Raw genomic sequence first — 57,123 nt, 5'->3', positions numbered from 1 at the left:
TTGTGAGCGAGCCGCGGCACTCCGAGCGTGATGGTGAGCCGATGGCGTCGATCCGCGCCCGCGATCTGGTCGTCTCCTTCGGCGATCTGACCGTGTTGGACGGAGTCAGTCTCGCCGTCGATCGCGGAACGTTCCTCGGACTCGTCGGACCGAACGGTGCGGGCAAGACCACGCTCCTGCGAGCGCTTCGTGGCACCCTCACCCCGGATCGCGGAACGGTCACGGTCGGGGGGGACGACGTCACCGACCTGTCGGCGCGTGCGGTGGGACGTCGGATCGCCTCGGTGCCCCAGGAGACCGCCCTCCCGTTTTCGTTCACCGTCGAAGAGGTCGTCGAGATGGGTCGAACACCGCACCTCTCGCGGTTCGACACGCCGGGGGCCGAGGACCGGAACGCGGTGAAACGCGCAATGGAGCGGACCGACGTCGTCCGGTTCGCGGACCGGTCGATCGAGTCGGTTTCCGGCGGCGAGCGCCAGCGCGTCCTGCTGGCTCGGGCGCTCGCTCAGGGGACGCCAACGCTGCTTTTAGATGAACCGACCGGAAGCCTCGACATCAACCACGCCGTTCGCACTCTCGAACTCGTCCGCGATCTGGTCGCGGACGGCAAGACGGTCGTGGCGGCGATCCACGATCTGAACCTCGCCGCGCGCTACTGCGACGAACTCGCCCTGCTGGCCGACGGTCGTCTCAAATCGAGTGGACCGCCGGAACGGGTACTCACAGCCTCGACGCTACGGGATGCCTTCGACGCTCGGACGCTCGTCACCGAACGGCCCGGATCGACGTCGCCGCTCGTCACCGCGCTTCCGGACGACATCGACGTGCAGGAAGACGAGACGGAACGACGCGGCGTCCACGTGGTCGGAACCGGTCCGGAGGCGGCGACGGCCGTCCACGCGCTCGCGAGGGAGGGATTCGAGGCGAGCGTCGGGGTCGTTCCCTCCGGTGACGCCGCGGCGGCGGCCGCTCGCGAGGTGGAAGCGGACCCGATTCTCGTTCCGGCGTTCGCCGGCATCAACGACGAGGCCGCCGCGGCCGCCCGAGAGCGTGCCGAGGAAGCCGCGGCGCTCATCGTCGTCGGTGCGCCTGCCGCCGGAAATCGGTCCGTCGTCGAGGCAGTCTCCGAATCCGAGCGCGTCGTGGTGGGACGGTCGACCGTCGAAGGCCGGCCGTCGACGATCGATGGGGTCGTCGCGACCGTCGAGGCTCTCGTGAAACGTGATATCGAGGATCGGAATCGAGCGACGGACTCCTGAGTCGTCTTACGCCGATCGAACGCGTATCGAATCGGCGATCTCCTCCGGCAGGCTCTGCTCGCCGGCGGGCGTGTGAACGGTGATCATTCCGAACGGAGCGACGTCGCGGACCTCGATCTCGGTTCCGGGGGTCAATCCGGCCTCGGAGAGGTAGGCCAACTCCTCGTCGTCGCGATCGGAGACGCGCGTGATGACGACGTGATCGCCGGGTGAACACTCCGCGAGCCCCACGGAGTCGTCGCTGACGGGTTCGAGATCGGCACTGGGAATCGGGTCGCCGTGCGGATCGACGTCCGGATCGTCAAGGGCGGCGGCGACGCGGCGTTCGAACTCCTCGGAGATGTGGTGTTCGAGCCGCTCCGCCTCCTCGTGTACCTCACTCCAGTCGTAATCGAGATGTTCGGCCAGATACGCTTCCAACAGTCGGTGGTGGCGAACGACCTCGAGGGCGACTGCCTCGCCCTCCGGTGTCAACTCGACGCCCGTGTATGGTTCGCGATCGATGAGTCCGCGGTCGGCCAGCTTTCCGAGCATGTCGGTGACCGTCGGCGACGTCTTCTCGACCTCCTTTGCGATATCGGAGGTCGACACCGGCGGGCCGTTCTCGGTCTGGAGGACGTAGATAGCCTTGAGATAGTCCTCCATGACGTCGCTAAGCATCATCTTTTCATTAGCGAGGGGCCGGGAAATACGTGCGGGATCGATATCGGCCGAGTCAATTCGCGTCGGTTGCACCCTCGACGGTCTCGCGGACGGCCGCACAGCCCTCGTCGTGGAGCAGGTCACCGACGACGACGACGTCGGCGTGCGTTCCCATCTCCCGGGCAGTCTCGTAGTCGTGTATCCCGCCGCCGTAAAACAGCGTGGACTCCTCGAGTGCATCTCCGGCGGCCGCGACCGTCTCCGGGTCGCCGAAGGTTCCGGAGTACTCGACGTAGACGATGTCCTGTCCGAACAGTCGCTCGGCCACGCTCGCGTAGGCGGCGACATCCTCGGGTGACTGGTCACAATCGGCGTTGGTGTACTCAGCGACCGAGGCCTCCGGGTTCAACACGATGTAGGCCTCGGTGTGGGTTCGACCCCAGTCGAGCCCGTCCTCGATTCGGACCCACTCCTTGTGGGCGCCGACGATCCAGAACGGGTCATCGGCATTGAACACCGTCGGAATGAGATAGCCGTCCAGATCGGGCGAGTCGATAACGACCGATGGGTTCGATGGCTCCTGGTAGATCGGAACGTCGTGGTCGGCGCACGCTTCGATCACGCGCTGCATCTTGTCCTCAGTCACTCCGAGCGTGCCGCCGATCTCGATCGCGTCCGTGCCGGTTCGAACGACGTCTTCGAACGTCTCATCCCCGTACAGCTCCTTGTCGGGATCGACTTTGAGGAGGTGATCCCACTCCTCCCACGGGTTCGTCATTACACGGAGCCACAGCGGCGGGGTGTAAAAAGGGTGCGATGAATCGGGCCGGAACCGAGGATCGATCCGCGAAGGGAGTCCGGTGTTTCGTCGCGACTTCGACGACAGGAACCGCGAGTGCATCGGTGATTATTCGTCGGAGGGCGTTTCCTCGCCGTCAGAGGGCGTCCCATCGTCGTCGGAGGGCGTTCCTTCATCGTCGGAAGGAGTTCCATCGTCCTCGTCGTCGGCCGCATCCTCGTCCGATTCGGTATCCTCGCCGTCGTCGTCGCTCGCCCGTTCGGGATCGACCTCCTCAACTTCGACGTCCTTCCCTGCGACGCCACTTTTGGAGATCACGGGATTCAGGTTGTAGCTCGCCTGATTCCCTCGCTTGACCACGTTGATATCGAAGACGAAGCTCGTTGCCTCTTCGGCCCGGATCTCGAAGGGCTTCGTGATCTGCAACTTCCCGCTCGGGACCATCACCTCCACCTGTTCGCCGTCGACGATCCCCTCGATCTCCGAGACGTGGAGTTCGACCTTTTGATAGGTGCCCTCCGACAGTTCACCCTCGAAGACGGGCATCGCGTCGCCGTCGACCACCTGTGTCAGATCGACCGTCGCACCGTCGAGATCGAGGACGTAGAAATCCCGCTGTCGTTCGACGCGATCGTCGGATCCCGAATCGGGCTCTCCCTCGGGGTCGTCCGTCTCGCCGTCGCTATCCTCCATCTCCGTGGTTTCGACCTGATCGTCGGAGTCGGTCTCGTTCTCTGAGTCGGTCTCAGTTTCGTTCTCAGACTCCGTCTCGTTTTCAAACTCCGTCTCATTCTCAGTCTCGGACTCAGTCTCGGACTCAGTCTCCGTCTCGTTCTCGGAGTCGGTTTCAGTCTCGTTCTCGGGCTCCGCCGTATCCTCATCACCCTCGGAGTCGTCCTCGCCGTCGAATATCCGAGCACTGTCGAAGGTGACGTCCAGGCGATCGAAATCGCCGATGTCGGCCGGCATATCGCTTATCAATAACCGGAAATTCGATCCGGACGGAGACGATCCATCCGATCCGGGAAGCCCCGACGTCCCCGTACAGCCGGCAAGGAGGGTCGTTCCCACGCCCGCGCCGAGGGCCATCATCCGTCGTCGTCCCAGGCGAGTGGGTGATTCGTCGTCGGTCAACTGATCGAGCAGCCGAGAGCGGTTTCGGTTCATTACGTTCCTCTCTCGGGTCGCTGGGGGGATATATTCGAACGGTACTCCAGTCGAATTCAACGGGATTAATCCGAGTTTACCACGCCGTAGTCATGCGGTTCTCGGAATCGAAGCGGAAAACACAGAAACGAGAACGAGGAGCTGCATCGAACCGTGCCAAACCGTGGCAAACCGAACCAAACCGTACCGAACCGTACCGAACAGCCGATGGTCGGCCGCCGATCAGTCCGCGTTCGCCTGCCAGTCCCGAACCGTGTCCGGGGCAACCCCCTCGACGCGGTCGGCGATGTCGTCCGGGTCGGCCTCCTTCAGGTCCGCCACGCCCTCGACACCGGCGTCCTCGAGTTTTTCCGCGGTCCGCTCGCCGATTCCCTCCAAAGTCTCGAGCTCCGAGCCGTTCTGGCGGGCCTCATACTCCCGGTAGTTGCAGATCGGACACCCGAGATCCCAGGGCTCGTCGCCCGAGTGGACCCGGAGATGTGGCAGATCGTGTTCCTCGCACGTCTCGTCGGTCACCTCGATCTCGCCGCGGCGCGGGAGCGGCAGCGAGTAGTCACAGTCCGGATATCGCGTACAGCCGACGAGCCGCGAGCCGGAGCGGAGCTGTTTGATCGCGAGTTCGCCGCCGTGTTCCTCGCCGCAGTCGGGACACTCGCCGATAACCGTATCCTCCGTAGCGTCCGCCTCCTCGGCTTTACACTGCGGGCACCCGTGGACGAACGTCTTGCGGCCCGCAAGCATCTTGACGTGGTGGAGGTCGTGTTCCTCACAGGTCTCCTCCAGGATGATCGGTTTGCCCGTCGAGGGCAACGGAAGGGTGTACTCACAGTCGGGATAGCCGTCACACCCGATGAAATGGGATCCGTACCGCGACTTCCGGATCAGCAGGTCCGATCCACACTCGGGGCAGGGACCGATCGTCCGATCCGCCTTAAGCGACTCCCGCAGGTGATCACCGATCGCCTCCCGCGAGTCGGAAAGCTCCTCGAAGACGGCCTCCAGAAGCTCGCGCGATTCGGCGGTCACCTCCTCGTAGTCGGCCTCGCCGGCGGCGATCGCCTGCATGTCCTCCTCGAGTTGTGCGGTCATCTCCTCGGAGACGATCCGATCCGCGAACTCCTCTGCGGCCTCGACGACCGCCTCCGCGAGCCTGGTCGGTCGCGGCGGGTCGTTTTCGATGTAACCGCGGTCGTAGAGCTTTTCGAGGGCGTTGTGTCTCGTCGCCTTCGTCCCCAATCCGCGCGACTCCATCTCCTCGATGAGCCGCGACTGGCCGTAGCGTCTCGGCGGCTGCGTCTCCTTGGCCTCGAGTCGCCGGTCGTCGATCGCGAGCGTCTCGCCCTCTTCGACGTCCGGGACGACCGTCTCGCTCGTGGAGCCGTACGGGTAGACGTCGTGGTAACCGGCCTCCAGAAGCCGTTTGCCGTTTGCCTTCAGTCGGAGGCCGCCGTCGGCCGCAAGCGTCGGCTCCATCCCTTCTTCGGCCGCCTCCGGGTCCTGGAGCGCGGCGCGGGCGTCGGCATCGGTCGCGATCGTCGTCGCCTCGTCGTTCGCAAGCGCAAGGACCCGAAGGTGCTCCCAGGTCGCAGGCGGGGCACACGTCGCGAGGAAGCGTCGCACGACGAGTTCATAGACCGCCCACTCGTCCTCGGAGAGGTCCGACCGCGAGGGAAGCTCGCCGGTCGGGTGGATTGGCGGGTGGTCCGTCGTTTCCTCGTCGCCTTCGGTCGGTTCGATCGTCTCCTGATCGAGCAGGGAGGACGCCTCCTCGGAAAAGCCGGAGTCGAGGAACGCCTCCAACAACTCGCGGGGATCCAGATCGTCGGGATACACCGTGTTGTCGGTCCGCGGATACGTGATGTAGCCGGCCGTATAGATGTCCTCGGCGATCGACATCGCGCGCTGGGCCGAGTAGCCGAGCGATCCGGCCGCGCGGATGAACTGTGTGGTGTTGAAGGGGGCAGGGGGATCGTCGGTTCGTGTCCGACGCCGAACGTTATCGACGGTCACGTCCGTCGCAGCATCCAACGCCTCCGAAAGCGTTTCCGCGACGTCCGCATCCCAGACGCGTTCGGCCTCGTTGTCGTCGGTATCTCGGAAGAAGTACTGTGCCTGGAAGGCGTCAGAACCGTCCTTTTCGAGATCCGCGAACAGCTCCCAGTAGGATTCGGGATCGAACGCCTGGATCTCGCGTTCGCGATCGACGATGAGCTTGAGCGTCGGCCCCTGCACTCGTCCGACCGAGATGAAATCGTCGCCAAGCTGGCGGGCCGAAAGCGAGAGGAATCGGGTGAGTGCCGCTCCCCACATCAGATCGATCACCTGGCGGGCCTCGCCGGCGGCTGCGAGGTCGAAATCGAGTTCATCCGGGTCGGCGAAGGCGCTTTGTACCTCGTTTTCGGTGATCGACGAGAACCTGACGCGGTCGATCGGGACGTCCTCGTTCACCTCGCGAACGAGCTCGTAGGCCTCCTTGCCGATCAGCTCACCCTCCCGATCGTAGTCCGTCGCGATCGTGACCCGGGAGGCGTTGCGCGCGATCCGACGCAAAGCGGCGACGATGTTCTCCCGCGTCGGCTCCTTGCTCACCGGTGCGTCGATGAGTTCCACGGGCTCGACGTCGCGCCAGTCGTCGTATTCCGCCGGAAAGTCGACTTCGACGACGTGTCCGGACAGGCCGATGCATCGCGTTCCGCCCCATTTGTAGACGTTCACGCCGTTCATCCGCTCGGATTCGGCGGACTCCCCGCTGAGGATGTCCGCGATCCGTCTGGCGGCGTTCTCCTTTTCGGTGATTATCAACTCGGGGCCGCGACTCATTGGGGTCCGGTAGGCAACTGCTCCGCGTAAACCTTTCGTGCCGGCTCGTCGGCATGCGATCGTCTCCCGTGGACCGGGATCGGACGCGGAGTCGGTCTCACGAGGATCAAAGAGCGGACGCGAAATCGGAGGTGAACGCGAGCGCGAACCCGATGCGGCCTCAGATTCCCTTGCCCATTAGATGGCTGCGCAACACATCGGGCGTTTTGAGCCCGGAGTCGGTGTTGAGGAGGACGACCGTCTCGTCGCCGTCGAACCACCCATCCTCCGCGAGTTTCCAGGCGCCGGCCGGAGCGACCCCGCCGGCAGCACCCATCTCCAGTACCTCGTGTTGGGCGACTGCGACCGCGCTCTCGAGGATATCCGCGTCGCTGGCGGTCACGCCGCGACCGTCACTCTCGCGAACGGCGTCGACCGCCCACGCACCCCCTTCCGGATCCGGGATCTCCAGTTCGCCACAGATCGTGTCGGGGGTCCCCCACGGTTCGGGGTCGTCGATCCCGCGGTCGAGGGCTGCGGCGATCGGCGCACATCCCTCGGGTTGGGCGGCGACCAGCCGGGGGCGATCCTCGAGCAGGTCGAGAGCGGAAAGCTCCCGAAAGCCCTTGGCGATCCCGGCGATGACCTCGCCGCTTGCGACCGGAACGACGACCACGTCCGGGGCAGTCCACCCCAGATCGGCGGCGATCTCGTAGGCGATCGTCTTTGTCCCCTCATGGCGAAACGGCGTTTCGAACTCCGCGAGGTCGGTATAATCGGTCGCGAGTTGCTCGTCGACCGCCGCGACGGCGTCCGGATGACGCCCGCCGACGACGCGCATCTCTCCGCCGTGGACGTTCGTCATCGCCTTGTTCGAGAAGGCACAGCGGGAGGGGACGAACGCGTACGACCGAAGGTCCGTTCGACCCGCGTAGGCGGCCATCGACTGGCCGGCGTTTCCGGGGGAGGCACACACGAGCGGCTCGACGACGTCGCCGCGCGGTCCGTCTCCGCTCGATCCGTCCGCGTCGACCAGCCCCGCGACGGCCGTCATCGCGACCGACAGGCCGCGATCGAGGACCGTCCCGGTCGGGTTCCTCCCCTCATCCTTGATGAAGACGTTCGCGACGTCGAGTTCCGCGGCGAGCCGATCGGCGGCGACGAGCGGCGTTGATCCCTCGTGGGCCGAGACGGCCATTTCGGCCGGAAACGGCAGGAGTGCCTCGAAGCGCCACAGTCCCGAATCCCGGTCGTTACTGGCGCCGACTGCGTCCTCGCTCCCCGGGCTCTCCGTGCTCTCGCTGCCTGTGCTCTCGCTCCCGCCGTCCGGGGCTTGCCGGATCGTCGCCGGATCGATCGCGTCGTAGTCGTAGGACGGATCGAGCGCCCCGCCACACTCGCGACAGCGAGCCGACGCGGTCAGTGCGTGGTCGCTCCCACACTCGTGACACGTGAGTCCCTCAAAGGCGTGAGTCGTCTCCATACCGGCCCTTCCGGACGGGGCGACTAATCGCTTCCCGTCCGCGTCGAGCGGAAGGACAACGCGGAATCGGACGAGCCAGTCACTGTTCCGGAAGCAGTTCCGCGGGCGCGTTCGCCAGTCCCGCGAGTGCGTCCGCCTCGACGTGATGGAGGTCGCCGGGGATCACGAGCAGATGGAGCGGGTCGCCGAAGTCCCGCTCGGCGAGTGTCGAGAGGCGATCCGCGGCCACTATCGGGTCCGGACTGCCCGCGCGGGCAACCGCGACCGCGAGAACGTCCGCCCAATCGGTCGCGAGCAGGTCCGCGGCGTGGTCGGCCGACATGTACTCCTCGTGATCGGGATCGGGCCCCCGTGGACCCATCCCGACCTTGATGTCCAGATAGACGATCGTGTGGAGCCCGCGCTCGCGGTTGGCCTCGATCGTCTCGATCACGCTTTCGGGAACCGACTCGCCTCCGTGGGCGTACGGGAACGGCAGCGTGACGGCCTTCCCGAACCGGTAGTTCTGCAGGCCCGTTAGCCCCGAGGCGGCCGACTGGGCGGTGACTCCGTGGATCACCCGCGTGTCGATCCCGCGTTCCTCGGCGCGAAGTCGCAGATCGGTGTGCGTCGTCGAGACCATCGTGTCGCCGGCGGTGAGGAAGGCGACGTCCGCGGTCTCGGCCGCATCCAGGATCGGATCGGGATCCTGCTCGACGCCCGCCCGGTCGCGAACCTCGATGTTGATGCCGTGGTGCGCCTCGAGATCGTCGATGTCGGCGCCGACGAGTCGACTCGTGTAGAACTCCGCGAACGCGCGATCGGCCGCACGAAGGATCTCCTGTCCCTCGACGGTTATCGATCGCTCGTCGTAGAGTCCGAGGCCGATGAACGTGAGCATACCGTCACTCGGATGCGGACGGGCTTATGAACCCGGAAACGAGCGCGTGAGTCACTCCTCGCGGACCTCCCCGAGGTAACTCCAGTGGGTTTCTTTGGCATCGTCGAGAGGGTGCTCGAGTGTCACGTGATATAATTTCGTCCCGTCCGCCGTCTCGACGTGCACGTGAACTCCGGGATCCTCCGTGGATCGGATTTTGAACCCTGTAACGTCCTCTCGGCTTCCGAGTTCGGATTCGATCTCCCGTGTTAGCCATCGTATTCGTTCCGAAGGATCCGACTCGTCCATACCCGCTACATCGCCGTTCGAGTCGCATCAACGTTCGGGTGATCGGGAGCAGACGAGTCGTCCCGTTCACCACACCCTCGAGAACGGCGACTCCGCCATCGGAGTTCAGGTAAACAGCCGCTCGAACTCGCGAATTCCGTCGTCCGTTCCGACGATAACGAGTTCGTCATCGTCCGTGATCTTCGTCTCGGGGCCGATATCGGTAATGACGTCGTCATTCCGCTTGATGGCGATAACGGTACAGTCGGTTTGCTTTCGAATATCCGCATCCTGGATCGTTTGCCCGACGATCTTCGGGGCAGGCGTCCGCGTAACCTCGACTTGTTGGTTTAACGATAACACATCACGGTTTTCCAGGAGATAGGACGCGGACATCCGACCGGTTACCGTTGCCAGGGATAACACGTAGTCCGCTCCGGCACGGTACGTCTTCGAGACGTTTGCGTTCTCCTCGACCCGGGTGATGATCTCCGTATCGGGTGCCAGATCGCGGACCACGAGCGTTGCGAACTCGGTCGTGGTATCGTCGGGTAACGCGAGAACCACGGTTTGTGCCTCTTCGATCCCGGCTGCAGTGAGCGTTTCCGTTTCAGTTGCATCGCCAACCACGTCCACGCCCTCCTCGTCAACCCAATCAACGACCGTGTAGGGAATCCCGACGTCATCAAGTTCGCTCGTGACGGTCCGGCCAACCGTTCCATGGCCGACGACGACCGTTTTCCCGACTTGGAACTCTCGAACCGAAGAGTGGGTCATCTCAACGAGTCGTTCTAACTGGGTGGATCGACCGGACACGATCAGAACGGTCCCGGCCATCAGCGTTGCGTCGGGAGATGGCGAGGCGTCGAACTCGCCACGGAACCAGGCCCCGATCACGTTGACACCCGACCGTTCGCGAATCCTGCTGTCGGCTAACGTCGTCCCGGCCAAGTCGCTTCCGTGCCGGATCGACACCTCCGCAAGTTGCAAATACTCACTGATCTCGACGGCCTCATCCACCTGCGATCGGAGAGCAGTTGTAACCTTCTGAGCGAGGCTCTCCCCGAGTAATTGCCGGGGTGAGAGGACGTGGTCGGCACCGGCTAACCGATGGTATTTCTCTCGGTTTGCATCCTCGACGACGCTCACGACGGGTAGATCGCCGGCAAGTTCCTTCGCGGCGAGAACGATACTTGCATCGACCTGATCCGACACGTCCGCGAACAGTGCGCGAGCGGATCGGAGTCGGGCAGCTTCCAGCCCCTCCGTCGACTCCGGATCTGCTCTGATCACGCGGTGGCCGTCCTCGTACAGTTCGTCCGCTCGGCCGCGGTCAGGTTCGACGATCACGTACGGGACGGCATTGGAATCGAGTTCCTCGATGAGTTCTTCCGCCCGCGTCGTGTACGAACAGATCACGACGTGATCGGTGACGTCCGTAGTCAGTTTCTGTGGGGCCGCGGTGGATAACGCCCGCTCCAAAAGCGGACCCACCAACACCGGTAAGGCGCCGACGAGTACCGCCATTCCGAGCAAGTCGGTCACGGCGATGAACGCTTGCATCTCCGGGCTCGTCCAGGGCGAATCACCACCGAACCCCGTCGTCGTGAACATCTCGACGGCAAACTGAAACGAGTCGAGGAGCGTTCGGGGCCGGCCTTCATACACCCGCATCCCCCACTGATACCCCATCGCAGTCAACACGAGAGCCACCCCGACGAAGAGGAAATACCCGACGGCCCGTTGTTTCCATCTATCCATATCCATGACTCAGGCGTGCGTTCAACAAAAGTGTGAGAGTACTCCGTTAGGGTCGTCCAAAACGATTCCCGCGTCGGAGGACCCGGAGTCGGTGTCGATAGCGAGAGATAGCTTCCTTCCCTGCCTGCTCGCTTCCGGTCAACGCTGCTGACACCGTGAGGGGGGCGAGCGCCTACGTTCGGTTAGTGGCGAAGCGTCGGAGATTCAATTGAGATATCCCAATTGGCGAAGGTTTTCGAGGGTTTGTTGATCGATTTCGGCGTTGTCCAAGGCTTTTTCGTACTCGTTCAGCCTGTCGTCACAGAGTACGACCTTCTGTCGTGCCGTTCGAAGTTTAAATGAAAGCTCGGGGTCGTCAACGTGTTCTTGAACGCTTGCGAGTAACGACTCGATGGATTCCGTAGTCGTCTGCTGCCCCATATATTCCCGTAATTCTATTCACATAAATATAGATTGTGATTTACAGGCCCCGGACGGACTCCCGCGAAGATCATCTCACGGCGAGGCCGCGGATCTGGTACCTGGAACGGACAGTGGGCCGCTTCGAGTGTACGGGCGTCGACGTCCAGAAGCGTTGAATACGTGTTCGATCCCAGTTAGGCACCGTCTTTGGGACGCACGACATCGGCCAGCGCGACGAGCAGCCCGAGCAGCCACCCGGTCGGGATCGCGAGTGCGAACCACATCAACACGTAGCCGGTTCCCTCAAGCGTGAAGTTCGCCCGTATCCACGCGTTGATCCCGCCGAACGCAAGCAGGGTATCGAGGATCCACACCGCAAGCTCCGTACTGTTGGGAAAGATGACGTTGCCGAGCGAGGGGGTGAAAAGCGCCGCGACGACCGGTGGAAGAAACAGCGCAGTCATCGCGCTGGGATACGCCAACGCGACGCTCGTACCCCTGCCACCGACGTTCGCGAACAACGCCGCGAGGCCGGCGGAAACGATCGCGACCACGCTGGCGGCGGCAACCGCGAGGAACGCCTCCGCGGAGAGTTGTATGCGAGTGATGACCGTCAGGATGCCCCACGCCACCGTCGCGACCCCGACCGCGCCGAGAATCCCGAGACGGGTCGCGGCCGAGTCGAGTCGCGCGGCGTAATACCGCGTCGCGAATCCCACGAGCAACAGGGGATAGCCGAGCACGACGAGCGGAACGCCGATCGCGGCCCAGAGGTTGTAGGCGGCCTTCTGTAGTGTCGTCTCGGGTCTCCACCGGCCGAGGACGCTGCTCGCGTCGAGTTGGCGGGGGAACACCAGCTCCATCCACGTCGCATGGAGCCGAGCGACGTCGATGCGGATCGCGCCGAGCAAGCCCGGGGTCCGTCGTTCCATTGGAGACCACTCACTCGCGAGGTAACGTGAACTTTGTGTCTTCTCCGACGCGGGTCTCCGCTTCGAGGGTCCGTTCGCGAGTGGAATCCGATCAGCTATCGCCCCAGCGGCTTGAGCCTTCAAGGAACCGTTCTTTGGCGAATCGTCCGAGCAACCGGAGATCACTGGTGTGTAACAGCTTCGGGAAGGCACTCCGATCGCCGGCGTTGATCCGTGCTAGCGTGTCGCCATCGGAACTTCTGAGATCGCGCATGAGCCGGTCGTAGCGATCATTCGAGGCGAGATACAGCAACTCGGTCATCAACAGTCGCTTGCGGACTCGCGGTGCGACCTCGGTGTGCCACAGATCGTCATAGACCGCCATGTTCTCGGCGGAGGTGTCCGGTTCGGCCGGAGTGAGGCATCGATCGGCGGTTGCGGCGGCGACACGTCCCGATTTCATCCCCTTGTGGATCCCCTCGCCCCACAGCGGATCGATCGTCGGTACCGTATCGCCGATCGCCATGAAGCCGTCGGTACTCAGATCGCTTGGCAACTGGATATGGGCGGACCCGCGGTGGACTCGTCCCTCCATCCTGTTTGCGTTCGTGAACCGCGGATCGGATTCGAGCCAGCGATCGAGATAGCCGTCGATGGTCAAGCCGTCGTCGGCGTGCTCGCGGTGGCGGTCGTTCTGGATATAGCAGAGTCCGACCTTGGCGGTGTCCCCACCGGTATGGAAGATCCATGAATAGCCGCCGGGCGCGATGTCGTGATCGAGCCGCAGCATCATCGCGTCGTGGAGATCGGCATAGCCGGGCGCGTCGAGATCGATGCCGGAAAGCTCCCACTCGATGCCGATCGCCTGGTTTTCCCGTTTGAGATCACAGACGTCGAGCGCCTTCGCGAGCGGTGCGGCGGGACCGGTCGCGTCGATCACGACGTCGGCGTACACCTCCGTCGATCCGTCGTATCGGACGCCGACGACGGAGCCGGCCTCCTCGATCGGAGCCGTCGCGCGTGAATCGAAGCGATATTCGGCCCCTTTGCTGCGGCCGTCGGCCACCAGCCACCGTTTGAACTCGGCAAATTCGAGGACTGCACCGGGCTGATCCCGGACGTAGTGGTCGTTCGGCGACTCCAGGACGACCGCGTCGGTATATTGCATCACGACGTCGTCGGGAACGCCGAAAGAGGCCATCATCGACGGGAACGTGCCTGCGGTCGATTTATTGCTTTGACGTGGGAACTCAGCTTCCGGTTCCGTCTCGAGAACGAGAACGTCGTAGTCCCGCGCCGCGAGATCGCGGGCACACTGTGCGCCCGCGGGACCGGCACCGGCGATAACCACGTCGAAACGATCGCTCATACCCGAACGTGTCTCGTGTCGCTAATGAGTGTTGTTGATACGCCCCGTCCGCTCGGGGTGTTCCGTCCTCTTGAAGGGGTCGAAAAACGGGAGAACCGCCGGTATCCTCTCAGTAGAACTCGCGAACGAGGTCCATCGCATCCTCGGGTGCTCCGTCCGGGATGTCGGACATGTCGCTGTCGACTCCATGCCGTTGTCCGTAGGGGACCGATTCGTCGTCACGATAGAGGACGCCCTGATACTCCGCCTCGGAGTCAAAGATGACCTCCTTTGCCGCCTCGCGATCGGTCGGATCGTGATCGGTCTCCGAGAGATCGACAAGCGAGTCGCGGAAGTAGTCGTAGGTGTCCACGTCGTTGAAGGTCACACACGGCGAGTAGACGTTTACGAAGCCGAACCCGTCGTGTTCGATCGCCTCCTGGATGATCTCCTGGTGGCGAAGCGCGTCCGAGGAGAACGACTGGGCGATAAAGGAGCCGCCGGAGGCGAGCGCCAGCGCGTGTGGGTTGACCGGCGGCTGCTGTGGCCCATCCGGCGTGGTGGAGGTCTCGAAGTCCTCGCGGCTGGTCGGCGATGCCTGCCCCTTCGTGAGCCCGTAGATGCGGTTGTCCATCACGACGTAGGTCATGTCGACGTTTCGTCGGACTGCATGAACGAAGTGACCCGCGCCGATCGAGTAGCCGTCGCCGTCGCCGCCGGCCACCATGACCTCGATGTCGGGACGAGCGAGTTTGACCCCGGTTCCCACGGGAAGCGCGCGACCGTGAACGCCGTGGAGCGCGTAGCTTTTCATGTAGGTCCCGATCTTTCCCGAACAGCCGATGCCAGCGACCAAGAAGGTATTGTCGGGATCGTTGCCCGTCTCCGCGAGGGCCTTCATCATCCCGTTCATCGTACCGAAGTCCCCGCACCCCGGACACCACGTCGGCTGTTTATCCGTTTTGAAGTCGGTGAATCGAACGTCTGAGCTCATTGATTATGCCTCCAGCGTCTCCGTTATTTCACGTGCGAGTTCATCCGCATTGAATCGCACGCCGGTGTATTTGTTGATGCGGTCGACCCGTTCGAGCACGTCGTGTTCGATCAGGTCGGCGAACTGTCCGGTCGCGTTACACTCGACGACGATCACGTTCTCGGCCGCCTGTACGTCCTCGGTGAGATCCGGACGTGGGAAGACGTAGGGGACGGAGAGGACTCGAACGTCGGTCCCGTCCTCCTCGAGGTAGTCAAGCGCCTCGATCAGCGCGCCCTCGTTCGATCCCCACGTGATGACGAGTGTTTCGGCATCCGAATCGCCGAACTCCCGTGGGCTCCAGTCCTCCCGTTCGCGCGCGGTCTCGACCTTCCGTGACCGCTTGTCGACCTGTTCGACGCGCATCTCCTGGTCCTCGGTCCGCCGGCCGAGCTCGTCGTGTTCGAGGCCCGTCGACATGTGTGCGCCGCCGTCAGTCCCCGGGAACGCTCGTGGCGAGATCCCGTCTTCCGTGATCTCGTGGGGTTTGAACTGGTTCTTGTCGGTCTGGTGGGCGTCGATCGATTCCTCGTCGACCACGAAGCCACGATCGACGTCGACTTGATCCATGTCGAACGTTTCGGGATCGAAGGTCCGTTCGGTCACCGCAAGCGCCAGATCGGCGGTGAGGTAAACGGGGATCTGGTACTTCTCGGCGAGATTGAACGCCTCCACCGTTTTCCAGAAGCACTCGTCGATCGTCGTCGGCGCGAGGACGAATCGCGGGATCTCACCGTGGCCGCCGTACAACATCCCGTTCAGATCGCCCTGTTCCTGTTTCGTCGGCATTCCCGTGGAGGGCCCCGAACGCATCACGTTACAGATGACGAGCGGCGTCTCCGAAGTCGCGACGAGTCCGAACGTTTCCGTCATCAGGTCGATGCCGGGACCGGAGGTCGCCGTCATCGATCGTGCTCCGCCGCGGGCGGCACCCAGAGCCATGTTGATCGCCGAGAGCTCGTCTTCGGCCTGGACGACCTCGCCGCCGTACTGTTCGATCCGTCCGGTGAGGTACTCCATCACGTCCGTCGCGGGCGTGATCGGGTAGCCGGAGTAGAACCGACAGCCGGCGGCGATCGCACCCATGCCGATGGCCTGGTCGCCGTTCAACAGGACGTAATCGGAATCGGTCGTCTCCAGTTCGTATGAGAACTCGTGGTCGAACTCCTCCGCGACGTATGATTGGCCCGCGCGGGCTGCCTCCTTGTTGTTCTCGACGAGCTTCTTCCCTTTGTTCCCGAAGCGCTTTTCGAGTGCAGAATCGAGGTTCTCGATCGGGAAGTCGGTGACCTCACAGGCGGCGCCGAGCGCCACAACGTTCCGCATGATGGCTCCGCCGGCCTCCTCGGCGAGTCGTTTGAGCGGGACGTCGAGTCCGACCATCCCCTCCGGGATCTCGATGTCCTGCATCGTGGTTCGTTCGCCATCGTAGATGATGACCGAGCCCTCGTGGAGTTCCGGGAGGTTTTCCTCGATCGTCCGCGGGGTTAACGCGATCAGGACGTCGAGTCGGTCGACGACGCTTTGTACCCTGTCGACCGACGTCCGCACCTTATAGGCGGTGTATCCGCCGCGGATTCGGGACGCGAAGTCCTTTGAGGTGAAGACGTGCCGACCCGAGCGTGAAAGCGCCTGGGCGAAGATCTTGCCCGTCGAGTCGATGCCATCGCCGGCCTCTCCGCCGATGGCCCAATTGAAGTCCGCAACCATGCTGTTTCGGTGGTTCTACTGCACGAATCAAAAGACTTCTGAAAGCGCGCACCGAGATAATTCCGAACGAACGTCAACTTTTCACCGATATATGGAGGAAATAAAATTTCCCAGACGAGTATACCCGTGTATCACCTCCGATCGTCCACTCCATTCGACCGATCCGCGAACGGTGATCGAGCGTCAGTTCGACGCCCATCGAACTCCGGAGTTCGAGCAGTCGGATATCCGAATCGCCTCGAGTCCTCCCGGGGCCGATCGCGACGGGAACTGGTTTGTGTGTGAACGATCAACCGTCCGTATGGACGCAACCGTCACCGTCACAACGGTCGAGGACGTCGGATCGGACACGGTCGCGATCACGTTCGAGTCTCCGGAGGGATTCGACGCCGAACCAGGGCAGTTTCTCAAGCTCACCGGCGTAGTCGACAGCGAGGAGTACTCGCGGTTCTACACGCTCTCCTCGCCCGATGCCGACTCGACCTTCGAGACGACGATCGCGATCGAACCCGACGAGGGCGGTCCCTTCTCCGAGTACCTTGCCTCGCTTGCTCCCGGCGATACACTTGAAATGGAGGGCCCCTACGGGAACGATCACTACGAGGGCGAATCTCGTGTCGTGGTTCTCGCCGGCGGACCGGGTATCGGCCCCGCGATCGGTATCGGCGAACGCGCACTAGCGGACGGCAACGAGGTCGCGATCGTCTATCGAGACGAGACCCCCGCACATCGCACGCGCCTGACGGCCCTCCGGGAGCGAGGAGCGACGGTTCATCTCCTGGAGGACTCCAACGCCGATCTCGGCCCCGTCGTCGCTGACGTACTGGCCGGCACCGAAGGCGAGCAGGTGTTCGTCTACGGATTCGCGGCCTTCGTCGAGGACGCGGAGGCCGCACTCGATGCGGCGGGAGCCAACCGTCAAGCCGCCAAGATCGAGAACTTCGGGTAGTCGACGCTGGATCCGACTCCCGTCGGGGAAATCCGGCCCCCGTCAGCCCGAATTACCATACGTTTATAGCCAACGATGTTAATCATCGATCGTAATGTCTGGTACGGATGAGGAAGCCGAACTGGAAGCACGACTCGCGGACCAGGACGTCTTCGACCCGCCTGCGTCGTTTTCACAGCAGGCAAACGTAACCGATTCGGATATTTACGAGGAGTTCGAGGCGAACTGGCCGAACTGTTGGCAGGCGGCGGCGGACCTGCTCGAGTGGGAGATTCCCTACAACCGGGTGCTCGATGACGACGATCCGCCGTTTTATGAGTGGTTCACCGGCGGCGAGCTGAACGCGTCGGCTAACTGCCTCGATCGCCATCTCGCGGAGCGCGGCGACGAGGCTGCCATCGAATGGGTCGGCGAACCCGTCGATGAGGAGAACCGGACCTACACCTACGCGGAACTCCACCGCGAGGTGAACGAGGCTGCGGCGGCCCTGCGTGACCTCGGCGTCGAGGAGGACGACGTCGTCACGATGTACATGCCCATGATCCCCGAGTTGCCGATCGTGATGCTCGCGTGCGCGCGTATCGGGGCCCCCCATAGCGTCGTTTTCGCCGGGTTCTCCGCGGACGCACTCGCCACGCGCATGAACTCCGCGGATTCGGAGTATCTCATCACCTGTGATGGCTACTATCGCCGTGGGGATCCCCTCGATCACCTCTCGAAGGCCAACGAGGGGCTTGCCGGCGTCGATCAGGAGACGACCACCGTGGTCGTCGACCGTCTCGGCCCGAACGGAGACGACTTCGGCCACGAGCTGGGAGACGATCAGATCGACTACGACGATCTCGTGAGCGACCACGAGGGCGCGACGGTCGACCCTGTCACCCGGGACGCCGAGGATATGCTGTTTTTGATGTACACCTCCGGAACCACCGGCCAGCCAAAGGGAGTCAAACACACGACTGCCGGCTACCTCGCGTGGGCGAGTTGGACCTCACAGGCGGTCCTCGACATCAAACCCGAGGACACCTATTTCTGCTCGGCCGACATCGGCTGGATCACCGGCCACTCCTATATCGTCTACGGCCCCCTCGCACTGGGTACAACGACCATGATGTACGAGGGAACGCCCGATCATCCCGACCGCGATCGACTCTGGGAGATCATCGAGGAGTACGAGGCGACCCAGCTGTACACCGCGCCGACGGCCATCCGCGCGTTCATGAAGTGGGGCGAGGAGTATCCGGCCGAGCACGATCTCTCGAGTCTCCGGCTACTCGGGACCGTTGGCGAGCCGATCAATCCGCGCGCGTGGAAGTGGTACTACAAGCATATCGGCGACGAATCCTGCCCGATCGTCGATACCTGGTGGCAGACGGAAACCGGCGGAATGATGATCACGACGCTGCCCGGAATCGCCGAAATGAAGCCGGGGTCGGCCGGCCCGCCACTTCCGGGGATCGACGCCCAGATCGTCGACGTCAGTGGAGCGGAGGTCGATCCGGGGAACGCGGGCTACCTCACCATTCAAAAGCCATGGCCCGGAATGTTGCGTACGCTATACAATAACGACGAGCGCTACATCGAGGAGTACTGGGCGGAGTACTCCGACGTCGAAAGCGACGATCCCGACGATTGGGTCTATTTCCCGGAGGACGGCGCGAAGATCGACGAGGACGGCTACATCACCGTGCTCGGTCGCGTCGACGACGTCATCAACGTCTCCGGACATCGCCTCGGGACGATGGAGATCGAATCAGCGATCGTCGGCGTCGAGGGCGTCGCGGAGGCCGCCGTCGTCGGTGGCGAGCACGAGATCAAAGGCGAGGCGGTTTACGCCTACGTCATCACCGAGGAAGGATACGAGGAGACCGACGAGCTTCGCGACCGGATCATCGCCGGCGTCAACGACGCGATAGGACCGATCGCGAAGCCCGAGCAGGTCATCTTCACGCCCGAACTCCCCAAGACGCGCTCCGGGAAGATCATGCGTCGACTCCTCGAGAACATCGCGAACGACGAGGAACTCGGCAACACCAGCACGCTTCGTAATCCCGACATCGTTTCGGACATCCAAGAAGCCGTTCAGGGCGAATAAACGACCCGACCCTCCTTCGCTCGGGGTCTGACGACCCACTCGCTCGTTGCGGGGTCGATTTTTCTGCTGAATCGGCGAGTTAGGTACTGATGACTTCGAGGATGTTCCCGTCGGGATCCTCGAAGAAGAGTATCCTCGCTCCGCTTTGGCTTCGTTGGGGCTCCGCGATCGGCGAGGCCGAATCCGGGAGATCCGCATAGAAGGCATCGATGTCGTCGACCTCGAAGCCCGCGTGTTTCGCTCCGAGTTGATTGACCGCCTCGGCTCTCGCCGTCTCCCCGGCCGGCTCATACTCGATCAACTCGATGCGGGCCCCGCCCGCATCCAGGTGTGCGAACCGCCCCGTCACTCCCTCGACGTCGATCGCGGTCGCGATCCCGTCTCCATCCAGGGTGAACTCCGCGGCCACCTCCAACCCGAGCGTGTCCCGGTAGAAGGAGAGCGATTCCTCGATATCCTCGACGATGATTCCGAAGTGGTGAGCCTGTAGATCGGCCATACCCGACGTCCGTCCGGACGGGATTTAACTTTTACAGGCTAAGTCCCCGTCCTCAAGGAGCAACGCAGGCCGAAGGCCGAGTAGCGCAGTAGGGCGGGGATACAGCCGTATGCCATTGTCACTCTCAACCGAAACAACTAAAATATATATTGGGTATATAGTCATGTATGGGCACGTTTGAGTTGGAAGGCGAGGAAATCATCGACCGAGAAGCCAAGGAGTTCGGCGGGAGTGCCCACGTCACCGTTCCCAAAGACTGGCGCGGCGCAGACGTGAAAGTCATCCGCGTCAGCGACCCCGACGACCAAGACGAGTAACACAATGAACTACAACTACAGGTATCGCATCAAGCCGAGCGAGTCCGTCACAGACGAGTTAGAGCGGCATACCGATACCTGTAGGCAACTCTACAACCACTACCTGTACGAACTCCGCAACACCGACGAGTACCTGTCCTACACCGTGATGCAGAACATACTGCCCGACCTGAAAGACTGGTGGGACGAGTTGAACGACGTGTACTCGAAAGTGTTGCAGATGGTCGCCCGCCGCGTCAGCGACAACCTCGACCGACTCAAAGAACAGAAGGAAAATGGGCACAAGGTCGGGATGCTCACGTGGAAGTCACCGCGAGAGTATCGGAGCCTCACCTACAACCAGTCTGGTTTCGAACTCAAGAATACGAGTGGCCAGACCATCCTCGAACTTTCCAAGATTGGTAAGATTCCGATTCACCTCCACCGCGACATCCCCGACGATGCCCGCGTCAAACAGGTCACGGTCAAGCAAGAGAAAACGGGCGAGTGGTACGCCACCTTCGGCATCGAAACCGAAGATTCGACACCGAAAAAGCCCGCGTTGGACGAGGTTGCCCGCGAGAATATGGTCGGCATCGACGTGGGCATCATCAAGTACGCCCACGACACCGACAGCACGATGGTCGGCAGTCTCGATCTCGAATCCGAGTACCGGCGACTCGACCGCGAGCAGCGAGCGTTGAGTCGCAAACAGGAAGGTTCGCAGAACTGGCACGACCAACGCCGTCGCGTGGCCCGTATCCACGCTCGTATTGTACGGAAACGGCGTGACTTCTTGCACAAGCTGTCGGCGTACTACGCTCGGGAGTACGACCTCGTGGCCGTGGAAGACCTCGACGTTCACGGGATGATGCAACTCCCGTCGAACAGTCGGAACCGAGCGTCGGCGTCGTGGCGGACATTCATCGACTTTCTCGAATACAAGTGCGACCGCGAGGGCACGCACTTCGTGAAAGTCGAACCCGAGGGCACAACCCAGGAGTGTGCCGAGTGTGGTGTCGAGGTTGAGAAGGGGTTGTGGGTGCGTGAGCATTCCTGTCCGACGTGCGGGTTCGAGACCGACCGCGACGAGAATGCCGCGTACAACGTGCTGCAACGCGGTCTTTCAGAGTTAGGCGTGGGATACGCCGAAGTGACGCCTGCGGAGACTGCACTCCCTACGTCCGTGACTGGTGGGCCGTCCACTGTCGTGGATGCAAAGTGCGTCGTTGAAACAGGAAGCCCCACCCTCAAGGAGCGAACGGCGTCAGCCGTGAGCGAGTAGGGTGGAGTAGTTCACTACGCTCGCGATGAGGTCGCGTATCCGTGAGGATACCTCCTGCTACTCATGAGTAGTTCTCAATGGCCTTCTGGGGTATCGCAGTATGAGAACCGCCACCGACGCCGCGAACAATTCAAGTACCCAAAACACGTCAATCGGGACGACCTACCACTAATGTCGGGCCCGAGTGAGACAGAGACGGCAGGGAACGAGCGACCGGGTGAATGGTACCGGAAGCTCGTCGAGGAGGCAAACGACGTCACCGTAGTCATTGACCCCGACGGAACGATGACGTACGTGAGCCCTGCTGTGAAGCGTCTCCTCGGCTACGATCCCACCGACCTGACCGGCGACGACGCGTGCGAATACGTACACCCCGAGGACAGTGACACGCTTTTCGATGCGATCGAGACGGTTCGAGCGGCCCCGGAGGACCCCGAAACCGTCGAATTCCGATGTCTTCGGGCTGACGGAACGTGGTGCTGGCTCGAGGCCACCATGCGCAGTCGCCTCGACGACGAGATCGACGGCATCATCGTGAACGGTCGTGACGTCACCGAACGCAAGGAACGGGAAAAGGAACTGCGAACCACGAAAGAGCGCATGAAGATGGCCCTCGAGGGTGCGAACCTCGGGATTTGGGACTGGGACATGGAGACCGACGAGGTGGCGCGTGATGAGTTGCTCACCGAAATGCTGGGCTATACGCAATCCGAGATGGGAGATAATCTTGACGACTGGGAGCAGGTCGTCCATCCAGAGGGGAAGACACGACACGACGAAGCACTGGCCGAACATATCGAAAAGAGAACGCCGTATTACCAGTGTGAGTACCGCTTGGAGACGAAGTCGGGCGACTGGAAGTGGGTGCGAACCATGGGGAAGGTCGTAGATCGAGACGAAACCGGAGAGCCGACCCGGTCAGTGGGCATCCATCAGGATATCGACGACCGAAAACGGGCTGAACTGGCGCTCGAAGCCGAAAGAGACATGTTCAGGGAAGGGCCTGCAGTCGTTTTCAAGTGGGAGGACGCGGAGCGCTGGCCCATCACGTACGTCTCGGAGAACGTCGAGGACGTGTTCGGGTATACGTCCGATGAACTCCAGTCGAACGAGTTCGTCTACGCCGACCTCGTTCACGACGAGGATCTCGACCGAGTCAAACAGGAAATGGCCGAGTACAACGACGAAGAAACCGACCTGTTCAGTCCGGATCCCTATCGGGTAATCACCGCGAATGGCGACGTTCGGTGGGTGATGGAGTACACCAAAGACCTTCAGGAAGACAGCAAGAGTAACCATCTGCTCGGGTATCTCGTCGATATCACGGAACGAAAACGACGCGAACGTGAACTCGAGGAGCGCGAGGAGAAGTACCGCAACCTGTTTGAGGATACCCGCGACGCGCTCATGCTTATGGACCGGGACGGCTACGTCGATTGCAACGAGCAGGCACTCGAACTGTTCGGTATCGAGCCGGTCGAAGAGTTCGTCGAGTACTCCCCCTGGGAGTTCTCTCCCCCGACACAGCCCGACGGACGAGAATCGAAGGACGCGGCACTCGAACGGATCGACGAGGCCTTCGAAGAGGGCGAGGCGTTCTTCGAGTGGACCCACCAGCGCGTCGACGGGACGACGTTCCCGGCGGAGGTGAAGCTCAGTCGGTTCGAGTACGATGGCGATCCCGTTATCCACGCGCTGGTGCGGGACATCACCGAGCGCAAAGCTCAAAAACAGAAGCTCGCTGCCGAGCGAAACCGGATCCGGGCAATTACGAACGCAATCCCCGACGTGACTGTTGTCTACGATAGGCAGGGGCGATATCGAGAGGTACTCACTAGACAGGAGGACCTCCTCGTTGATGACGCGTCGGAACTCATCGGCTCGAAAGCCCCCGACGTGTTGCCCCCCGACGTTACACAGACCATCGTCGAGGGTATCGAGGAGTCACTTGACACCGGAGCAGTCCAGACGGTGGAGTATTCACTCGCTTTGGAGAGCGAACAGACGTGGTTCGAGGGACGGATTGCGCCCATACCAGACGAGGAGCATGATGAGGTAGTGCTGCTCGCCAGAGATATCACCGCCCGAAAGGAGAACGAACGCGAACTCGAGGAGCGCGAGGAGAAGTACCGCAATCTCTTCGAGGACACCCGCGACGCGCTCATGTTGCTCGATTGGGACGGGTTCTTCGACTGCAACGAGCGGACACTTGAACTGTTCGGTATCGAGTCCGTCGACGAGTTCGTTAATTACACCCCGTGGGACCTCTCACCGTCGACCCAGCCGGACGGTGCGGATTCGGAAACAGCGGCACTGGATCACGTCGAAACGGCCTTCGAGGAGGGCGAGGCGTTCTTCGAGTGGACCCATCAACGCATCGACGGAACCGAATTCCCGGCCGAAGTGAAACTCAGCCGTTTCGAGCACCAGGGGGAACCGGCATTACATGCACTGGTTCGGGACATCACCGAACGCAAGGAGTACGAACGGCAGTTAGAGGAACAACGCGACAACCTCGAGATCCTCAATCAAGTATTGCGCCACGACATTCGCAACGACATCCAGTTGATAACGGCCTATACCGAGTTATTCGAAGCCGAATGTGACGACGAGGAGTTACAGGAGTACATCGAGACTATCCTCGAGAACGCCGATCACGTAGTCGAACTCACGACATCGGCACGGGAGATGGCCGACGTGATGCTCTCGGCAGAAGAGGAGCTACAGCAGGTCGGCCTCCGCACCATGCTCGAAAGCGAAATCCAGGAAGTGGAGTCGGCATATCCCGAAGTCGAACTCACCGAGGAAACGACGATCCCACCGGTGTCGGTGCAGGCCAACAACATGCTGGGTTCCGTCTTTCGAAACTTGCTCAAAAACGCCATCCAGCACAATGATAGGGAGGTCCCGAAGGTGGCTGTTTCGGCGACAGAACGTGAGGACACCGTCGTCGTCCGGGTCGCGGATAACGGTCCTGGGGTCCCCGACAACCAGAAAGACGCCATCTTTGGCAAGGGTGAGAAAGGACTCGACAGCCAGGGCACTGGGATCGGGCTGTATCTGGTGAAAACGCTCGTCGAGAGCTATGGTGGCGACATCCGGGTCGAGGATAGAGCGGCCTACACAAGTCGCCCAGACAGCCGATCCGAGACCGACGACCGAACGGAGCAACCCACCACAGCCCGTCAAGCGAACCCCGATGACGAGCGCGAGGGAGCGGTCTTCATCGTCGAGTTACGAAAATAGAGCGAGACTGAGTTGTGGACGGACGCTTCCCCGTTGATCACCGCCTGGTACCTTCGAAGACACATTTCCGTGCGTTGGACAGGTCAATCGTCTCGTCGGGTGGACAGAGGCGGGCGAGTAGGATCGACCGGATCCGAGTCTGTGTGCTGTTTGACGGCTTCTCGATACGCCGCCGATCGGTGAATTTCGATCTCGCGACGAAGCCCCAGATAGATCGTGTAGACCATGACCAGAATGAGTACCACGAAGGGGAGCCCGGTTGCGATAACCGCGGTCTGGAGTGCTTTCAGGCCATTCCCCACCAGCAACACAGCCGCGGTTCCGCCGATAAGAATCGGCCACATGACTCGTTGGCGTGCCGCCGTCTCCTGTTTCCCGCCGGCGGTCAGATAGCTCGTGACCAGCGATCCCGAATCGATCGACGTTACTGCGAAGGTCACCAGGTTCACGGTAGCGATGAGGCTCGTCGCAAACGTGAATGGATAAAACGACAGCATCTCGAACAGCGCGACGGCCCGTCCGTGGTCCTGGAGTGGCCCGACGACCCCACCACTGAGAACGTTCAGTTCGACGAAAATCGCAGCTCCGTTGAACACAGCCATCCAGACTAACGAGAACAGCGCTGGCACGACCAGTACACCACCCACGAACTCACGGATCGTTCGCCCCTTCGAGATACGGGCGATGAACATGCCGACGAACGGTGCCCAGACGATCCAGAAGCCCCAAAAGAAGATCGTCCAACCGTGTTGCCAGTCGGCGTCCGACCCGGCGAATGCTTCCGCATGGAAACTCAGTGCAAGAAAGTTCCCCAGATACGCCCCGAGCCCACTGTCGAAAACATCGAGCAGGTACACCGTCGGCCCGCCACCGACCACGAACAGGAGCAACGCCACCATCAGTACCACGTTCACCTGTGACAGCCGCCTGATGCCGTTCTCGAGGCCAGCCAGAACCGACAGCGTGGTGACAGCGATGATCACCGCGATAATGATGACCGTACTCCAGATCGTGGTGGGAATGGTGGCGGCGAAGTAGGTCGTGGCCACGAAGTCGAGTCCGGCGTTGATCTGGAGTGCGGCGAGTCCCGCAGCTGTCGCCAGCCCGAAGATCGTCGCGATGACCGCAGCGAGATCGACCACGTGGCCCGGCAAGCCGTAGATCCGGCCGCCAAGCAGCGGATAGAAAATGGACCGAAAGCTGAGCGGGAGCCCGCGGTTGAAGGCGAAGAAGGCAAGCCCAAGGCCGACCACCCCGTAGATCGCCCACGGGTGAAACCCCCAGTGAAACATCGTGATCGCCGTCGCTGCTCGGCCAGCAGCGGGTGTTTCCGGTGGGACGTCGAAAAACGAGCCGCCACCGGAGAGGAGATGGGATATCGGTTCAGCAACGCCGAAAAACAGGAGGCCAACCCCCATGCCGGCAGTGAACAGCATTGCGAGCCAACTGAGCCGAGAAAACTCTGGGTCCGCATCGGGCCCGCCGAGTCTGATGTTCCCGTACCGGCTGAACCCAAAGGCGACCAGTGCGATGATGAAAACGTTGACCGCCAGCACGTAGAGCCAGCCGAAGTTTCTGTTGACGTAGTCGAACACCGTCTGATACGCCGTTGCGGCCTGCTCTCCCAGTCCAATTGTGAGTACAACGAATACCGCGAGTGCGAGTACCGAGAGCGGGAATACGACCGGGTGGACGTCAATGCCGAACCGTTGAACGTTGGTCTCTCCGGGATCCCTGTCGAGATCCGCGTGGAATAACTGTTCTCGAACCGTCAACTCGTCCCTCTTGGACGTATTCTCGGTTGGATCAGTCACACGTTAGTTCCTGCATAGATCCTCGATCGCTCCCAGTTCACGCGGCCCGTCCGCGTGATGTATGGCCGACTGACCGCTGGAGTGCCGGTCTCTGCTTCGCCAGTGGACCAGGGAAGCCCTCAGGAACACTGGCCGCGACTACCGGTCGGATCGCCGTCGACCCCTACTCGATGGTTGAGTGCACATTCCATTTCGTTGGTACTTCCTGTGACCTTCCTTTTGCGTATCGAGATGATAAATCCACGGGTGAACTCTCGGCACTGTTCGGATTAGGATTGAAAAGTGAGACGGTCTAATTCACTCGCGTACTCATGGATATTCGCCGTGTCGACCAGACCAACACCATCAGTATCCGGGACTCTGGAAGGGTTAGTAGTAGTCCCGGGCGGATTCGAACCGCCGTCATGGGCTGTCTTCCGCCGAACGAATCCACGCTCGACGTCCAAAGGCCCATATGATTGGCCACTACACCACGGGACTGCTCGTTCGTAGGGAGGCCCCTGTCCCTTGTGAGTATTTCGTTTCGGTCGGAATTCTGCTGTGCCGGTAGCACCTCCGATCGGGACGTCGCCGCAAGCGTCAGTCGGCGCCCTCGAAAGCGACCTCCAGACAGCTACAGGCGTCCGCCTCCGGGTCGAAACAGTCGGGACACTCCGATTTCCGGTCGATGATCGTATCGAGCCGATCGGCGACGGTGTCGTCGATCACGGCCTCCAGTTCGCGTGCCTCCGCGCGGAACTCCTCGACGGCAAGGACGTTCGCGAGAAACCGCTCGATGATACAGTAGGTCTGTAACGCGTCTCTCGCGCGCACGATCCCGTCCTCGGAGAGTTGTACCCCCTTGTACTTCTCGTGATCGGCGAACCCCCGCGACTCGAGTTTGCCGATCATCTCGTTTGCGCTTGCGGGACTCACGTCCAGCGCGTCGGCGATCGCTCCCGTCGAGGCCGGTCCGTCCTCCTGTCGTTGGATCAGGTAAATCGTCTTGAGATACTGGTCTGCAGTGTTCACGGCTGATCCTCCCCGATCGTGGCCATCGCTTGCTCGTCAGCTCGTCTCATCGCTCCTCCATGATCGCGGTCACGTCCTCGACACCCTCCGCCTCCTCCTTTCGGATCGTCGAGAGCGTTTCCAACAGCTCCTCGCGATCGATCGCGAACGTCGTCTCGGACGCCTCGATCGCCTCGATGAGGTCGTCATAAAACTTGTAGGCCGTCTCCTCGTTACACAGCGCGTCGTACAACACGCCATCGAAGTCCTCCGGTTGCGTCCGGCCGTATCGAGCCTCCACGAGTCCCTCGATCTCCTCGAATGGAACGCTCTCGACGTCAAGCCCCTCGATGAGCGTCTCCAGCCGCTCGCGGTGCTCGGCCGACTCCTCGGCCGCGTGCTCGAGAAGGTCTTCGATCTCCGCGTCGAGTTCGTCGTCGAGGCTTCGATAATGGTGATACGCGCGCGCCTCGACGACCTCCTCCAGGACGATACCGATCTGTAGGAGGCGTGCGAGTTGGTCGTCGGAGGTGATCCGACTTCCCACGCTCATCGAACACCTCCGATCGGCGATACCGGTCGCATACCCCGTTCTCAGGGGGTGAGCGACTTAAGGAGTTCCCCTCGGGATGCGTTCTCCTGCAGGTGAAAGAACAACGAAAAAATCGGGCGGTCGCGAGCCGCGACGGCGACTACTCCAGACGCGCTTCGACGAGTTCCTCGAGGTCGGTCCGGAACTCATCGACGCGGATCTCCTCGAGGACCGGCACGAAGAAGCCCTCGACGAGCATGTTTCGAGCGGTAGTCGGGTCGATCGAGCGGCTCTTCATGTAGAACAGCTCCTCGGCGTCGACCTGCCCAACGGTGGCGGAGTGGGACGCTTCCGTGTCGTGGTTCTTGATGATGAGCTTCGGTGACGCGTCGGCCTCGGCCTCGTCCGACAGCATCAGCGTGTTCTCACGCTGGTAACTGGATGTGTTCCAGGCGTCGCCGCCGACGTCTTGAACACCCTCGTAGACGGAGCGGGCGACGTCGTCGAGGACGCCGCGCGTGACGAGATCGGCCGTCGTGTGTTCGGCTTTGTGCCAGACACGGGCGTTGAGGTCGAAGTGCTGGTCCTCGTGGCCGAAGAAGGCCCCGACGATCTGCGTTTCCGACCCGTCGCCGTTCAGTTCGGTCTCGACGTCCGAGCGAGTGAGCTTGGAGCCGAGATTCCCTTCGATCCAGTTGATCGTCGAGTAGTCGTCAGTGTCGCCGCGCTTGAGCGTGTACGTGTAGGTGTCCTCGTCGAGGTTCTGCAGGGAGCCATACTGGACGTAGGAGTTCTCCCCGGCAGCGATCTCCACCAGATTGCTGAAGTAGCGGTCGCCGTCGACGGCCTCGCCGGACTCGATCCCCTCGAGGATCGTGACCGAGGAGGACTCCTCGGTGACCACGAGCGTCTGACTGAACAGGGACCGGGAGTTCATCTCCGCGCGAACCGTGACGTCCTCGGCGTCGACGCCCTCGGGCACGTAGACGAACGTCCCCGTGGTAAAGAGCGCGACCGAGAGGGCCGTAAAGTAATTCTCCTGTGGATCGAGTACGGAGCCGAAGTTCGCCTCGATGACGTCGCCGTACTCCTCGAATGCCTCGGTGAACGGGAGCACGACGGCTCCTTCGTCGCCGGCGCGTTCGGTGACGTCGGCCTGGTCGAGCGGGTCGACCAGGGACTCGAAGTCGAGGGCATCCAGGTTCGTCCAGCGACGTCCGGGGGTCTGGATGACGTCCGGAAGATCGAGGTCATCGAGCGCATTGAGCGCGTTGAGACGTGTCTCAAGGAGCCAGTCTGGCTCATCGCGTTCCTCGGCGATACGTCGGACCGTGTCCTCCGAAAGGGAGGCGGGTAGTTGCGCACTCATTATCCGAGCGACCCCTCCATCTCGAGTTCGACCAGTCGGTTCAACTCGACGGCGTACTCGATGGGCAACTCCTCCGTGATCGGCTCGATGAAGCCCGAGACGATCATCTGTTTGGCATCGTCGTCGTCGAGACCGCGCGACTGGAGGTAGAAGATGTCCTCGTCGCCGATCTTCCCGACGGTCGCCTCGTGAGCGACGTCGACTTTCGATTCGTTGATCTCCATGTACGGCATGGTGTCCGACGTGGACTCGTTGTCGAACATCAGCGCGTCACATTCGACGGCAGTCGAGGAGTTCTCGGCACCGTCGGCGATGTGGACGAGGCCACGGTAGTTCGTGCGGCCGCCGTCCTTGGCGATCGACTTCGACTCGATCGTGGATTTGGTGTTCGGCGCGTTATGGTAGACCTTCGCGCCGGTGTCGATGTCCTGTCCCTCGCCAGCGAAGGCGATGGTGATGTGGTTGTCGGAGGCGCCGCGACCCTTAAGGATCGTCGACGGGTACAGCATGGTGGCCTTCGAGCCCATCGAGCCCGAGATCCACTCCATGCGGCCGTTCTCTTCGACGATGGCTCGCTTCGTGTTGAGGTTGTACGTGTTCTTCGACCAGTTCTGGACGGTCGAATACTGGACGTGAGCGTCCTCGCCGACGAACACCTCGACGCCGCCGGAGTGGAGGTTGAACGCGGAGTATTTGGGAGCCGAACAGCCCTCGATGTAGTGAACTTCGGAGTTCTCCTCGGCGATGATGAGCGTGTGTTCGAACTGGCCCATTCCCTCGGAGTTCATCCGGAAGTACGCCTGCACAGGCATGTCGACGGTCGTGTTCTCGGGAACGTAGACGAACGAGCCGCCAGACCAGATCGCGCCGTGGAGCGCGGCGAACTTGTTGTCCGACGGAGGGACACACTTCGTCATGAAGTATTCACGAACGAGGTCCTCGTGTTCCTGGACGGCTTCGTCCATGTTACAGAATATGACGCCTTTGTCCTCCCACTTCTCGCGCATATTCTGGTAGACGACCTCGGATTCGTACTGTGCGCCAACGCCCGACAGCGCGTTCTTTTCTGCTTCCGGAATGCCGAGTTTATCGAACGTGTCCTTGATCTCGTCGGGGAGCTCGGTCCAATCGTCGACGCCCGCTCGGACGTCCACGTCCGGACGGATGTACGGGACGATCTCGTCGACGTCGACCTCAGAGAGATCGGGCTGGCCGGGCCAGTCGGTCGGCATCGGCATCTTCTGGAACTGCTCGAGCGCACGAAGTCGCCGCTTGAGCATCCATTCGGGCTCGTCTTTGTCCTCCGAGATGAGACGGATGGTCTCCTCGTTGAGACCCTTTTCCGCCTGGAAGGCCGACTTCTGTTCCTTCTTGAACTCGAAGCGGGCTTCGGTGTCAGTGTCTTGTAGGTCTTCTGAACTCATTGTATGTTGGTTACGTCTCCGAACCTATATGTGTATGCGTAATCACGAGACGTTACGCGGCCTCGTAGACTTCCTCTCGAACCCAGTCGTACCCCTCGTCCTCGAGTTCGTTGGCGAGTTCGGGACCGCCGCTTTTGGCGATCTGTCCGTCGAGCATCACGTGGACGTGATCCGGTTCGACGTACTCGAGGATTCGCTGGTAGTGGGTAATCTGGAGGATGCCGGTTCCCTGTTCGTCTCGGAGCGCGTTGATGCCCTCGGAGACGTCCTGGAGTCGATCGATGTCCAGTCCCGAGTCGATCTCGTCGAGGACCGCGATCGCGGGCTCCAACAGCGCGGCTTGGAGCACCTCGTTTTGCTTTTTCTCCCCGCCGGAGAAACCCGCGTTGAGGTATCGCTGCATGAACTTCTCGTCCATGTCGAGCAGGTCCATCTTCCCTTTGAGTAGCTGTTGGAACTCGGCGACGCCGATCTCGCCCTCGTCGGTGGGGCCTTCCATTGGTGAGCTGTCGTAGCCCGATTCGTCCTCGTCGGCGTCCGCTTCGTCGTCCTCGTCTTCGAAGAGTTCCTCGCGCTCCTCACGTTTCGCGTTGAGTGCCTGTCGGAGGAAGCTCGTCATCGTGACGCCCTCGATCTCGGCGGGGTACTGGAACCCGAGGAAGATGCCGAGTGCGGCGCGTTCGTTCGGCTCCAACTCGAGGAGGTTCCAGCGGTAGTCCTCCTCTTCCAGGTCGGCGTCGACGTCGGCGACGTCCTCCTCTTCGAGTTGGAGGACGATTTCACCGTCGGTCACCTCGTAGGCCGGGTGTCCGGCGATGACCTTCGCAGTCGTCGATTTGCCGGACCCGTTCGGCCCCATCAGCGCGTGGATCTCCCCGGAAGCGACTTCCAGATCGACGCCACGGAGGATGTGTTCTCCGCCCTCTTCTGCCACTTCAGCGTGGAGGTTATTGATCTCAAGAATTGCCATGAGTTATGTCGTGCCTCGTATACGATTAGTGGTCGCTATCGCGGTTAATGGTTACGGATCCACCCGCACAAACGACACGTAATGGAAAAATTTCTTTTTGAAATTGAAAATTAATTGATCAGGGTGTTCGCCTAATTACATGAACTGGCCCAGTCCGCTTTGTTGCTGACCGGTCTTGATCTCGTCCCAACTCATCTCGAGCGCCTCGATCACCCGCGATATCGGCCCCTTCAGCGTCTTTTCGAGCATCTTCTCCCAGTCGATCTCGAACTCCTCGGGGATCTCGTCGGCGTACTCATAACAGATCACGTCGGGATCGCGTTTGAACTCCCCGTAGAGCGGATCGGTGTGCGGATCGAGTCCGCGTTCGTCCTCCATGCGCTGCCAGAAGTCGGGGTGAACCTTCTCGAGATAGAGTCGCTTGGGCTTGGATCCGCGATCGAAGTTGGTCCCTAACAGGAGATTTGCGTACTTCGCTCCCCGAACCTGAGCCGTATCGGTCTCGTAGGCATCGAGTCGCTTGCCGATCCCGCCCGGAATACCGATCTCGTCGAGATCCACCTCGCCGGAGAGGAAGTCGTCGATCATCCCGGAGAGATACGTCTTTATTTCCGCGATATCGGCCTCGATGTCGTCCCCGGTGACGATCGTCTCGATGACACGCTTTTGGACCTCCTTCGTGATCGGCGCGATGTCGGACCGTTTGTACTCGAAGCCGGTGATGTCGATATCGTCGACGTCTTTCCCTTCCTTCCAGACGATATGACCAGCGTACCGCTTCTTGCGGCCAGCCTGGAAGAAGCGGCGATAGAGCTTCTCGAATTCGATTTGGAACCGATGGGTCTCGGCGTTCAACTCCTCGCGTGCGAAATCGTCGTATCGGCCGTTGATGTGGTCCTCGATCGCAAAGGACTGATCGATGGCGGACTCGATCTCCGTATTCTGTCCGAGTTCTAACATGACAGAATCGGTGTCTCCATATGTCACATCCTTTCCTATTTCACCGGCCGCCTCCTCGGTGAAGGATATCACCTCACGCCCAGTCGCCGTCACCGCGGCGGCGCCTTCCTTGTCGTAGAGACGGAATCGATCCCACCCCGTCACGCCGTACAACGATTGGCCGACGAACTGGAACGTCCCATTTCGCCCCGCAAGGAGCGTGTGATTGTCCGCGACGGTGACACAGTAGACGCCCGCATCAGCATGGCTCGTCGATCCGCTCCGATGCATTCGGAGCGTGTTCTTTCGGTCCTCGGTCGCATAGATCCGCCACGACCCGCTGTCCCGGTTGTAGTTCGCCGTCACACCGAGGTGGGTACAGAGTCTGAGGACGTCGTCCCGAAGTTGCTCACACGAGGTCGTATAATGCCACGAATCCGGTTGTCGATCCCCGTCGTCGTCGATCAGTGTCTCGAGGAACTGCCGTTTCTGCTGCGCGCTCGCCTCGAAGACGAGCTCCGGGATCCGCTTTTCGAAGCTCCCCGCACCACAGGCCTCCTCCAGGTAGCTGCCGAACAGTTTTGAGGTGAACTGGCAACTCCGCTCGTCGACGGAGTAATCAAACCCGAGATCGTCGAGTAGGCTACCGATCGTGGCGTGGGAATCGAGGTCACCGCCGTCGGCCACGGCGTCCCGTGACTCGTCGTCCGTCGCATTCTGTGTGATCTTGATCGAGGTCGCAGAACCACGTGATCGGTCGCCGAACCGCTTTTCGCTCGACGTGTAGACGCTCCCCTCCGTGAGGTACCACGCCAACAATGCGAGGAAGTCGTCGCCGTCGTAGGTTCGCGGGATCCACTTTCGCCCCGATTCGCGGTGGATGAAACTCGTTTCACAGACCGATTCGATGTACTCGCGGTGCTGCTCAAACTCCTCGGCGGTGAATACGTAGCCGGGTTGTCCGATGTCTGCCTTCGGAACGCGTCGTGGCGTCCAGCCGAGTTCGGCGGTGAACGTGTGTCCGTGGACGTCCGGTCGAACCCACACCTCGTACTCCCCGTCGGCGAGTTCCGTGAGATCGACCTCCTCGATCGGATCCCCGTCCGGTCCGTCCCATCCGTGCGGGAGTTCGTAGTTCGTGGCACGATCCAGATCGCCGGCCTCGACGAACCGATAATCCTCCTCCGTGATCCCGTTCGTCTCGTTCTTGCGAACGAGCATCCGGTGGTTTGGCGTCACGCTGAAGTCGATCTTCGAGGTCTTCATGTTCACGAGTTCACCACGGTACTCCGGGTACGCATGTGTCTCCGTGACCGGCTTGACCTCCATTCGCATCGTATCCGGATCGAGGGAGTAGACGTCGTCGCCGACCTCAAGGTCCGTGATCGACCGGATGCCATCCGGAGTGAGAACGTCCGTGTCCGGCGTGAAGCAATTCATAATAACCTTGACAGCTGCCTGCTGTCGATCGTACTGTTCGTACGGCTGGGTCCCCGGATCGTGATCGTCGCGGAACTCCTTTTTCCGCTCGCGTTCCGTGAGCAGTTCGTCGACCATCTCGCGCATGATGCCGTCCGGTTTCTTTTGGAAGTGGGTCCCGTTGGGCGCCAGATACGTCTCCCCGCCGTACTCGTCAGGATCGACTTTCGTCTCCGGTCCCGCATTGATCGTCACCATGCACATGGGATAGAGGCTCTTCAAGTCGAGGACGGTCACCATCTCCTTGACGCCGGAGATCGGATCGAAGACGGCACCCCCCTCGAACTCCTCCGACTCCTGTTGGCCCTTCGTCGGGAGCGCGAACTTGCCGTGTGCCTTCTGGAGGACGTAAACGTCGACCGCGTCCCCGGGCGTGGGTGCGTCCTCCAGTTTGCACCCGACGAACTTTTTCACCTCGTTCCAGAAGTCGATCAGGTTCTGTTTCCGGTCGATCTCCACGCACAATTCGACGTCACGAAGATTGTACTCCAGGAGGCGTTCGGGATCCGTCTCCCACAGATCGCCGATGTCGCCGGCGTACCGTTCCTTGCCGACGTCGAGTTCGGTCTCGCCGACGGCGTCGAGCCGATAGGACTCCAGTTCCGTGAACTGCGTGCGCTTGTAGGCGTACAGCAGGTCGAAGACGATTCGACCCTTGATGTCGGGACCCCCCCATCCCGACCGCCACACTTCGCCGATCCGGGAGAGACGATCGACGGAGAGATCGTGGTCGGTTCGGGAGTCGAGTCGCTCGATCCGATCGAGGAGGTAGGGCGCATCGAAGTCCTCGAAGTTCCAGCCACAGGTGATGTCCGGATCCGTGTCGCGGATGTACTCGATGAACGCCTCCAACATTGCCTCCTCCGTCTCGAACGTCTCGACGCGTACGTCGAGCCCATCCTCGGCGTCCGCCGTCGACTCGTCATCCATCTCCGAGTCGTCCTCGCCGGCACCGATCGGACGGTACCCGGAGAGTTCGGAAGGTGGCGAAGCGTCACCATCCGGTGCCTCGTAGAGCCAGACGACGTACTCGTCGTCATAGGAGTCGTGGCTCGTCAGACAGACGATGGGCTCCTCGCCATCCTCCGGGAATCCGCGTCGGTCGTCGACCTCGATGTCGAAGGTGTTCACCCGAATGTCGGCCTCGACGTCGGTCGGTTCGAGGTGGTTCTCTTGGACTTGTAGTCGACCGTCGTCCAGTCGGCGCTCCTCGACGCGGATCCCACCGGCGATGCCGTTATCGATCAGAAATCGGTTTGGAAAGAGAATGTCGGCCTCGAAGGTCGTCTCGAAATCGTCGCGAATGTTCCCCACGTCCCGCGGCGTTCGAGTGACGATCCGCGTGAGCGGCTCCCCGCGGATGCTCTCGTAGACCGTCCCGTTGGCATCCGTCTCGCGGGTTCCGATCACGACATCGTATTCCTCCTCCGGATCGCGATCGAGATCGGCCGTCGGGACGTAAAAGTACGGCTCGACGCCGAGGACCCGAATGTGCTCGAGGACGTCCTCGCCGCCCGGATTCGGTCGGCGTCCGAACACGTGAATGACGGGGTACTCGTCAGTTCCCCGTCCTTCGACCGCGTAATCCACCTGTGTTACGGCCAGTTCGATCGTTCCCTCCGAGTCGGGAAATCGCGTCTCGTCGAGGTCGATCACGTCGTGTACGTGCCCGCCGCTGCCTCCGGCGACGACGCGTGCCTCCTCCCGGACGACGTCAGTGGAGCGACCGTCCGATGTGGGATCAGCCGCGGAATCGGGTTCGTCGGAGAACTTGGAGAGCCCCGTCTGCGTCATGGATCCCCTTTGGCTTACCCCGGTAAAAAGAGCGACCATTCGGGAGGCTCGATACGGGCCGGCGGATATCGTCCCGACGGAAAGGCATATATCATGGTACGACATAGCACAGTCCATGACGTCTGATTCCCATGCGGACGGAACGCATCGTTCGGACGCTCGGAACGCCCGAGCAGCCGCGATCGACGTCGAAGCCTACGAGGACGGGGACAACGTCGTCCTCTTCGATGCGGACAATCCACTCGCGTGGGTCGAGGCGAGCCGGTCGGTCCGGCTCCGTGATGCTGCCTAATTGCCGGTCCTCGAATCCTGCCGACGACGCTCCTGATTCGCCGATCCACCTGATCCGTCGCTTTCCACTCGGTGCCTCCCATGTCACACCGGAATCCCTTTTTCGCGGTCGCTCCAACCGTGAGTCGTGACTCCCTTCGAGGACGGTGACCAGGACCCTGCCGATCGGGGGAGCGGCGAGTTCGCCTTTGACGAACCGAGCCCCGCAGAGGCGGAGTTGGCTCCCGATCCGCCGGAGGTCACGAATCCCGCGGATCGATTCGCAAGCGCAGACGAGGACGCGTCCGGACCCGGATCCGATGCGAATGGATTCGGCGACGGCACCGACCTCGATGCACGCACGCATCGAACGTTCGTCGTCTGCGTGTTCCTCTCGAACGCCGCGCTGTTGGGCGTAAGCCTCGGGGCCATGCTTTGGTACTTTCGCGGGCAAACCCAACTCGGGATGGGAATCTCCGTCCTCGGACTCCTGGCCGCGGTTCGGACGCTTCAACACTATCGATCCTGGCAACGGTATCGCCGCGAACGCGACGCCGAGCGGGACGAACAGATCGACGACGTGGATTCGATCGGTACTGACGTCTGAGTAGCAGGATGGGGACCGGAAGAGGCAGAACGATCCGCACGACCACGACGGCCAGCATGACCACAACGGCCCGCACGGCTACCACGTTCACTTCGACCACAACGCTCATCGGAATACGCCTCCTCGATCCAGCCGATGAAGACCGTTCGTGACGGATCCGGACGCCATTATCTCCTCGTGAAACGGTCGAGCGATTCGAGTCGCGTTCGCGATCCTCGTACCGGAACGGAACGATACCTCCCAACGGCGGATCTCGAGATCGTTGATGGTCAGTCGGCGCTGGAGACCGCCGCAACGGCGGTCGATCCCGACGTCCGCCGGCTGGTGACGGCCGTTCACGACGACCGCGGAATAGGACTGCTCGTGGAGTTCGTCGATCGCGGCCCGATCCCGGTCGTCGAGCTACTCGACGCCGACGACTACTGTGAATCGGATCTCCACGGACTCCTCACGGAACTCCGTGCCGCCGGACTACTCGTGGAGGCCGATGTCGGCGGGCAACGAGGATACGACGCTACGGAGTCCTGTGAGCGTGCCGTCGCGCAACTTCGCGAGAGCGAGCCACGCTGATCGAACTGGAACGGTCACACCGTCCGCAGTTCGAATCCGTATTTAATCGTCCAGCTCCGCTGGAATGGCTCCGGCGACGTCCGTTTCCGGTCTGGTGACGGTCGAGCGGTTCGTTCGGGGATCCTTCTCGACGGAGAGAAGATCGTCCGCCGCGCCGATCAGTTCGTCGTCGTGGCTCACAATCACGATCTGTCGGACGCCGAACTCGCGCATCTCCTCGACCAGATCGACGAGCCTCGCGACGTGTCCGGTATCCAGGAACACCGTCGGCTCGTCGAGGATGAGCGGCGGGGTCGGGGCCGCACCCTCGATCCCCTCCACGAGCAGTCGATAGATCGCACACCGCAAAGCGAGGTTGAAAAGCGCCCGCTCGCCGCCCGAGAGCTGTTCGGGATCGAGTGCTTCTCCGTCCTTTTGATACACCGTGAGTTCGTAGTCGCCGTCGAGTTCGATGTGCGAGTAGGCGTCGTTGCCGTAGACCAACTCGAACGTCTCGTTCACCATTCGCTCAAGCGTTCGGACGTTCCGCTGGCGCAGTTCGGTCCGTAATTCGCCGTACATCGTCTCGAGGTCACTCGTCTCTCCGTGAACCGATTCGAGCGCCTCAACCGTCCCGGCGAGCTCCTCTCGTTCGGAACGAAGCGTTTCGAGCGTCCGGATCTCGCCTTGAATAGCACCGATCCGGCTCTGTAACTCGTCACGGCGTTCGCCCAGTCGTTCGATTTCCTCAACGACGTTTTCGAGGTACTCAACTGCTTTCCGCTTCCGTTCTCGGGCCGACGCGATCGCATCCTCGTCGACCGCCTCGCGAAGCTCCTCGCGGCGCTCACGCTTTTCGGCCAACCGCTCGCGTCGCTCGTCGTTCAGTTCATCGAGCGTCTCGCGGCGCTCGCGTAGCCGCTCGATCTCCGCCTCAAGATCAGCGATCGTCTCGAGACGGGTATCGATCTCAGCGAGTTGGTCGCGGACGACGTCGATCTCCTGAAGTCGTTCCTCGACCGTTTCGACACGCGCTTTGGCCTCCGCAGCCGCCTCGCGTTTTTCGGCAGCGATCTCTCGTGTCGATTCGGCCTCCGTACGAAGGTCTTCGGCCGCCTCGTGTTTCCGATCGGCCGTCTCTCGGTTCCGGTCGATCTCCTCGCGTGCTTCGGCGATCCGTTCTTCAAGCAGCTCCCGGGTCGTCTCGATCTCTCCCAGCCGTTCTTCGGCCTCGACGAGCCTCTCCGTCGCCTCGATCTCCGCATCCAACGATCGGGCACGTTCGTTGGTCTCCTCGAGCGACGATTTCAGTTCGGTAACGCGCTCGCGGCGGTCGTCGATCCGATCCACGTGCGGCGACTCATCGACCGGCTGTCCACATTCCGGGCATCGTCCCGCTTCGAGCAATTCTTCGGCCTCCTCAACTCGCTCGCGTGCATTCTTGAGTTCCGTCTCCAACTCGGCGACGCGCTCGCGAACGTCGTTTCGGCGCTCCGTCAGCGCCTCGAGTCGTTCCGTTGCGTCCCCACGTTCGATGTCCTCGATCGCGTCGAACTCGGCGAGCAGCGCCGTCGCCTCCTCGTCCAGTTCCTCCAGCCGCGATTCGCGTTCGTCGAGGTCCGCGTTTGCCTCCCTGGCGAGTTCCATCGAACGTTCAGCTTCGGATTCGGCCTCCTCCGCGCGCTCCCGGAGGTCTTCCGCCTTGGCCTTGAGGTTACTCGCTTGGTTCTCGAAGCCGGTCACGGCCGTGACCGCCTCGTCCCGATCCTCGCGGAGCGTCGATTCGCGCTCATCGAGCTCCTGCCGGCGCGTTTCCAGTGCGGATTCCTCGGCCGCATCGATCCCGGCGTCCGCCAGTCGTTCCTCGAGCTCCGCGCGAAGCGTCTCGATCTGCTCGCGCGCGTCGGAGATCCCCTCTCGACACGTCTCCCGTTCGGACTCCGCCTCGCGGATCGTCTCCTCAAGCGACTCGACGTCCTCGTCGATCGACGCCAACCGTTCACGGTTCGCCTCGTGTTCGTCGAGGATTTGCTCGGCCTCCGCACGTGTCGTTTCCGCCTCCTCGCGTTGGGATTCGTAGTGATCGAGATCCTCGTCGACCGTCGCGAGATCGCTTTCGAGTTGATTGAGCGTCGCGTGGAGGTTCTTCCGTTCGAGACGCTCGATCCGTTCATCACGTTCCTCGAGGACCGCTCGCTTGGCATTCAACACGTCCTCGACGCCGAGGCGAGCGTCCCCGGCTCGCTCCCGGTACTCCTCGAGTACGCCCAGTTGGAGGAGATCGTCGATCGTGTCCTGACGCTCGCTCGGACTGGCGTTTATCAGCTTGTTAACCTCGCCCTGTCGGACGTACGCGCAGTTGAGAAACGCCTCGGCGTCCATCCGCAGTAGCTCCGTGATGAACCGACGGACCTCACGTGCGCCATCCCGCATGGTCCCGTCCTCGCCTTCGAGGGAACACTGGTGATCGGTCCGGTTGTCGTAATCACGGAGCCGTCGTTCGATGCGATAGCCGACACCCTCGTGGCTGAATCCGAGTTCGACGAGCGTCTCATCCTCGCCGTTCGTGACCACGTCCCCGAGGGTTCCTTCGAGCGCTCTCGATCCGTACAGCGCGAAGAAACAGGCCTCCAGAAGCGACGACTTCCCGCTTCCGTTGACTCCGTGGATGACGGTGACGCCGTCAGAAAGCGAGACCTCGGCGTTTCCGTAGGGTTTGAAATTCTCGAGGCGGAGTTCCTCGAACCTCATCGATAGTCCTCCATCGAGAGCTGCTGGTCGCCCTCAATCCGTCCGTCGTCGGATCCTTTCTCGTCAGGCTTCTCGACGTCGGTCTCTTCGGTGTCTGCGTCCTCCGACCCGTCGTCACCCTCAGTTGCGTGTGGCTCCGAATCCGACTCTGATTCTGATTTCGATTCCGATTCCGATTCCGGCTCCGACTCCGGATTGGCCGATTCCGGTTTCGGCTCCGATCCCAACTCGGGACTCCCGTCACTGCTCCGGAGTTCGTCATCGGCCAGCCGTTCCTCGAGACGGTCCTTCACCGTTTCCCGGACGTTGCTATCCGCGATCTTGCTTGCTCGGACCGTTTCGTCGACATCGAGTGCGGCCGGCGAGAGGTCCATCGACTCGATCCGCTCTCTGACCGCGTCGTCCGGGTCCGCAAAGCTCACCTCGAGATCGGTCTCCGTCTCGATCTCGCGTCGATCCGTGACCCGGGCGATGAGTGCCCCCTCGTCGCTTGCGACTTCCTCGATGGCTGCGGGGGTAACCGGCTCGCCGTCGCCTTCGATCTCGACGATCGCCACGGCATCATCCAGATCGTGTTGGCGGACGCGTTCCGTGACCTGGGCAGTACCCTCACCCTCGTGCAACTCGATTTCGATGAACACGAACGGTCGCGTCTCGATCGATCGTCGGCGAATGTCGACGTCCGTCTCCCCGTCGGTCGCCTCGCCGAACGACACCAGATTGTAGCCGCGGCCCTCGCGCTCGCTCGTGCTCGCACGCTCGGTCGAACCGGGATAGGTCACCCACGCGTCGCGGACGGTCGCACGCCCCGGCTCGTGGTTATCGCCGAGAAGCAGGGCGCCGAAGGAGACGTCGCTCTCGTCGATCACCGTCTCCGTATCCCAGTCGGCGTAGGCGAACGGCTCGAAGAGACCGTGGGCGACGAGTGCTGCGTGCGCAACGTCGTGCGGCTCGAAGTCGTACTCCAGATCCGAGCGCCTCGAGGAAGGAACGTGGTCGAGGCCGTAGAAGGCGACGTTTCCGACGACCGTCGGCGAGTCGCCGAGTCGAGTCGCGAGCCCGAGCCGCTCGAAGAGATCGAGCCACTGGCCGCCTCGCGTGGCCTCGTGGTTGCCGACGATCGCCAGAAAGGGAACATCGGCCTCCTCGAGACGCCGAAGCACGGAGAGAGTACCGAGGAGATCCGGAAGTTCCGGGCGGCGGTCGTGAAAGAGGTCGCCGGCGTGGATCACGGCGTCGACGTCGCTCGATACCGCGTCGTCGATAACGGCCTCGAACGCCTCGAGGAAGTCCCGACGACGAACCGGCGAGTTATACTGTCGATACCCGATATGGGTGTCGCCGGTGTGGATCACCCGCGTCATTACGACGAAGGTTGGCCCGTTCGCCTTTTAGCCGTTCCGCCACCGGAGTGAAGGTGGTCTCGTTCCTCGTCGCAGTCCCGTGCGTCATCTCGGCTCCGTGCGTCGTTTCCCCCACCCTCGACGTTTCCCTTCCCTTCGACGTTTCCCACACCTTCGCCTCCCGTTTCGCGATCATCCCGTTCTCCCTCACGTGTTCCGCCACCATCGGATGCGGCTTGCTGGTAGGAACGGAACGTGCGAGCGGCTCGTCGTCCCCGATCGGCCGATTCGATCGCGCCGTCCATCTCGGCCGCCTCGATCGCCGCTTCCAATCGATCGATCCCAACGGTCTCGAGAAAGCCGGCTGCACGTTCCAAATCGTCCCGGGCGGCACACGCCTCGTCGATGATCGCCGTGTACGATTCCCGATCGGTATCGGTTCGGGTCGAGAGCAACTTGAGCGTTCGTCTGACCCGACTCGCGTGTGGGGTGTCCATCGACGACCCTGTGTCGGGTTCGTATATAAACTACCGGGCGGACGTCGCGAACGTCCCCAATCTAGATCGCAAACGAACGGACGTTCTAGATCCTCTAGATGCCGAGCGAGTAGAGACGCTTTCGTGCGTCCGCAAAGGAAAATCGTGAGTCAACGACGTCCTCTTCCTCGAGACGCGACAGCGCGTATCGAACGGTTCGCGGCGGCAGCAGCGTCTCCTCGGCGAGTTCGCTTTGGGTCAGCGTATCGTTGTAATCGAGAACCTTCGCGACGAGCTTCGCGCTCGGTGGGAGATCACGAACCGGCTCCCAGCGATCGGCGACGCCTCCTTCCGTGTGAACGTCCTCGTCCGTCTGTACCTCCTCTTCGGTGTGAATGGCCTCTGGTGCACTCATCGTATCAGATCATGAGTAATGCTAGTAGATAATATTTACTATCCTCTTTTATTACCGTAGCGAATATATTTCGGGTGGCGACGATCGCGACTTCGGCCTCGAGACGACTCCTCGGAACGGGCCTTTGGGTACCCGACCCGAAGCCTCTTATTAATGACCGACCTACGATCCATCGATGACCGACACTGTGGACGACGTCGATCTGCCCTACGACGAGAACGCGACGTCCCAACAGGAGCAGATCGAGGTCCTCCAGGAACGTCTCGAGGTCCTCGAGTCCCAAAACGAGGAAATGCGGGATCGACTTCTCGATGCCAACGCCGAGAACAACAAGTATCAACAGAAACTCGAGCGACTCACCCACGAGAACAAGAAGCTGAAGCAATCACCGCTTTTCGTCGCGACGGTCCAGGAGCTCACCGACGAGGGCGTGGTAATCAAACAGCACGGCAACAACCAGGAGGCACTCACCGAGGTCACCGCGGAGATGCGCGAGGACCTCGCGCCCGACGACCGCGTCGCCGTGAACAACTCCCTTTCGATCGTCAAACGGCTCGAAAAGGAGACCGACGTTCGCGCCCGCGTGATGCAGGTCGAGCACTCACCGGACATCGCCTACGAGGACATCGGCGGCCTCGACGACCAGATGCAGGAGGTCCGCGAGACCGTCGAGATGCCCCTCGAGCGCCCGGAGATGTTCGAGGAGGTCGGCATCCAGCCTCCCAGCGGCGTCCTGTTGCACGGCCCGCCGGGGACCGGGAAGACGATGCTCGCGAAGGCCGTTGCCAACCAGACGGACGCGACGTTCATCAAGATGGCCGGCTCCGAACTCGTCCACAAGTTCATCGGCGAGGGCGCAAAGCTCGTCCGCGACCTCTTCGAGGTCGCTCGCGAGAACGAGCCCGCCGTCATCTTCATCGACGAGATCGACGCGATCGCCTCGAAACGCACCGACTCGAAGACCTCCGGGGACGCCGAGGTTCAGCGGACGATGATGCAACTGCTCTCGGAGATGGACGGGTTCGACGAGCGCGGTGAGATCCGGATCATCGCGGCTACGAACCGCTTCGACATGCTCGATCCCGCAATCCTCCGTCCCGGCCGGTTCGATCGCCTCATCGAGGTGCCAAAGCCCGATTACGCGGGCCGTGAGATCATCTTCCGCATCCACACCCGGAAGATGAACGTCTCGGACACCGTCGACTTCGAGGTGCTCGCCGAACTCGCCGAGGAGGCATCCGGCGCCGACATCAAGGCGATCTGCACAGAAGCAGGCATGTTTGCCATCCGCGAGGACCGCACGGAGGTCACGATGACCGACTTCAAGGAAGCCTACGACAAACTGCAACGAACCGACGAGACCGACGTCACCGATTCGCTCGCGTTCGCGTAATCCGTCGTTCCTCGCCCGGGTCGTCCGTGATCCGGGATCGTCATTTTTCCCGACACTCAGGATCGATACCCTCGGGGCCGATCACGGTGCCGCAAGCAGCACGTACGGAAGCAGAAATACCACGAGAAGGGTCCCTATCAGGAGGGCCACGTAGCCCACTCCGACGGCGGCGAGCGTGCGGAACGCTGGATGATCGATCGGTTCGTCCGTGTCCATCCCGCCACCTCCGATCATCTTTCTGTAGCGAGGAAACCCCGCCGTTTACGGTGGGGAGGAATCGCGTTCGTACAGGCCACCCCTTGCCCTACAGTGGCCCCTCGGTGTCCAACGCTTTCGCACCCTGTAGCAGAAGCCCCTTCCACGTCAGGCCGTGTGCGTCTTTCACTTCGCGTAGTTCGTCGTACTGTTCGTCGCTTACCTCGATGTTCAGATTTCGCATCGTCATCTGAACTTAGTTTTCCAATAGTCTTAACTTGCATGGGTTCGTAGGGACTGTTGTGACCGCCACTGCCATGAAAACGCTGGGAGCCACTCTCGTGCCACCAACGGCGCACAAAGAGCAACGGCTTCAGCGGACTGTGGCAACGTACCGACGCGCACTCTCCGAAGCATTCGAGAGTGGCGCTCACACGCAGTCGGCGGTCAACGATGTCGTCACCGGCTACAACCTCACGTCCTACGCAAAGGACGCGCTCAAGAACTACGTCCCCCAACTTCGAGACACATACAACGCTTCGGAGTTGGACGATGACCACCCCGTTCGATTCACGAATCGGGGCTGGCGTCTCGACCGCTCTGAGGACAGAACGCACGAGTTCTGCTGGCGCGTTCCGCAGGCGGGACGTGGGAATGCGTTCTGGATTCCGATCCGCATTAACCCCACTCAGCGAGAGTTGTGGAGCGACCTGTTTAACGACGACGTGACGGTCGGAGAGTTCCGACTGCAAGAACACCGCACCAACTGGGTACTGCACGTCACTGTTGAGTACGCGGTCGCGGAACCAGAAGAACCGAACGACCCGACACCAGTCGGCTTCGACATCGGAGAATCCAAACTCCTGACGGGCTGTGCCTGTCGGGACGGTACCCCAACCCAACCGTACATCTACGACGGCGGTCGCGCCCGCCACCTCCGCAAAGAGATGTTTACCACGCTCCGCCGTCTCCAAGAGCGCGACGCCGAGTGGCGCGTGGGCGAGAGATTCGACCACTACCAGAACGCCCTCACGGATATTGTCGAGAAAGCGTCTCGACAGGCCGTCGAGTACGCTCGACAGTTCAAGAACCCGGTTATCGTCCTCGAAAGTCTCTCGTACATCCGCGAACATCTCGACTACGGGAAGTGGATGAACCGCCGTCTCCACAACTGGGCGTTCGCGCGACTCACCGGACGTATCGAAGACAAGGCGCGTGACGCCGGGATTCCTGTTCGGTTCGTGAATCCAGCGTACACGAGTCAGACGTGTCACGCCTGCGGACACCTTGGTTCTCGACGTTCGCAGGCGGCGTTTCGATGCGCGAACTCGGAGTGTTGGGTGACGGAGTACCACGCAGACATCAACGCGGCGGCCAACATCGCCGGTCGCCTCAACCCGTGGGGAGAGAGGTGCGCGCTGAAACCGCACACCAGTGACTCGCCACGGGACGGGAGTGCTTGTGACAGCACCACAGGACACCGCGAGCCGAGTCGGCAAACCCGACAGACGACGCTCGGGGACTTCAGTTCTGAAACCTCCGACGACGAGGCTTCCCTTGTAGGAAGCCCCGCCCTTTAGGGCGGGCGAGGATGTCACATCCGGGCCATCGGCGTCCGACGACTTAACTCAGCCGGGTCATCCGAGGCTCGCGCCGTCGAAGTCGGTTCGCTCGAACTCGATGTCGAGCAGTTTGAGGATCGTGGGGGCGATATCCAGAATGTCGGCGTCCTCGATCGCAAGCCCCGGTTCGTCGACCAAGAGGGCGGCATCGTCAAAGCTGTGCATCCCGGTTCGTGGGCCCGTCTCGTCGAAGACCGTCTCGTGGCCCGAGAAGTCGGCCTTCAGGTCGAATCCGTCCTGGGGAAGCGCCACCAGATCCGGGGCAATCTCGTCGTGGTCTCCCCTGAAGGCCGTCTCTTTTTCCACGACTCGACGAACGACCGATCGGCCGTCCGGCGTTTCCAGGGCCTCGAGTCGATCCTTTAATTCCTCCCGTGTCGACTGGTAGTCCGACTCGGAAACTGACCCGCGTGGTTCCCGACCCTCTAGATTGAGATAGAATCGACCCGGCCCAAGCGAGTACGCGCGCGTGTCGTCGTCGATGTCCGCGAGCGCCGCGTGGTCCTCGTCCTCGAAGGAGAGCCATCCCTCCCGTTCGAGCCATTCGTTACAGTGAACCGTCGATTCGAGGGGGACGAACCCGTGGTCGGAGGCCACAACGAGGGTCGTATCCCGACCGATCGCCGAACGGATCTCACCGATACACTCGTCGAGGCGCTCATAGAACGCGAGGAAGTCCTCACGATCGGGTCCTCCCGAGACGTATTCGTCGAATAGGAAGTGATTGATCCGATCGGGAGTGAGATAGACGCCGAAAAACAGGTCCCAGTCGGCCTCCTCGATGTAGTGTGAGAAGGCTTTCTGTCGCCGGTTGAGGGTCTCGTGGGCGTGTTCGAGGAGATCGGATTTGTCCGATCGATGGCCGAGTTTCGCGTTGACGTCGATCCGGTAGTCGATCTCCTGGAGATACGCTCGAAGCTCCTCGGGCGCGGCCGCAGAATCGATCTCCGGGGAGAGGAACCCCGACACCATTCGCTGAACGTTTCGCTGTGGTGGGAACGTCACCGGGACGTTGAACACGCTCGCATTTCTCCCTTCGTTGGTTACGCGGTCCCAGATCCGCTCGCGTTGGACGTCACGCCCCATCGGAACGTAGGTGTCGTAGGACCCGATCTCCCGGTCCTGATACCCGTAGACGCCGGTTTCTCCCGGATTCGTCCCCGTAGTGATCGCCGGCCAGCAGGCGGTAGTCTCGGGGGGGTAGATGCTCTCTATAGCCCCTGCGGAACCCTCGTCGATCACCGCCGTGAGGTTCGGGAAGGTCTCGGGATTCTTCGTGATAAGTCGATACGGAACCCCGTCGATCCCCAGAAACACCACGCGAGGATCGTCCGTCCCGCGCAACCGGTCGATCAACCCCATAGTGGCCATATCACCGACCGAGATAAAAAGCGTGGAGGTTTCCTTCCGTGAGGATCGTCGTTTCTCAGTCGTTCACCCGCTTCGTGTCGTCCCACGTTCGCGTTTTCGGCTCCAACGTTTCCGCCGGGCACCTCACTTCGCCTCCAACGAAGGGAGCCCTTTTGAGGATCGCCGGCAACCACGGGATATGGAAACGCGACGGATGCTTCTCGTCGACGCGTTCACGACCGATCCGCTCGCGGGTAACGTCGCCGGTGTCGTCCCGAACGCGGACGGGCTTTCGGAGGACCGAATGCGGGCGATCGCCGCCGAGATCGGCGCGAGCGAGACGGCGTTCGTCCGAGAGGTGGCGGAATCGAAATCGGATCCAGGACCAGAATCGGAATCGGAGTCGGAGACCCCGACTGCTGACATCCGTATCCAGTATTTCACGCCGTCTCGGGAGGTAGATCTGTGTGGCCATGCGACGATCGCGACCTTCGCACACCTCTTCGACGACGGCGTCCTTGAGGCCGGCACACATGTGCTCGCGACGAACGTCGGTCCCATTGACGTCGAGATCGAATCGAACGGCATCATCCGTCTGTGCCGTCCGGTCGAAACCGTCGAACCCGTCGATATCGACTACGAGACACTCGGCGAGGCGCTCGGAATCCTGCCGGCCGCCTTCGCCGACGTCGGCGCGGATCTGCCGGTCGCACGCGCCTCGATCGGCCTCCCGTTTCTCCTCGTTCCGGTGAACTTCCTCGAACGGCTTGGCGAGGGGGACCCCGATCCGGAGGCGGTCGAGTCGCTCTCGGAGCGATTCGACGTCGCGGGCATCTACGCGTTCACCTTCGATACGCTTGAGGCCGACTCGACCATCCACGCACGGGCATGGGCGCCGGCGCTCGGCGTTCACGAGGACCCGGTCACCGGGACCGCAAGCGGCGCGGCAGGTGCCTATCTCCGCAATCAGGACGTCTTCGATGGAGACCATCCCGACGAGGTGTGTATCGAGCAGGGCCACTTCGTCGATCGTCCGGGGCGCGTCCGGGTTCGGGTCGATGGCGATAGGGTCTTCGTCGGCGGACGTGCGGTCACTGCTCTCGACGGCGAGCTCGCGGTTCCGGAGCCGGACGCCGACGAAATACTGGAGACGTGAGCGATCGATTCGTACTCTTTGCCGACCGGAATCCCACCACGATCACAGTACAATCACGATCACGATCGAGTCCTGCCGTACTCGTGCCGACCGAGGCCTGCCGTGATCGCCTCAGGTCTCTCGCCCACGATCGTCCTCCTCGCGGTCGATCACGTCCTCAAGCCGGTCACTTCCGAGATCGGAGGCGACGGCCACACCGAAAAGCGAGACCACTATCCCCGAGAGGATGAACAAAGTCAGCCGCTGTGTGGGAGAGACCACGATGTCGGCGATCACGAGCGGATCCAAGACAGATTCCTGTTCGAGGAAGTAGCCGGCAAATCCCCGGACGACGAGGCCGACCGCGACCACGAGAAACGGGAGATTCAGCACGTGGCTGCGGATCTCCTCGTCACGGATGAGTTCGTCGAGCAGCCGTCCGGTCGCGGCGGTGAGGGCGGCGACGGCAAGCCATGGCACCGCAGCGTAGACGAGTTGCATCGACCGGACGATGAGTGGGCGGGTCCCGGCGACCTCCGAGACGGATAGTGCCCCGAGGAACAGCCCGACGAGCGTGAGTCCGCCGGCGACGACGTAGGTGACGATCGACACCTGCCCGGCATAAAGCGCCTCGCGAACGCGGTCGGGGACCGCGGCGAGATACTCGTCGATCGCGAGTCCCTTATACAGCAGTGCCGCTCCGATCAGCGCCGTCACTCCGGCGAAGGCGATCTCCGTGGAGAACCACAAAAGCAGCGAGGGAAGCACCAGCAGACCGATCCCGACCGGGACGAGGACGGTCGACCGTAGTTCCTCGTCCGCGAGAAACTGCTTGAGCAGGTAATACGAGGACTCGAGGTCGTGAGCCTGTCGGACGACCACGCGATCGACGGAATCGACGGGAAGCCGCGATTCGACGATCGGGAGGACGCGTTCGTCCTCGGCGGAATCGACCACGACAACGGCCGAATCCGGCTGGAACCGGTCGACGAGTTCGTCGAGTTGGGAGGCGATCGATCGGTCCGCACCCACCCGTGAGTCGCGGCCTCCGGAGACGACGCCGACGACTGCCTCCTCGCGATCGTCTCGAAGGTCGCGCGCGACTCGAAGCGCCTCGAGCAAACAGTTGACGCTCGCGTCCTCCGGGTCGGCTAGTCCGACCTCGGTTACGAGCGATCGCACCGCCTCCCAGCCGGAAACGGGCATCGGAACGCTCGTGGCGCGTCCGACGTCCCCCGACCGATCGACGCAGATCACGAGCGTCGTCACGATCGATGACACGTTCGGCCGGGGTAAAAACCCACACGGTCGCCGTCTCCTGTAGTCGAAACGACGACAAGGTCTTGCCCCTCGCAGCCGGATGCATCCCATGATCGAGATCGACGGGAGCGCGGGCGGCGGCCAGCTGTTACGGTCGGCGATCGCGCTATCCGCCATCACTGACACGCCGATCCGGATCGAGGACGTTCGCGGTGCCCGCGAAAATCCCGGGCTGAAGATCCAACACGCGACGGCGGTCCGGGCCGCCGCCGCAGTCGCGGACGCGACGATCGACGGTGCGGATCCGGGTGATCGGACCGTGGAGTTCGATCCGGGCCAGATCACGGGTGGGCACCACTCGGTCGAGATCGGTACTGCCGGGAGTCTGACCCTCCTCTTCGAGACCATTCTCCCCATGGCGTCGGTTGCGGAGGCCCCCATCCGACTTCGAGCTGCCGGTGGAACCGACGTGGCATGGTCGCCGCCCTTTGCGTATCTGCGTCGCGTGAAGTTGCCACTGCTTCGGCGGTTCGGATTCGGCGCGGCCGTCGACCTCAAGCGTCGAGGATTCTACCCCAAAGGTGGCGGCGCCGCGACGCTTTCGATCTTCCCGAGCGAGATCGAACCGATCGGGTTGGCCGGAGCGGCCGCAACGGCGGACGTTCGGGGGGCTCGCGTGTACGCCATCGCCGAGGAGTCGCTTGCGGATGCGGAGGTCGCGGAGCGAATGGCGGCGACGGCGACGGACGCACTTTCCGAGAACGGCCACGACGTTGGCGAGCGCGTGATCGAATACACGTCAACCAAGAACCCCGGAGCAGTCATCACGATCCGAGGTGATCTCCCCGCGACCGTACCGGGCCCGAATGGCGACGTCTCCGGAATCCGGCCGGCTGTGGGTGCATCGGCGCTCGGCGAACCCGGAACGCCGTCCGAGGAGGTCGCAAGCGAAGCTGTCGACCGATTCGATCGGTTCGTCGATTCGTTCGGTGCGGTCGACCGATACCTCGCCGACCAACTGGTGGTTCCCCTCGCGATCGCCGGCGGCGAGGTGGCCATCCCGACCGTGACCGACCACGTGACCTCAAGTATCGAACTGCTTGAGCCGTTCGGCCTGACCGTCTCCCGTGAGGATCGAGCGGACGGCGGCACGATCCTTCGATCGCCGGGGATGGAGATCACGTAGCCGAACGAGTGGTTCGCGGAGCGGCCGTATTTCTCGCGGTTCCCTGGACTGGAGTGCGGTATCAACTACCGTACTCGGACGTCGATCTCGCTTGCGGATTCATCGGAGACGACGCTTGCGACCCCGGCACCGAGCCCGTAGGCGACCGACCGAGCGCCGGCCTGGAGCCGATCAGCGAGCCCCCGTTCCGGCGAGAACTCCCGAATCTCGACCGGACGGTCGAGGCGGTCGGAGAGTCGGGTTTCGACGTCCGCATCCGTCCCGATCTCGTCCACGAGCCCCCACTCTTTGGCCTCCTCGCCGAGGAACACTCGCGCTTCCGTCTCGCGAACCGTTTCGGGATCCAGATCGCGCCCCTCGCTTACCGTCTCGACGAACTGCGCGTACAGGTCGTCGACGATCCCCTGGAGGTAGGCACGCTCCTCGTCGTCCATCTCCGAGAGGGGGTTGCCCGCCTCCTTGAACTCGCCGGCGGCGAGCTGTTCATACCGGATGCCGAGCTTCTCCGCCAGTTCGGCCGCGTTCGGGCGTGAGCCGCGGACCCCGATCGATCCGACCAGGCTCGCCTCGTGGGCCCATATCTCCTCACAGCCCGCGGCGATCCAGTAGCCGCCGGAGGCACAGACGTCGCCCGCATGGGCGATCGTCGGTCCATCGAACCGGTCGACGGCCCGTCTGATGTCCTCACTCGGTAGCACCTCCCCGCCGGGCGTGTCGAGTCGAACGAGAAGCGCCTCGACGTTCGGATCCTGGTCGGCTCGGTTGATTTCGCCGATGATCTCGTCGGCAGTCGGCCTGATCGGTGCCGAGAGCGGAACGGATCGACCGCCCTCGCGGACGATGGGAGTGTCGACTGCGACCGCCGCGACGTCGTAGTCATCGAGTAGTTCCGAGAGAAGCGAGTTCCCGGCTTTGACGGCCGCGAGCCCGGTGAAGATCACTAACAGGACGCCGGCGAGTTGGGATCCGTCGTCGGGAATCGTGACGAAGAGAAACCAGCCGGCACTCACCGCCACGACGGCGATCGCGAGCGTTCCCACCACGACGGCGACGTCGCGGAGTCGATCGCTTCGAACGGTCATATCGATCCGTTCGCCGGCATCGGCTAAAAACCCGCGTTCGTCAATCGATGGCGAGTTGGATCGGCGTCGGTGCGACCACGTCAAACGTGGTCACTCGATGTGATCGAAAAAGACGAAAAGAAAGGGAATCCGAAACCGTCGTCTAGAGAAGTCCCGTCTTCTGGAGCTTCATCAGGTCCTCGGTGTCGAGAGTCTCGCCTTCCTTGAACTTCTGGTAGATCTCCTCGGCCTCCTCCTTCTCCTCTTCGCGTTTCTCCGCACGTTCGTCCTTGCGCTCCTCCTCCTCCTTTTTGTCGAGTTCACGGAGTCGCTTTTGCACGCGGACGAAGTCCTCGTGATGTCGGTCGGCCGCCTCCTGGGCCTCCACGAAGAGTTCGTGAACCTCGTCGGCCTCGTCGCGGATGTCGTCAGCCTCGCGGTAGGCCTCGATCATCTGGTTGTGGTGTTCCTGGGCCTTGTCCGCGAGTTCGGTCACCTTCTTGTGGTGTTTCGACGCCTCCGATCGGACTTCCTCGGCCTCCTCGATGAGATCCTCGAGTTCACCCGTGTCCTGTACCTTGTCCTTCTTCTCCGCGAGCTTCTCGCGTTTCTCCTCGATCTGCTCGATGAGTTCGCGTTCGTCCTCAGCGGAAAGAACCTCCGTCTGCTGGCGGAATTCGAGGTCCTCGATCTCCTCTTTGAGCTCCTCGATCGATTTGCCCTCGTTCAACTCGAGGTCCTGTTTCATCTCTTCGACCTGGTCGAAGAGCTCGTTGGCCTCGGCGTTGAGTTCGTTACGGCTCTCTTTGTGCTCTTGAACCTGCTCGTTGAGCTCGTCGCGCTTCTCGCGGTGTTCCTGAGCCTCGTCGACCTTCTCGCGAGTTTTCGCGTTGAGGTCGTCGCGCTTGGATGCCCGTTCGGAGGCCATTTGGTTCAGATCGTTCCGTCGATCCCGTAGCTGGCCTGCACGTTTGATTAGCTGTCCTTTCGATCCGTTTTCGAGGTCGTCCTCGGAAAGATCGATGTTGTCCGTGTCCGCAAGTGATTCGATATCGTACTGCTCGATGACTTCCTGTTTCGTTACCATTTTTTATCACTCCATCACCGCTCCGGATATGGCAGACGCTCGCTCCGTTGCGTCCGACCGTGGATAAGAACTCCCGATCATTCGTCGTGCTGTTCCACCAGCGCCGGAGGCGTTCTGGTACTAGTCAATTGCTCCTTGCCACATATAAATACTTCGGTGATAGAGAGTGTGAAAATGGGTACCATACTGCTCGTATCTGGCGTTTCGACGGTCTCGACTGAATTTCCTCCTGTTATAAATGACACGGATACCCATGGTCAGCTATCACATTGTCGGGGCGACACGTTCCGCGATCCGATTCGGTCAGCGGTTTGACGTTGGATCGCTCGACGAGTCGAATTGCCGATGGCTGGATCCGAACCACTTTCGGGAGTCGTCTCGGACACGACGGTATGACCGATCTCGTGGAGACGATCAACGCGCACGGCCACGAACACGTCCGGGCCGAGCACACGAGCACGTTCGAGGTGACGAGCGACGACTGGCTCACGCCTGCCGGCGACTGCATCCTCGCGATCGAGGCCACGACGACTCCCCAGGAGTTCGATCCGGCGTTCAAGCGGGCCTGTCGCAGCCACGAGGCGACCATCACGGCGACGCTCATCGTCGAGGACGATGATCGGACCCACGAGGAGACGATCGTCGGCTCAGGCCATCCCGATCTCACCTTCGACGACGACCGCTCCGCCGTCGGTCGCACGAGCACGTACGTCGACGACCGGACGATCATGGTGGAGGCCGACGCAGCCGCCGCCGACCTCAATCGGGACCTCGTCGCGGCACTCGCCGAAGGCGCCGAGTGTACGCTGCGTCTTGCCGTCAAGTCGTAAGCGGGACGCGAACCCCTTTTGGTCGGGACGGCGAACGATCCCGCAATGAGTGAGGAACCCGACGAAAACATAAGCGGCGGTGCCGCGGGCGGCGCTCAGTCGGCATCCTTCGAACCCGGTGACGGGAGCTGCCGCACGGAGGCGATCGTCGATAAACTCGGCGAGTTGTACTGGCAGACGGCCTACGGCGGCCGGGACGGATTCGAATGTCTCGTCCGGACGATCCTCTCACAGAACACCTCGGACGTCGCGAGCCAGCCCGCCCACGACTCCCTGATGAATCGGTACGGTCCCGCCGAGGAACTGGCCGAGACCCTCGCGTCGGCCGACCGTGACGAGCTGGCCGAGACGATCGCCGCTGCTGGGCTCTACAACCGGAAGTCGAAGGTTCTCACGGAAGCTGCCGCGTGTGTCCTCACGGAGTTCGGCTCGACGGGTGACTTCGACGCGTTCGTCGCTGCGGGGGACCCCGGGACGGTTCGTGAGACGCTGCTCTCGATCGACGGTGTTGGGCCGAAGACGGCCGACTGCGTCCTGCTTTTCGCCGGCGGCCGCGACGGCGTCTTTCCCGTCAAGACAGCCTGAATCTATATACTTACTATACTCAAATCGGCGGTCTGAGCGGTGAAATTGGGGGTTCATCTCTACGCAAAGGTAGGGAACTGCCGAAAATCAACTGCCGTATAGCGATTTGGGGCAAATCAGATATTGACAAATTGAGTATATTGGCCTTCCGACAAGATGGTGAATAGCCGTTAGAACTGAAAAGGCTGATTTGTGGAAACAATCAATAACACGGCTAAGAATGAAGATGGTATGGAACGTTCAGTATCGCTACGCCCGGCTAATAGACAAGATATTGACCGGATGTTTCAATGGAGAAATGACCCCGATATCTACCAATGGTTCCGAAATCAGGATGAACCGTTAGATTGGCACGACCACGTTGATTGGTTCCAATCCCGACCGGATGATAGGACGGATTTGATAATTGAATATCCGAGTACCCCTGCCGGGGTAGTCTCCTTGGCCGCTGATGGGGACGTTGGAATATACATTGGAGAAAAGCATCTATGGGGGAAGGGTATTGCTTCGGAAGCCTTAGAAAAGGCCCTTCAAGGACGCTATGGGGAATTTAGCGCAGAGATACACGTTGACAATACCGCTTCTCAGAAGTTATTTGAGAAACAAGGATTTGAGCGGGTTGGGCAGGAAGATGATTGGATTCAATACCGGTATGAAAGGCGGCGTTGGGAAATGGAGAATGAACACGGATTTATGCAAGGTGATGGTTCGCTCCACGTTGAGCATAACAAATAGATTCAGGTTTTAATCGAATCGAACGCTCACGTCATTGAGGTTCTGTTCTCCGGTCATTGTGAGCGAGAGAGATTCAGACTGAGCCGGAGAGATAGGCGCTTCCCGTTCCGGCGTTACCCGCTCCCAATACGTAGGCGTCTACTGTGAACCCTGAGCCGCCGTCTGTGTAGTCTGTAAGGTTCGCTCGGATGGATGGGGCAGGGACTCCGTGAACGGCTGTGAAAGCGTTGTAGGTGCTTCCATCGGAGTCAACATCTACTGCTTCACTCCCGGTGAGTTCCCCGATGACAGTACCGCTATCATCGTAGATGGGACTCCATTCACCCTGAGGGCCTTCAACCTCAAGACGGACGGTAAACACGTCCCCACCGGCTTTATCAAGACCCTGAGCCACTACGAACAGGCCAAGGGAGTTGTGGCCCTTAGCCGCGTATTCTTCCCCCTGAGTAGCGGCTGAGGCTCCCTGTATTGACTGTTGGCGAATCGGACGGCTCAAACAGACCACCGGGGATTTGTTCTCATCACTTTGAACTCCGCGAACCCATCGAACCACCGGGCGTCTTCCTTAGATTCAATCTCAATAGGCTCAGACACTCGCTCATCCCCATCCGGGCGGAAGCGATACAACACACCTGATGGAGCCTCAATCGTAGTTTCCGACCGCTTCAGCAATTGGTCATCAGCGGTGAGTCCGTTGTCGTGGTAGACGGCTACGACCTTGGCGACCGGCTCACTCTCATCACTCCCCATTGGCTACCCCGATTCGTGGTAAGAATCGCCACGGTTCGATGAAGCGGGAGTATCCACCGACTTGCCATAGTGAACGGAGAGCGGGGGAGAACCTTCATCGGCTTCTACGTCATCGGGAGTCTCAAACTTGCTCTCTACGGCGTTCACAGTCTCAGGGTCAAAGTAGGATGTATTCTCGCTATCTGCCCCGTAGAACGACTTTAGCATATCACGGGGAGAAGCCTCATCGGACTTATCCAACTCAAATCCTCGCTCGGAGAGATAATCCTGAAGCGTCCCAATATTCTCAGCGAGATGAACTGCCATTTCCTCTTCACTCATATCCTCACGGTCTGCCGGAAGAACCGTCTCAAACGCTTCCCGTAAGGTAGCCTCAGGAACTCCGCTCATCGGTTGGCCCCCTCAACAATCCGCGAGTGAAGGAACGCGGGCCACGTTTCGTATTCTCCCTTCTCCTTTTCTAAATCCGTCTTGAGTTCTGTCGGAATCGTAATCGTGCTGTGGTTCTCCATTGGTCGTTTTTCAATTGGTTACAACCCGACTTAAAGCCTTCAAGCATTGCTGAACAATCCTCAAAATTTGAGCCGATAATATCCCTATTATCGAGTCTGTCTAACAGTATTTTATGATTTTATAAACTTATTCGCCTTCCATTTTGCTCAATTTTAAATGGGAGTGCGGAATAGGATTACTCAGACACAACTAACCAACGTAACAAACTGAGGGAATGAGACAGGCGATTTCCCACGTCGCCAATTCCCTGTCCACAATGCAGGTGTCACCAACTCATCGATGACAAACAAAGATTATAACGCAATAAAGAAGAGTTTTTCGGATTCTGAAAGTGTAGCGCCCAAGAATCCAACGTATAATACCCCTATTAGCGATTCAAACGGGGAAAGTAAAACTGAGTTCCTGCCGCCTGATGCTCACTATGATTTCCGTGATGGAGTGGCCTTCAAGGGTAGTTGGCCGGGGAAGGAGTTGGTGCATTTCATTCACGATACGATAGTTGATTTCTACGATAGTACCGTCATTTCCGATGATGAGACGGTGAAACTCTCCAAGTCGGATATTATTGAGTTCTCTATAAGAGAAAAGCGACAGACTGAGAAGGCTCTTGAGTTCCTTGAGGCGTATGATGTAGTAGACTATCATCGGGAAGGTCGGAAGGTCTACTACAGTTACAATCAAGATTCCGCCAAAGATTATGAGATATTTGAGGCTATGGGGGCGCTCAATTCAATCGATGTTAGAAATGAGTTCCTTGAAGAACGAAGGCAGGAAGCCAAGGAAACATACCTCAACAGGGTTACTTCTAATTAGTCTATTACTCTTCCTTACTCTTCTTATTGAGTAGTTGCTTCCCTACATACTATAC

Annotated in this window: 51 protein-coding genes, 1 tRNA gene and 1 pseudogene (1 of these 53 only partly in view); 18 read left to right on the top strand and 35 right to left on the bottom strand. The window is 61.3% G+C overall.

The annotated features are described in order from the left end of the window. Together btuC and ACERIT_RS09215 are read left to right on the top strand one after the other, a co-directional pair. Positions 1-6, top strand: partial view of a vitamin B12 ABC transporter permease BtuC gene (gene btuC / locus ACERIT_RS09220; protein WP_373674559.1) — the end only. It extends 1,098 nt beyond the left edge of the window; only the last 6 of its 1,104 coding nucleotides appear in the window; the start codon falls outside the window, past its left edge; its stop codon occupies positions 4-6. Next, positions 3-1,259: a heme ABC transporter ATP-binding protein gene (locus tag ACERIT_RS09215; RefSeq protein WP_373674558.1), complete on the top strand. Its 1,257-nt coding sequence runs from the start codon at positions 3-5 to the stop codon at positions 1,257-1,259. The genes btuC and ACERIT_RS09215 overlap by 4 nt, the downstream gene beginning before the upstream one ends. Before the next feature lie 6 nt (positions 1,260-1,265). Here ACERIT_RS09215 and ACERIT_RS09210 read toward each other — a convergent pair whose 3' ends face one another. The 13 genes from ACERIT_RS09210 to ACERIT_RS09150 form a co-directional block, all read right to left on the bottom strand. Next, positions 1,266-1,919 (bottom strand): metal-dependent transcriptional regulator, encoded by a 654-nt coding sequence (locus ACERIT_RS09210; protein WP_373674557.1) that lies wholly within the window; start codon positions 1,917-1,919, stop codon positions 1,266-1,268. 55 nt (positions 1,920-1,974) lie between these two features. Beyond that, entirely contained in the window at positions 1,975-2,679 is a 705-nt protein-coding gene (locus ACERIT_RS09205; RefSeq protein WP_373674556.1) for a phosphoglycerol geranylgeranyltransferase, read from the bottom strand. 129 nt (positions 2,680-2,808) lie between these two features. After that, positions 2,809-3,867, bottom strand: a complete 1,059-nt coding sequence (locus ACERIT_RS09200) for a DUF4382 domain-containing protein (RefSeq protein ID WP_373674555.1) — start codon at positions 3,865-3,867, stop codon at positions 2,809-2,811. A 222-nt stretch (positions 3,868-4,089) separates the two neighbouring features. Beyond that, the gene (locus ACERIT_RS09195; RefSeq protein WP_373674554.1) at positions 4,090-6,687 is read right to left on the bottom strand and encodes a DNA topoisomerase; all 2,598 of its coding nucleotides are present in this window, start codon (positions 6,685-6,687) and stop codon (positions 4,090-4,092) included. Between the two features lie 160 nt (positions 6,688-6,847). Beyond that, on the bottom strand, positions 6,848-8,149 hold the full coding sequence (locus ACERIT_RS09190) for a pyridoxal-phosphate dependent enzyme (RefSeq protein WP_373674553.1): 1,302 nt from the start codon (positions 8,147-8,149) through the stop codon (positions 6,848-6,850). Positions 8,150-8,228: 79 nt separating this feature from the next. Further along, complete coding sequence (dph5, locus tag ACERIT_RS09185) at positions 8,229-9,029, bottom strand: diphthine synthase (RefSeq protein ID WP_373674552.1); 801 nt, start codon at positions 9,027-9,029, stop codon at positions 8,229-8,231. A gap of 51 nt (positions 9,030-9,080) precedes the next feature. Further along, complete coding sequence (locus ACERIT_RS09180) at positions 9,081-9,317, bottom strand: hypothetical protein (RefSeq protein ID WP_373674551.1); 237 nt, start codon at positions 9,315-9,317, stop codon at positions 9,081-9,083. Positions 9,318-9,422: 105 nt separating this feature from the next. Beyond that, positions 9,423-11,057, bottom strand: coding sequence for a TrkA family potassium uptake protein (locus ACERIT_RS09175; RefSeq protein ID WP_373674550.1), 1,635 nt, complete (start codon positions 11,055-11,057; stop codon positions 9,423-9,425). Between the two features lie 204 nt (positions 11,058-11,261). Beyond that, positions 11,262-11,477, bottom strand: a complete 216-nt coding sequence (locus ACERIT_RS09170) for a hypothetical protein (protein ID WP_373674549.1) — start codon at positions 11,475-11,477, stop codon at positions 11,262-11,264. A gap of 176 nt (positions 11,478-11,653) precedes the next feature. After that, a complete protein-coding gene (locus ACERIT_RS09165; protein WP_373674548.1) occupies positions 11,654-12,391 on the bottom strand; it encodes a hypothetical protein in 738 nt (245 codons plus the stop codon). A 91-nt stretch (positions 12,392-12,482) separates the two neighbouring features. Next, entirely contained in the window at positions 12,483-13,739 is a 1,257-nt protein-coding gene (locus tag ACERIT_RS09160; RefSeq protein ID WP_373674547.1) for a digeranylgeranylglycerophospholipid reductase, read from the bottom strand. A gap of 109 nt (positions 13,740-13,848) precedes the next feature. Next, the gene (locus ACERIT_RS09155) at positions 13,849-14,712 is read right to left on the bottom strand and encodes a 2-oxoacid:ferredoxin oxidoreductase subunit beta (protein ID WP_373674546.1); all 864 of its coding nucleotides are present in this window, start codon (positions 14,710-14,712) and stop codon (positions 13,849-13,851) included. A 3-nt stretch (positions 14,713-14,715) separates the two neighbouring features. Next, positions 14,716-16,461: a 2-oxoacid:acceptor oxidoreductase subunit alpha gene (locus ACERIT_RS09150; RefSeq protein WP_373674545.1), complete on the bottom strand. Its 1,746-nt coding sequence runs from the start codon at positions 16,459-16,461 to the stop codon at positions 14,716-14,718. 301 nt (positions 16,462-16,762) lie between these two features. Between ACERIT_RS09150 and ACERIT_RS09145 the strand changes: the two genes are divergently transcribed. Then, entirely contained in the window at positions 16,763-17,410 is a 648-nt protein-coding gene (locus ACERIT_RS09145) for an FAD-dependent oxidoreductase (protein ID WP_373674544.1), read from the top strand. A gap of 94 nt (positions 17,411-17,504) precedes the next feature. Continuing rightward, complete coding sequence (gene acs / locus ACERIT_RS09140; protein ID WP_373674543.1) at positions 17,505-19,505, top strand: acetate--CoA ligase; 2,001 nt, start codon at positions 17,505-17,507, stop codon at positions 19,503-19,505. A 79-nt stretch (positions 19,506-19,584) separates the two neighbouring features. Here the strand turns inward: acs and ACERIT_RS09135 are convergent, their stop codons facing one another. Beyond that, a complete protein-coding gene (locus ACERIT_RS09135) occupies positions 19,585-20,004 on the bottom strand; it encodes a VOC family protein (protein ID WP_373674542.1) in 420 nt (139 codons plus the stop codon). A 167-nt stretch (positions 20,005-20,171) separates the two neighbouring features. On the opposite strand from ACERIT_RS09135, the gene ACERIT_RS09130 reads away from it, so the two are divergent. The 3 genes from ACERIT_RS09130 (at position 20,172) to ACERIT_RS09120 (ending at position 24,831) form a co-directional block, all read left to right on the top strand. Then, the gene (locus ACERIT_RS09130; protein WP_373674541.1) at positions 20,172-20,321 is read left to right on the top strand and encodes a DUF2080 family transposase-associated protein; all 150 of its coding nucleotides are present in this window, start codon (positions 20,172-20,174) and stop codon (positions 20,319-20,321) included. Between the two features lie 4 nt (positions 20,322-20,325). Then, positions 20,326-21,585 (top strand): RNA-guided endonuclease InsQ/TnpB family protein, encoded by a 1,260-nt coding sequence (locus ACERIT_RS09125; RefSeq protein WP_373674540.1) that lies wholly within the window; start codon positions 20,326-20,328, stop codon positions 21,583-21,585. A 171-nt stretch (positions 21,586-21,756) separates the two neighbouring features. Beyond that, the gene (locus tag ACERIT_RS09120; RefSeq protein WP_373674539.1) at positions 21,757-24,831 is read left to right on the top strand and encodes a PAS domain S-box protein; all 3,075 of its coding nucleotides are present in this window, start codon (positions 21,757-21,759) and stop codon (positions 24,829-24,831) included. Between the two features lie 83 nt (positions 24,832-24,914). Here ACERIT_RS09120 and ACERIT_RS09115 read toward each other — a convergent pair whose 3' ends face one another. The 8 genes from ACERIT_RS09115 to ACERIT_RS09080 all read right to left on the bottom strand — a co-directional run bounded on the left by ACERIT_RS09115 (position 24,915) and on the right by ACERIT_RS09080 (position 36,142). Then, positions 24,915-26,645, bottom strand: coding sequence for a BCCT family transporter (locus tag ACERIT_RS09115; RefSeq protein WP_373674538.1), 1,731 nt, complete (start codon positions 26,643-26,645; stop codon positions 24,915-24,917). 376 nt (positions 26,646-27,021) lie between these two features. Next, positions 27,022-27,125, bottom strand: a tRNA-Gln gene (locus ACERIT_RS09110). A gap of 99 nt (positions 27,126-27,224) precedes the next feature. Then, entirely contained in the window at positions 27,225-27,656 is a 432-nt protein-coding gene (locus tag ACERIT_RS09105; RefSeq protein ID WP_373674537.1) for a metal-dependent transcriptional regulator, read from the bottom strand. Between the two features lie 46 nt (positions 27,657-27,702). Then, positions 27,703-28,188, bottom strand: a complete 486-nt coding sequence (locus tag ACERIT_RS09100; protein ID WP_373674536.1) for a ferritin-like domain-containing protein — start codon at positions 28,186-28,188, stop codon at positions 27,703-27,705. A gap of 139 nt (positions 28,189-28,327) precedes the next feature. After that, positions 28,328-29,536: a Fe-S cluster assembly protein SufD gene (gene sufD / locus ACERIT_RS09095; protein ID WP_373674535.1), complete on the bottom strand. Its 1,209-nt coding sequence runs from the start codon at positions 29,534-29,536 to the stop codon at positions 28,328-28,330. Then, the gene (gene sufB, locus ACERIT_RS09090) at positions 29,536-30,960 is read right to left on the bottom strand and encodes a Fe-S cluster assembly protein SufB (protein WP_373674534.1); all 1,425 of its coding nucleotides are present in this window, start codon (positions 30,958-30,960) and stop codon (positions 29,536-29,538) included. Before sufB ends, sufD begins: the two co-directional genes overlap by 1 nt. Positions 30,961-31,012: 52 nt before the next feature. Continuing rightward, positions 31,013-31,930, bottom strand: coding sequence for an ABC transporter ATP-binding protein (locus ACERIT_RS09085; protein ID WP_373674533.1), 918 nt, complete (start codon positions 31,928-31,930; stop codon positions 31,013-31,015). A gap of 135 nt (positions 31,931-32,065) precedes the next feature. Next, positions 32,066-36,142: a DNA polymerase domain-containing protein gene (locus ACERIT_RS09080; RefSeq protein WP_373674532.1), complete on the bottom strand. Its 4,077-nt coding sequence runs from the start codon at positions 36,140-36,142 to the stop codon at positions 32,066-32,068. Positions 36,143-36,257: 115 nt separating this feature from the next. Here ACERIT_RS09080 and ACERIT_RS09075 point away from each other — a divergent pair, with 115 nt between their 5' ends. From ACERIT_RS09075 to ACERIT_RS09065, 3 genes are all read left to right on the top strand, one after another. After that, positions 36,258-36,434 carry a hypothetical protein gene (locus tag ACERIT_RS09075; protein WP_373674531.1) on the top strand — a complete coding sequence of 59 codons (177 nt, stop codon included), beginning with the start codon at positions 36,258-36,260 and terminating at the stop codon, positions 36,432-36,434. Between the two features lie 126 nt (positions 36,435-36,560). Further along, positions 36,561-37,019 carry a hypothetical protein gene (locus ACERIT_RS09070; protein WP_373674530.1) on the top strand — a complete coding sequence of 153 codons (459 nt, stop codon included), beginning with the start codon at positions 36,561-36,563 and terminating at the stop codon, positions 37,017-37,019. Between the two features lie 135 nt (positions 37,020-37,154). Further along, positions 37,155-37,589: a hypothetical protein gene (locus tag ACERIT_RS09065; RefSeq protein WP_373674529.1), complete on the top strand. Its 435-nt coding sequence runs from the start codon at positions 37,155-37,157 to the stop codon at positions 37,587-37,589. 42 nt (positions 37,590-37,631) lie between these two features. Here ACERIT_RS09065 and rad50 read toward each other — a convergent pair whose 3' ends face one another. The 4 genes from rad50 to ACERIT_RS09045 form a co-directional block, all read right to left on the bottom strand. After that, positions 37,632-40,319 (bottom strand): DNA double-strand break repair ATPase Rad50, encoded by a 2,688-nt coding sequence (rad50, locus tag ACERIT_RS09060; protein ID WP_373674528.1) that lies wholly within the window; start codon positions 40,317-40,319, stop codon positions 37,632-37,634. After that, complete coding sequence (mre11, locus tag ACERIT_RS09055; protein WP_373674527.1) at positions 40,316-41,683, bottom strand: DNA double-strand break repair protein Mre11; 1,368 nt, start codon at positions 41,681-41,683, stop codon at positions 40,316-40,318. Before mre11 ends, rad50 begins: the two co-directional genes overlap by 4 nt. Next, complete coding sequence (locus tag ACERIT_RS09050; protein WP_373674526.1) at positions 41,683-42,159, bottom strand: hypothetical protein; 477 nt, start codon at positions 42,157-42,159, stop codon at positions 41,683-41,685. Before ACERIT_RS09050 ends, mre11 begins: the two co-directional genes overlap by 1 nt. Before the next feature lie 94 nt (positions 42,160-42,253). Then, complete coding sequence (locus ACERIT_RS09045) at positions 42,254-42,553, bottom strand: MarR family transcriptional regulator (RefSeq protein WP_373674525.1); 300 nt, start codon at positions 42,551-42,553, stop codon at positions 42,254-42,256. A gap of 175 nt (positions 42,554-42,728) precedes the next feature. Between ACERIT_RS09045 and ACERIT_RS09040 the strand changes: the two genes are divergently transcribed. After that, on the top strand, positions 42,729-43,946 hold the full coding sequence (locus ACERIT_RS09040) for a proteasome-activating nucleotidase (protein ID WP_373674524.1): 1,218 nt from the start codon (positions 42,729-42,731) through the stop codon (positions 43,944-43,946). Between the two features lie 81 nt (positions 43,947-44,027). Here the strand turns inward: ACERIT_RS09040 and ACERIT_RS09035 are convergent, their stop codons facing one another. Together ACERIT_RS09035 and ACERIT_RS09030 are read right to left on the bottom strand one after the other, a co-directional pair. Beyond that, complete coding sequence (locus ACERIT_RS09035; RefSeq protein ID WP_373674523.1) at positions 44,028-44,162, bottom strand: hypothetical protein; 135 nt, start codon at positions 44,160-44,162, stop codon at positions 44,028-44,030. A gap of 88 nt (positions 44,163-44,250) precedes the next feature. Beyond that, entirely contained in the window at positions 44,251-44,391 is a 141-nt protein-coding gene (locus tag ACERIT_RS09030; protein WP_373674618.1) for a hypothetical protein, read from the bottom strand. A gap of 52 nt (positions 44,392-44,443) precedes the next feature. On the opposite strand from ACERIT_RS09030, the gene ACERIT_RS09025 reads away from it, so the two are divergent. Then, positions 44,444-45,721 (top strand): RNA-guided endonuclease TnpB family protein, encoded by a 1,278-nt coding sequence (locus tag ACERIT_RS09025; RefSeq protein WP_373674522.1) that lies wholly within the window; start codon positions 44,444-44,446, stop codon positions 45,719-45,721. A gap of 57 nt (positions 45,722-45,778) precedes the next feature. On the opposite strand, the gene ACERIT_RS09020 is transcribed toward ACERIT_RS09025, so the two are convergent. Next, positions 45,779-47,125 carry an alkaline phosphatase family protein gene (locus ACERIT_RS09020; RefSeq protein ID WP_373674521.1) on the bottom strand — a complete coding sequence of 449 codons (1,347 nt, stop codon included), beginning with the start codon at positions 47,123-47,125 and terminating at the stop codon, positions 45,779-45,781. 187 nt (positions 47,126-47,312) lie between these two features. Here ACERIT_RS09020 and ACERIT_RS09015 point away from each other — a divergent pair, with 187 nt between their 5' ends. Next, positions 47,313-48,269, top strand: a complete 957-nt coding sequence (locus tag ACERIT_RS09015; RefSeq protein ID WP_373674520.1) for a PhzF family phenazine biosynthesis protein — start codon at positions 47,313-47,315, stop codon at positions 48,267-48,269. Between the two features lie 111 nt (positions 48,270-48,380). On the opposite strand, the gene ACERIT_RS09010 is transcribed toward ACERIT_RS09015, so the two are convergent. Beyond that, entirely contained in the window at positions 48,381-49,517 is a 1,137-nt protein-coding gene (locus tag ACERIT_RS09010) for a DUF373 family protein (RefSeq protein ID WP_373674519.1), read from the bottom strand. A 100-nt stretch (positions 49,518-49,617) separates the two neighbouring features. On the opposite strand from ACERIT_RS09010, the gene rtcA reads away from it, so the two are divergent. Beyond that, on the top strand, positions 49,618-50,694 hold the full coding sequence (gene rtcA / locus ACERIT_RS09005) for an RNA 3'-terminal phosphate cyclase (RefSeq protein ID WP_373674518.1): 1,077 nt from the start codon (positions 49,618-49,620) through the stop codon (positions 50,692-50,694). Between the two features lie 65 nt (positions 50,695-50,759). Here rtcA and sppA read toward each other — a convergent pair whose 3' ends face one another. Continuing rightward, positions 50,760-51,776: a signal peptide peptidase SppA gene (sppA, locus tag ACERIT_RS09000; protein ID WP_373674517.1), complete on the bottom strand. Its 1,017-nt coding sequence runs from the start codon at positions 51,774-51,776 to the stop codon at positions 50,760-50,762. A 142-nt stretch (positions 51,777-51,918) separates the two neighbouring features. Further along, the gene (locus ACERIT_RS08995) at positions 51,919-52,842 is read right to left on the bottom strand and encodes a coiled-coil protein (RefSeq protein WP_373674516.1); all 924 of its coding nucleotides are present in this window, start codon (positions 52,840-52,842) and stop codon (positions 51,919-51,921) included. Between the two features lie 392 nt (positions 52,843-53,234). On the opposite strand from ACERIT_RS08995, the gene ACERIT_RS08990 reads away from it, so the two are divergent. The 3 genes and pseudogenes from ACERIT_RS08990 (at position 53,235) to ACERIT_RS08980 (ending at position 54,992) form a co-directional block, all read left to right on the top strand. Next, positions 53,235-53,672 carry a DUF371 domain-containing protein gene (locus tag ACERIT_RS08990; RefSeq protein WP_373674515.1) on the top strand — a complete coding sequence of 146 codons (438 nt, stop codon included), beginning with the start codon at positions 53,235-53,237 and terminating at the stop codon, positions 53,670-53,672. A 45-nt stretch (positions 53,673-53,717) separates the two neighbouring features. After that, positions 53,718-54,251, top strand: a pseudogene (gene nth / locus ACERIT_RS08985) (endonuclease III); the annotation flags it as partial. 237 nt (positions 54,252-54,488) lie between these two features. Then, a complete protein-coding gene (locus tag ACERIT_RS08980) occupies positions 54,489-54,992 on the top strand; it encodes a GNAT family N-acetyltransferase (protein WP_373674514.1) in 504 nt (167 codons plus the stop codon). Between the two features lie 73 nt (positions 54,993-55,065). On the opposite strand, the gene ACERIT_RS08975 is transcribed toward ACERIT_RS08980, so the two are convergent. The 3 genes from ACERIT_RS08975 to ACERIT_RS08965 are packed head-to-tail and all read right to left on the bottom strand — an operon-like array spanning position 55,066 to position 56,132. After that, entirely contained in the window at positions 55,066-55,488 is a 423-nt protein-coding gene (locus ACERIT_RS08975; protein WP_373674513.1) for a hypothetical protein, read from the bottom strand. Next, complete coding sequence (locus tag ACERIT_RS08970) at positions 55,485-55,742, bottom strand: hypothetical protein (protein ID WP_373674512.1); 258 nt, start codon at positions 55,740-55,742, stop codon at positions 55,485-55,487. The genes ACERIT_RS08975 and ACERIT_RS08970 overlap by 4 nt, the downstream gene beginning before the upstream one ends. 3 nt (positions 55,743-55,745) lie before the next feature. Continuing rightward, positions 55,746-56,132, bottom strand: a complete 387-nt coding sequence (locus ACERIT_RS08965) for a hypothetical protein (RefSeq protein ID WP_373674511.1) — start codon at positions 56,130-56,132, stop codon at positions 55,746-55,748. Positions 56,133-56,534: 402 nt separating this feature from the next. Here ACERIT_RS08965 and ACERIT_RS08960 point away from each other — a divergent pair, with 402 nt between their 5' ends. Next, positions 56,535-57,068, top strand: a complete 534-nt coding sequence (locus tag ACERIT_RS08960) for a hypothetical protein (protein ID WP_373674510.1) — start codon at positions 56,535-56,537, stop codon at positions 57,066-57,068. The last annotated feature ends 55 nt before the right edge of the window (positions 57,069-57,123 follow it).

Origin of the sequence: Halopenitus sp. H-Gu1, assembly GCF_041821145.1 — an archaeon.
Classification (GTDB): domain Archaea; phylum Halobacteriota; class Halobacteria; order Halobacteriales; family Haloferacaceae; genus Halopenitus.
Note: the sequence above shows the minus strand (reverse complement) of the source record. Positions and strands in the feature narration are given on the sequence as shown.

What these genes read in the sequence shown, in the direction of transcription:
- ACERIT_RS09210 (WP_373674557.1), bottom strand. Translation starts at nt 1,919, where the DNA reads ATGCTTAGCGACGTCATGGAGGACTATCTCAAGGCTATCTACGTCCTC.
- ACERIT_RS09205 (WP_373674556.1), bottom strand. Translation starts at nt 2,679, where the DNA reads ATGACGAACCCGTGGGAGGAGTGGGATCACCTCCTCAAAGTCGATCCC.
- ACERIT_RS09200 (WP_373674555.1), bottom strand. Translation starts at nt 3,867, where the DNA reads ATGAACCGAAACCGCTCTCGGCTGCTCGATCAGTTGACCGACGACGAA.
- ACERIT_RS09195 (WP_373674554.1), bottom strand. Translation starts at nt 6,687, where the DNA reads ATGAGTCGCGGCCCCGAGTTGATAATCACCGAAAAGGAGAACGCCGCC.
- ACERIT_RS09190 (WP_373674553.1), bottom strand. Translation starts at nt 8,149, where the DNA reads ATGGAGACGACTCACGCCTTTGAGGGACTCACGTGTCACGAGTGTGGG.
- dph5 (WP_373674552.1), bottom strand. Translation starts at nt 9,029, where the DNA reads ATGCTCACGTTCATCGGCCTCGGACTCTACGACGAGCGATCGATAACC.
- ACERIT_RS09180 (WP_373674551.1), bottom strand. Translation starts at nt 9,317, where the DNA reads ATGGACGAGTCGGATCCTTCGGAACGAATACGATGGCTAACACGGGAG.
- ACERIT_RS09175 (WP_373674550.1), bottom strand. Translation starts at nt 11,057, where the DNA reads ATGGATAGATGGAAACAACGGGCCGTCGGGTATTTCCTCTTCGTCGGG.
- ACERIT_RS09170 (WP_373674549.1), bottom strand. Translation starts at nt 11,477, where the DNA reads ATGGGGCAGCAGACGACTACGGAATCCATCGAGTCGTTACTCGCAAGC.
- ACERIT_RS09165 (WP_373674548.1), bottom strand. Translation starts at nt 12,391, where the DNA reads ATGGAACGACGGACCCCGGGCTTGCTCGGCGCGATCCGCATCGACGTC.
- ACERIT_RS09160 (WP_373674547.1), bottom strand. Translation starts at nt 13,739, where the DNA reads ATGAGCGATCGTTTCGACGTGGTTATCGCCGGTGCCGGTCCCGCGGGC.
- ACERIT_RS09155 (WP_373674546.1), bottom strand. Translation starts at nt 14,712, where the DNA reads ATGAGCTCAGACGTTCGATTCACCGACTTCAAAACGGATAAACAGCCG.
- ACERIT_RS09150 (WP_373674545.1), bottom strand. Translation starts at nt 16,461, where the DNA reads ATGGTTGCGGACTTCAATTGGGCCATCGGCGGAGAGGCCGGCGATGGC.
- ACERIT_RS09145 (WP_373674544.1), top strand. Translation starts at nt 16,763, where the DNA reads ATGGACGCAACCGTCACCGTCACAACGGTCGAGGACGTCGGATCGGAC.
- acs (WP_373674543.1), top strand. Translation starts at nt 17,505, where the DNA reads ATGTCTGGTACGGATGAGGAAGCCGAACTGGAAGCACGACTCGCGGAC.
- ACERIT_RS09135 (WP_373674542.1), bottom strand. Translation starts at nt 20,004, where the DNA reads ATGGCCGATCTACAGGCTCACCACTTCGGAATCATCGTCGAGGATATC.
- ACERIT_RS09130 (WP_373674541.1), top strand. Translation starts at nt 20,172, where the DNA reads ATGGGCACGTTTGAGTTGGAAGGCGAGGAAATCATCGACCGAGAAGCC.
- ACERIT_RS09125 (WP_373674540.1), top strand. Translation starts at nt 20,326, where the DNA reads ATGAACTACAACTACAGGTATCGCATCAAGCCGAGCGAGTCCGTCACA.
- ACERIT_RS09120 (WP_373674539.1), top strand. Translation starts at nt 21,757, where the DNA reads ATGTCGGGCCCGAGTGAGACAGAGACGGCAGGGAACGAGCGACCGGGT.
- ACERIT_RS09100 (WP_373674536.1), bottom strand. Translation starts at nt 28,188, where the DNA reads ATGAGCGTGGGAAGTCGGATCACCTCCGACGACCAACTCGCACGCCTC.
- sufD (WP_373674535.1), bottom strand. Translation starts at nt 29,536, where the DNA reads ATGAGTGCGCAACTACCCGCCTCCCTTTCGGAGGACACGGTCCGACGT.
- sufB (WP_373674534.1), bottom strand. Translation starts at nt 30,960, where the DNA reads ATGAGTTCAGAAGACCTACAAGACACTGACACCGAAGCCCGCTTCGAG.
- ACERIT_RS09085 (WP_373674533.1), bottom strand. Translation starts at nt 31,930, where the DNA reads ATGGCAATTCTTGAGATCAATAACCTCCACGCTGAAGTGGCAGAAGAG.
- ACERIT_RS09080 (WP_373674532.1), bottom strand. Translation starts at nt 36,142, where the DNA reads ATGACGCAGACGGGGCTCTCCAAGTTCTCCGACGAACCCGATTCCGCG.
- ACERIT_RS09075 (WP_373674531.1), top strand. Translation starts at nt 36,258, where the DNA reads ATGACGTCTGATTCCCATGCGGACGGAACGCATCGTTCGGACGCTCGG.
- ACERIT_RS09065 (WP_373674529.1), top strand. Translation starts at nt 37,155, where the DNA reads ATGAAGACCGTTCGTGACGGATCCGGACGCCATTATCTCCTCGTGAAA.
- rad50 (WP_373674528.1), bottom strand. Translation starts at nt 40,319, where the DNA reads ATGAGGTTCGAGGAACTCCGCCTCGAGAATTTCAAACCCTACGGAAAC.
- mre11 (WP_373674527.1), bottom strand. Translation starts at nt 41,683, where the DNA reads ATGACGCGGGTGATCCACACCGGCGACACCCATATCGGGTATCGACAG.
- ACERIT_RS09050 (WP_373674526.1), bottom strand. Translation starts at nt 42,159, where the DNA reads ATGGACACCCCACACGCGAGTCGGGTCAGACGAACGCTCAAGTTGCTC.
- ACERIT_RS09045 (WP_373674525.1), bottom strand. Translation starts at nt 42,553, where the DNA reads ATGAGTGCACCAGAGGCCATTCACACCGAAGAGGAGGTACAGACGGAC.
- ACERIT_RS09040 (WP_373674524.1), top strand. Translation starts at nt 42,729, where the DNA reads ATGACCGACACTGTGGACGACGTCGATCTGCCCTACGACGAGAACGCG.
- ACERIT_RS09035 (WP_373674523.1), bottom strand. Translation starts at nt 44,162, where the DNA reads ATGGACACGGACGAACCGATCGATCATCCAGCGTTCCGCACGCTCGCC.
- ACERIT_RS09030 (WP_373674618.1), bottom strand. Translation starts at nt 44,391, where the DNA reads ATGACGATGCGAAATCTGAACATCGAGGTAAGCGACGAACAGTACGAC.
- ACERIT_RS09020 (WP_373674521.1), bottom strand. Translation starts at nt 47,125, where the DNA reads ATGGGGTTGATCGACCGGTTGCGCGGGACGGACGATCCTCGCGTGGTG.
- ACERIT_RS09015 (WP_373674520.1), top strand. Translation starts at nt 47,313, where the DNA reads ATGGAAACGCGACGGATGCTTCTCGTCGACGCGTTCACGACCGATCCG.
- rtcA (WP_373674518.1), top strand. Translation starts at nt 49,618, where the DNA reads ATGATCGAGATCGACGGGAGCGCGGGCGGCGGCCAGCTGTTACGGTCG.
- sppA (WP_373674517.1), bottom strand. Translation starts at nt 51,776, where the DNA reads ATGACCGTTCGAAGCGATCGACTCCGCGACGTCGCCGTCGTGGTGGGA.
- ACERIT_RS08995 (WP_373674516.1), bottom strand. Translation starts at nt 52,842, where the DNA reads ATGGTAACGAAACAGGAAGTCATCGAGCAGTACGATATCGAATCACTT.
- ACERIT_RS08990 (WP_373674515.1), top strand. Translation starts at nt 53,235, where the DNA reads ATGACCGATCTCGTGGAGACGATCAACGCGCACGGCCACGAACACGTC.
- ACERIT_RS08980 (WP_373674514.1), top strand. Translation starts at nt 54,489, where the DNA reads ATGGAACGTTCAGTATCGCTACGCCCGGCTAATAGACAAGATATTGAC.
- ACERIT_RS08970 (WP_373674512.1), bottom strand. Translation starts at nt 55,742, where the DNA reads ATGGGGAGTGATGAGAGTGAGCCGGTCGCCAAGGTCGTAGCCGTCTAC.
- ACERIT_RS08965 (WP_373674511.1), bottom strand. Translation starts at nt 56,132, where the DNA reads ATGAGCGGAGTTCCTGAGGCTACCTTACGGGAAGCGTTTGAGACGGTT.
- ACERIT_RS08960 (WP_373674510.1), top strand. Translation starts at nt 56,535, where the DNA reads ATGACAAACAAAGATTATAACGCAATAAAGAAGAGTTTTTCGGATTCT.